Origin of the sequence: Halococcus sp. PRR34, assembly GCF_028617175.1 — an archaeon.
Taxonomy (GTDB): Archaea; Halobacteriota; Halobacteria; order Halobacteriales; family Halococcaceae; genus Halococcus; species Halococcus salifodinae.
This window is the reverse complement of sequence record NZ_JAQJDA010000004.1, coordinates 167,285-222,604: the sequence shown is the minus strand read 5'-3', so window position 1 is coordinate 222,604 and position 55,320 is coordinate 167,285. Positions and strand designations below refer to the sequence as shown.

The 55,320-nt window shown below is 65.1% G+C and carries 55 protein-coding genes and 2 tRNA genes (1 of these 57 running past the window's edge); 36 read left to right on the top strand and 21 right to left on the bottom strand.

Annotation, left to right across the window (positions count from 1 at the left end; genetic code table 11):
• The 8 genes from PHA81_RS07555 to PHA81_RS07520 form a co-directional block, all read left to right on the top strand.
• On the top strand, positions 1-46 hold the 3' portion of the coding sequence (locus tag PHA81_RS07555) for a DNA-directed RNA polymerase subunit H (RefSeq protein ID WP_005045296.1). 182 nt of this gene lie to the left of the window's left edge; only the last 46 of its 228 coding nucleotides appear in the window; its start codon lies off the left edge, out of view; it ends in the stop codon at positions 44-46.
• Positions 43-1,602: a DNA-directed RNA polymerase subunit B'' gene (locus PHA81_RS07550; RefSeq protein WP_005045295.1), complete on the top strand. Its 1,560-nt coding sequence runs from the start codon at positions 43-45 to the stop codon at positions 1,600-1,602. The genes PHA81_RS07555 and PHA81_RS07550 overlap by 4 nt, the downstream gene beginning before the upstream one ends.
• A gap of 1 nt (position 1,603) precedes the next feature.
• The gene (rpoB, locus tag PHA81_RS07545; RefSeq protein WP_005045291.1) at positions 1,604-3,430 is read left to right on the top strand and encodes a DNA-directed RNA polymerase subunit B; all 1,827 of its coding nucleotides are present in this window, start codon (positions 1,604-1,606) and stop codon (positions 3,428-3,430) included.
• A 19-nt stretch (positions 3,431-3,449) separates the two neighbouring features.
• A complete protein-coding gene (locus tag PHA81_RS07540) occupies positions 3,450-6,404 on the top strand; it encodes a DNA-directed RNA polymerase subunit A' (protein ID WP_005045288.1) in 2,955 nt (984 codons plus the stop codon).
• On the top strand, positions 6,397-7,593 hold the full coding sequence (gene rpoA2, locus PHA81_RS07535) for a DNA-directed RNA polymerase subunit A'' (RefSeq protein ID WP_273836148.1): 1,197 nt from the start codon (positions 6,397-6,399) through the stop codon (positions 7,591-7,593). The genes PHA81_RS07540 and rpoA2 overlap by 8 nt, the downstream gene beginning before the upstream one ends.
• Before the next feature lies 1 nt (position 7,594).
• The gene (locus tag PHA81_RS07530) at positions 7,595-8,020 is read left to right on the top strand and encodes a NusA-like transcription termination signal-binding factor (protein WP_005045280.1); all 426 of its coding nucleotides are present in this window, start codon (positions 7,595-7,597) and stop codon (positions 8,018-8,020) included.
• A gap of 240 nt (positions 8,021-8,260) precedes the next feature.
• Complete coding sequence (locus PHA81_RS07525) at positions 8,261-8,689, top strand: 30S ribosomal protein S12 (protein WP_005045278.1); 429 nt, start codon at positions 8,261-8,263, stop codon at positions 8,687-8,689.
• Entirely contained in the window at positions 8,689-9,309 is a 621-nt protein-coding gene (locus tag PHA81_RS07520) for a 30S ribosomal protein S7 (protein ID WP_005045275.1), read from the top strand. Before PHA81_RS07525 ends, PHA81_RS07520 begins: the two co-directional genes overlap by 1 nt.
• A 79-nt stretch (positions 9,310-9,388) precedes the next feature.
• On the opposite strand, the gene PHA81_RS07515 is transcribed toward PHA81_RS07520, so the two are convergent.
• Entirely contained in the window at positions 9,389-10,138 is a 750-nt protein-coding gene (locus PHA81_RS07515; RefSeq protein WP_005045272.1) for a DUF5781 family protein, read from the bottom strand.
• 293 nt (positions 10,139-10,431) lie between these two features.
• Here PHA81_RS07515 and PHA81_RS07510 point away from each other — a divergent pair, with 293 nt between their 5' ends.
• The 3 genes from PHA81_RS07510 (at position 10,432) to PHA81_RS07500 (ending at position 14,340) form a co-directional block, all read left to right on the top strand.
• Positions 10,432-11,712, top strand: coding sequence for an AAA family ATPase (locus PHA81_RS07510; RefSeq protein WP_080510321.1), 1,281 nt, complete (start codon positions 10,432-10,434; stop codon positions 11,710-11,712).
• Between the two features lie 83 nt (positions 11,713-11,795).
• On the top strand, positions 11,796-12,035 hold the full coding sequence (locus tag PHA81_RS07505; RefSeq protein WP_152424522.1) for a hypothetical protein: 240 nt from the start codon (positions 11,796-11,798) through the stop codon (positions 12,033-12,035).
• 118 nt (positions 12,036-12,153) lie between these two features.
• Positions 12,154-14,340, top strand: coding sequence for an elongation factor EF-2 (locus PHA81_RS07500; RefSeq protein WP_005045270.1), 2,187 nt, complete (start codon positions 12,154-12,156; stop codon positions 14,338-14,340).
• Positions 14,341-14,608: 268 nt separating this feature from the next.
• Here the strand turns inward: PHA81_RS07500 and PHA81_RS07495 are convergent, their stop codons facing one another.
• The gene (locus PHA81_RS07495) at positions 14,609-14,827 is read right to left on the bottom strand and encodes a hypothetical protein (protein ID WP_005045268.1); all 219 of its coding nucleotides are present in this window, start codon (positions 14,825-14,827) and stop codon (positions 14,609-14,611) included.
• A gap of 171 nt (positions 14,828-14,998) precedes the next feature.
• Between PHA81_RS07495 and PHA81_RS07490 the strand changes: the two genes are divergently transcribed.
• The 11 genes from PHA81_RS07490 (at position 14,999) to PHA81_RS07440 (ending at position 23,004) form a co-directional block, all read left to right on the top strand.
• Positions 14,999-15,529 (top strand): amino acid-binding protein, encoded by a 531-nt coding sequence (locus PHA81_RS07490; RefSeq protein WP_206536862.1) that lies wholly within the window; start codon positions 14,999-15,001, stop codon positions 15,527-15,529.
• Positions 15,526-16,479 carry a homoserine dehydrogenase gene (locus PHA81_RS07485; RefSeq protein WP_005045264.1) on the top strand — a complete coding sequence of 318 codons (954 nt, stop codon included), beginning with the start codon at positions 15,526-15,528 and terminating at the stop codon, positions 16,477-16,479. Before PHA81_RS07490 ends, PHA81_RS07485 begins: the two co-directional genes overlap by 4 nt.
• A 144-nt stretch (positions 16,480-16,623) precedes the next feature.
• A complete protein-coding gene (gene tuf / locus PHA81_RS07480) occupies positions 16,624-17,889 on the top strand; it encodes a translation elongation factor EF-1 subunit alpha (protein WP_005045262.1) in 1,266 nt (421 codons plus the stop codon).
• A complete protein-coding gene (rpsJ, locus tag PHA81_RS07475; RefSeq protein WP_206536545.1) occupies positions 17,886-18,197 on the top strand; it encodes a 30S ribosomal protein S10 in 312 nt (103 codons plus the stop codon). The genes tuf and rpsJ overlap by 4 nt, the downstream gene beginning before the upstream one ends.
• Before the next feature lie 105 nt (positions 18,198-18,302).
• Positions 18,303-18,920: a rhomboid family intramembrane serine protease gene (locus PHA81_RS07470; protein ID WP_005045258.1), complete on the top strand. Its 618-nt coding sequence runs from the start codon at positions 18,303-18,305 to the stop codon at positions 18,918-18,920.
• A gap of 10 nt (positions 18,921-18,930) precedes the next feature.
• Positions 18,931-19,002: transfer RNA gene (locus PHA81_RS07465), tRNA-Ala, on the top strand.
• A gap of 264 nt (positions 19,003-19,266) precedes the next feature.
• Positions 19,267-20,016 carry a PHP domain-containing protein gene (locus PHA81_RS07460; RefSeq protein WP_273836137.1) on the top strand — a complete coding sequence of 250 codons (750 nt, stop codon included), beginning with the start codon at positions 19,267-19,269 and terminating at the stop codon, positions 20,014-20,016.
• 180 nt (positions 20,017-20,196) lie between these two features.
• Complete coding sequence (locus PHA81_RS07455; RefSeq protein WP_005045254.1) at positions 20,197-21,483, top strand: OFA family MFS transporter; 1,287 nt, start codon at positions 20,197-20,199, stop codon at positions 21,481-21,483.
• Between the two features lie 126 nt (positions 21,484-21,609).
• The gene (locus PHA81_RS07450; protein ID WP_161606975.1) at positions 21,610-21,774 is read left to right on the top strand and encodes a hypothetical protein; all 165 of its coding nucleotides are present in this window, start codon (positions 21,610-21,612) and stop codon (positions 21,772-21,774) included.
• Positions 21,775-21,883: 109 nt separating this feature from the next.
• Complete coding sequence (locus PHA81_RS07445) at positions 21,884-22,375, top strand: hypothetical protein (protein ID WP_273836134.1); 492 nt, start codon at positions 21,884-21,886, stop codon at positions 22,373-22,375.
• Positions 22,375-23,004, top strand: coding sequence for a hypothetical protein (locus PHA81_RS07440; RefSeq protein WP_152424520.1), 630 nt, complete (start codon positions 22,375-22,377; stop codon positions 23,002-23,004). The genes PHA81_RS07445 and PHA81_RS07440 overlap by 1 nt, the downstream gene beginning before the upstream one ends.
• A 34-nt stretch (positions 23,005-23,038) precedes the next feature.
• On the opposite strand, the gene PHA81_RS07435 is transcribed toward PHA81_RS07440, so the two are convergent.
• Complete coding sequence (locus PHA81_RS07435; protein ID WP_005045251.1) at positions 23,039-24,319, bottom strand: ribonuclease R family protein; 1,281 nt, start codon at positions 24,317-24,319, stop codon at positions 23,039-23,041.
• A gap of 90 nt (positions 24,320-24,409) precedes the next feature.
• Positions 24,410-24,718, bottom strand: coding sequence for a hypothetical protein (locus PHA81_RS07430; protein WP_005045249.1), 309 nt, complete (start codon positions 24,716-24,718; stop codon positions 24,410-24,412).
• Positions 24,719-24,832: 114 nt separating this feature from the next.
• On the opposite strand from PHA81_RS07430, the gene PHA81_RS07425 reads away from it, so the two are divergent.
• Positions 24,833-25,312, top strand: coding sequence for an RNA-binding protein (locus PHA81_RS07425; protein ID WP_273836129.1), 480 nt, complete (start codon positions 24,833-24,835; stop codon positions 25,310-25,312).
• A gap of 50 nt (positions 25,313-25,362) precedes the next feature.
• Here the strand turns inward: PHA81_RS07425 and PHA81_RS07420 are convergent, their stop codons facing one another.
• Positions 25,363-26,016, bottom strand: coding sequence for a rubrerythrin family protein (locus tag PHA81_RS07420; protein WP_273836126.1), 654 nt, complete (start codon positions 26,014-26,016; stop codon positions 25,363-25,365).
• Between the two features lie 303 nt (positions 26,017-26,319).
• On the opposite strand from PHA81_RS07420, the gene PHA81_RS07415 reads away from it, so the two are divergent.
• Both PHA81_RS07415 and PHA81_RS07410 read left to right on the top strand, forming a co-directional pair.
• Positions 26,320-27,492, top strand: coding sequence for an MBL fold metallo-hydrolase (locus PHA81_RS07415; protein ID WP_273836123.1), 1,173 nt, complete (start codon positions 26,320-26,322; stop codon positions 27,490-27,492).
• Positions 27,489-27,920, top strand: coding sequence for a hypothetical protein (locus PHA81_RS07410; protein WP_273836120.1), 432 nt, complete (start codon positions 27,489-27,491; stop codon positions 27,918-27,920). Before PHA81_RS07415 ends, PHA81_RS07410 begins: the two co-directional genes overlap by 4 nt.
• On the opposite strand, the gene PHA81_RS07405 is transcribed toward PHA81_RS07410, so the two are convergent.
• Positions 27,907-28,644: an SDR family oxidoreductase gene (locus tag PHA81_RS07405; RefSeq protein WP_273836119.1), complete on the bottom strand. Its 738-nt coding sequence runs from the start codon at positions 28,642-28,644 to the stop codon at positions 27,907-27,909. The genes PHA81_RS07410 and PHA81_RS07405 overlap by 14 nt on opposite strands.
• A 163-nt stretch (positions 28,645-28,807) precedes the next feature.
• Here PHA81_RS07405 and PHA81_RS07400 point away from each other — a divergent pair, with 163 nt between their 5' ends.
• Complete coding sequence (locus PHA81_RS07400) at positions 28,808-29,569, top strand: SDR family NAD(P)-dependent oxidoreductase (RefSeq protein ID WP_273836116.1); 762 nt, start codon at positions 28,808-28,810, stop codon at positions 29,567-29,569.
• Positions 29,570-29,596: 27 nt separating this feature from the next.
• Here the strand turns inward: PHA81_RS07400 and PHA81_RS07395 are convergent, their stop codons facing one another.
• The 5 genes from PHA81_RS07395 to mutS form a co-directional block, all read right to left on the bottom strand.
• Complete coding sequence (locus PHA81_RS07395) at positions 29,597-30,952, bottom strand: MFS transporter (protein ID WP_273836114.1); 1,356 nt, start codon at positions 30,950-30,952, stop codon at positions 29,597-29,599.
• Between the two features lie 381 nt (positions 30,953-31,333).
• Entirely contained in the window at positions 31,334-32,788 is a 1,455-nt protein-coding gene (locus PHA81_RS07390; RefSeq protein ID WP_273836113.1) for an NAD(P)/FAD-dependent oxidoreductase, read from the bottom strand.
• Between the two features lie 71 nt (positions 32,789-32,859).
• Complete coding sequence (locus PHA81_RS07385) at positions 32,860-33,801, bottom strand: PfkB family carbohydrate kinase (protein ID WP_273836112.1); 942 nt, start codon at positions 33,799-33,801, stop codon at positions 32,860-32,862.
• Positions 33,802-33,859: 58 nt separating this feature from the next.
• Positions 33,860-36,034 (bottom strand): DNA mismatch repair endonuclease MutL, encoded by a 2,175-nt coding sequence (gene mutL / locus PHA81_RS07380; protein WP_273836110.1) that lies wholly within the window; start codon positions 36,032-36,034, stop codon positions 33,860-33,862.
• Complete coding sequence (mutS, locus tag PHA81_RS07375) at positions 36,031-38,730, bottom strand: DNA mismatch repair protein MutS (protein WP_273836108.1); 2,700 nt, start codon at positions 38,728-38,730, stop codon at positions 36,031-36,033. Before mutS ends, mutL begins: the two co-directional genes overlap by 4 nt.
• Before the next feature lie 88 nt (positions 38,731-38,818).
• Between mutS and PHA81_RS07370 the strand changes: the two genes are divergently transcribed.
• Together PHA81_RS07370 and PHA81_RS07365 are read left to right on the top strand one after the other, a co-directional pair.
• The gene (locus tag PHA81_RS07370; RefSeq protein WP_273836106.1) at positions 38,819-39,487 is read left to right on the top strand and encodes a DedA family protein; all 669 of its coding nucleotides are present in this window, start codon (positions 38,819-38,821) and stop codon (positions 39,485-39,487) included.
• 73 nt (positions 39,488-39,560) lie between these two features.
• Positions 39,561-40,598 (top strand): pentapeptide repeat-containing protein, encoded by a 1,038-nt coding sequence (locus PHA81_RS07365; protein WP_005045222.1) that lies wholly within the window; start codon positions 39,561-39,563, stop codon positions 40,596-40,598.
• 19 nt (positions 40,599-40,617) lie between these two features.
• Here the strand turns inward: PHA81_RS07365 and thiD are convergent, their stop codons facing one another.
• Entirely contained in the window at positions 40,618-41,982 is a 1,365-nt protein-coding gene (gene thiD / locus PHA81_RS07360) for a bifunctional hydroxymethylpyrimidine kinase/phosphomethylpyrimidine kinase (protein WP_273836103.1), read from the bottom strand.
• A gap of 243 nt (positions 41,983-42,225) precedes the next feature.
• On the opposite strand from thiD, the gene PHA81_RS07355 reads away from it, so the two are divergent.
• Complete coding sequence (locus PHA81_RS07355; protein ID WP_273836100.1) at positions 42,226-43,929, top strand: FAD-dependent oxidoreductase; 1,704 nt, start codon at positions 42,226-42,228, stop codon at positions 43,927-43,929.
• Here PHA81_RS07355 and PHA81_RS07350 read toward each other — a convergent pair.
• Together PHA81_RS07350 and PHA81_RS07345 are read right to left on the bottom strand one after the other, a co-directional pair.
• Positions 43,916-44,596 carry a DsbA family protein gene (locus tag PHA81_RS07350; RefSeq protein WP_273836098.1) on the bottom strand — a complete coding sequence of 227 codons (681 nt, stop codon included), beginning with the start codon at positions 44,594-44,596 and terminating at the stop codon, positions 43,916-43,918. The two genes, PHA81_RS07355 and PHA81_RS07350, sit on opposite strands and share 14 nt — an antisense overlap.
• Before the next feature lie 39 nt (positions 44,597-44,635).
• On the bottom strand, positions 44,636-45,226 hold the full coding sequence (locus PHA81_RS07345) for a 50S ribosomal protein L15e (RefSeq protein WP_005045215.1): 591 nt from the start codon (positions 45,224-45,226) through the stop codon (positions 44,636-44,638).
• Positions 45,227-45,551: 325 nt separating this feature from the next.
• Here PHA81_RS07345 and PHA81_RS07340 point away from each other — a divergent pair, with 325 nt between their 5' ends.
• Positions 45,552-45,740, top strand: a complete 189-nt coding sequence (locus PHA81_RS07340) for a DUF1328 domain-containing protein (RefSeq protein ID WP_005045213.1) — start codon at positions 45,552-45,554, stop codon at positions 45,738-45,740.
• Positions 45,741-45,862: 122 nt separating this feature from the next.
• Positions 45,863-46,315 (top strand): universal stress protein, encoded by a 453-nt coding sequence (locus tag PHA81_RS07335; RefSeq protein ID WP_273836095.1) that lies wholly within the window; start codon positions 45,863-45,865, stop codon positions 46,313-46,315.
• Positions 46,316-46,349: 34 nt separating this feature from the next.
• Here the strand turns inward: PHA81_RS07335 and PHA81_RS07330 are convergent, their stop codons facing one another.
• On the bottom strand, positions 46,350-46,766 hold the full coding sequence (locus tag PHA81_RS07330; RefSeq protein ID WP_273836093.1) for a hypothetical protein: 417 nt from the start codon (positions 46,764-46,766) through the stop codon (positions 46,350-46,352).
• Between the two features lie 215 nt (positions 46,767-46,981).
• Positions 46,982-47,893 (bottom strand): serine/threonine-protein kinase RIO2, encoded by a 912-nt coding sequence (locus PHA81_RS07325; RefSeq protein WP_273836091.1) that lies wholly within the window; start codon positions 47,891-47,893, stop codon positions 46,982-46,984.
• A gap of 142 nt (positions 47,894-48,035) precedes the next feature.
• Here PHA81_RS07325 and PHA81_RS07320 point away from each other — a divergent pair, with 142 nt between their 5' ends.
• Both PHA81_RS07320 and PHA81_RS07315 read left to right on the top strand, forming a co-directional pair.
• Entirely contained in the window at positions 48,036-48,884 is an 849-nt protein-coding gene (locus tag PHA81_RS07320) for a biotin/lipoate A/B protein ligase family protein (RefSeq protein WP_273836089.1), read from the top strand.
• Positions 48,885-48,949: 65 nt separating this feature from the next.
• Positions 48,950-49,774 carry a deoxyribonuclease IV gene (locus PHA81_RS07315; protein ID WP_273836087.1) on the top strand — a complete coding sequence of 275 codons (825 nt, stop codon included), beginning with the start codon at positions 48,950-48,952 and terminating at the stop codon, positions 49,772-49,774.
• A gap of 26 nt (positions 49,775-49,800) precedes the next feature.
• Here the strand turns inward: PHA81_RS07315 and PHA81_RS07310 are convergent, their stop codons facing one another.
• Positions 49,801-50,118 (bottom strand): hypothetical protein, encoded by a 318-nt coding sequence (locus PHA81_RS07310; protein ID WP_273836085.1) that lies wholly within the window; start codon positions 50,116-50,118, stop codon positions 49,801-49,803.
• Between the two features lie 80 nt (positions 50,119-50,198).
• Positions 50,199-50,852, bottom strand: coding sequence for a hypothetical protein (locus tag PHA81_RS07305; RefSeq protein ID WP_273836084.1), 654 nt, complete (start codon positions 50,850-50,852; stop codon positions 50,199-50,201).
• A 349-nt stretch (positions 50,853-51,201) separates the two neighbouring features.
• On the opposite strand from PHA81_RS07305, the gene PHA81_RS07300 reads away from it, so the two are divergent.
• Positions 51,202-52,164 (top strand): TIGR00269 family protein, encoded by a 963-nt coding sequence (locus PHA81_RS07300; protein WP_273836082.1) that lies wholly within the window; start codon positions 51,202-51,204, stop codon positions 52,162-52,164.
• 163 nt (positions 52,165-52,327) lie between these two features.
• Here the strand turns inward: PHA81_RS07300 and ftsZ are convergent, their stop codons facing one another.
• From ftsZ to PHA81_RS07285, 3 genes are all read right to left on the bottom strand, one after another.
• Entirely contained in the window at positions 52,328-53,479 is a 1,152-nt protein-coding gene (ftsZ, locus tag PHA81_RS07295) for a cell division protein FtsZ (protein WP_005045194.1), read from the bottom strand.
• 2 nt (positions 53,480-53,481) lie between these two features.
• Positions 53,482-53,655, bottom strand: a complete 174-nt coding sequence (locus PHA81_RS07290) for a ribbon-helix-helix domain-containing protein (RefSeq protein WP_005045191.1) — start codon at positions 53,653-53,655, stop codon at positions 53,482-53,484.
• A gap of 205 nt (positions 53,656-53,860) precedes the next feature.
• On the bottom strand, positions 53,861-54,388 hold the full coding sequence (locus PHA81_RS07285) for a zinc ribbon domain-containing protein (protein ID WP_273836077.1): 528 nt from the start codon (positions 54,386-54,388) through the stop codon (positions 53,861-53,863).
• 126 nt (positions 54,389-54,514) lie between these two features.
• Between PHA81_RS07285 and PHA81_RS07280 the strand changes: the two genes are divergently transcribed.
• Positions 54,515-54,588, top strand: a tRNA-Tyr gene (locus tag PHA81_RS07280).
• Between the two features lie 330 nt (positions 54,589-54,918).
• Entirely contained in the window at positions 54,919-55,266 is a 348-nt protein-coding gene (locus PHA81_RS07275) for a hypothetical protein (protein ID WP_005045187.1), read from the top strand.
• Positions 55,267-55,320 lie beyond the last annotated feature (54 nt).

Below are 55,320 nucleotides of genomic sequence, written 5' to 3'. Positions count from 1 at the left end.
CCGAACGACGGACCAGGCGGTCGTATACCGACTCGTGGTAGAATGAACAGGCAAGACAGGCGTTCGATCTCGCGAGAGTACTTCTCCCGCGAGCGGCTCGCAGAGCACCATTTCCGGTCGTTCAACGCGTTCCTCGGCCGCGGAATGCAGCAGGTGGTCGACGAGAAGGAGACCATCGACACCGACATCGGCGACAAGGAGGGCGAGGAGCCCGTCTACGTCGAACTCGGTGACGTACGGGTCGTGACGCCCCGCGTCCGCGAGGCCGACGGCAGTGAGGAGCGGCTCTATCCCCAAGAGGCCAGGCTCCGGAACATCACCTACTCCGCGCCCGTTTTCATGGAGATGGCGGTCGTGGTGGGTGGCGAAGAAGAGGAAGAGCGCGTCGTCGACACCGCCGAGACCCAGATCGGGCGGCTCCCGATCATGGTGGGCTCGGACAAGTGCAACATCGCCGATGCGACCGACGAGGAGCTGATCGAGCTCGGCGAGGACCCCGCCGACCCCGGTGGCTACTTCATCGTCAACGGCTCCGAGCGCGTGCTGATGACCAGCGAGGACCTCGCACCGAACAAGATCCTCGCCGAGTACGACTCGAAGTACGGCGACGAGATCCAGGTCGCCAAGACGTTCAGCCAGCGTCGTGGGTACCGCGCGCTGGTGCTGTGCGAGCGCAATCGAGAGGGGCTGCTCGAAGTCAGCTTCCCCTCGGTGTCGGGCAGCATCAACTTCGTGACCCTCATTCGGGCACTCGGGCTCGAATCCGACGAGGAGATCGTCCATCGGGTCTCCGACGACCCCGAGATCGTGAAGTTCATGCTCGAAAACCTCGAGGCCGCGGAGGTCCAGACCGAGGAAGCCGCGATCGAGGACCTCGGAGAGCGTGTCGCGTCGGGCCAGGGCAAGAACTACCAGTTGAAGCGTGCGAACTACGTGATCGACCGGTATCTCCTGCCGCACCTCCACGAGGAGGGCGTTCCGGACGAGGAGACCCGGATCAACAAGGCGTTCTACCTCTGTCGGATGGCCGAGGCGTGCTTCGAGCTCGCCCTCGGACGGCGCGAATCCGACGACAAGGACCACTACGCGAACAAGCGCCTCAAAGTGTCGGGCGACCTGATGACCGACCTGTTCCGGACGGCGCTCAACAAACTCGCGCGCGACGTGAAGTACCAGCTGGAGCGGGCGAACATGCGGAACCGGCAGCTCTCGGTCAACACCGTGGTTCGCTCCGACGTGCTGACCGAGCGGCTCGAACACCCGATCGCGACCGGTAACTGGGTCGGCGGGCGCTCCGGTGTGAGTCAGCTCGTCGACCGGACCGACTTCATGGGCGTGCTCTCGCACCTCCGGCGACTGCGGAGCCCGCTGAGTCGGAGCCAGCCCCACTTCGAGGCGCGGGACCTCCACGCCACTCAGTGGGGGCGGATCTGTCCCTCCGAGACGCCGGAGGGGCCGAACTGTGGGCTCGTGAAGAACTTCGCGCAGGCGATGGAGCTGTCACAGGACGTCGAGGACGAACAGGGACTCAAACGAGAGCTGGCGTCGATGGGTGTCGAGGGGATCCCCGGCATCGAGGGCGTCACCCCGAGCGCTGATTGAGATGAGTCAGGCACGCGACGCGAAAGTCTACGTGAACGGCAGCCTGGTCGGCACGCACGACCAGCCCGAACAGCTCGCCCACCAGATCCGCGAGGCGCGACGCCGCGGGGACGTGGCCGAGACGGTGAACGTCTCGGTCAAGGGCCGCACCAACGAAGTCATCGTCAACGCCGACGCCGGCCGGGCGCGACGGCCCCTCATCGTGGTCGAAGAGGGCGATCCCCTCATCACCGAGGAGGAGATCGGAGCACTCGAAGACGGTGAGAGCGAGTTCGAGGATCTCGTCGAGCAGGGCTACATCGAGTTCATCGATGCCGAGGAAGAGGAGGACATCCTCGTCGGCGTCGACGAGGACGACCTCTCCGAGGATCACACCCACCTCGAAATCGACCCACAACTGATCTTCGGGATCGGCGCGGGGATGATTCCCTACCCCGAGCACAACGCCTCGCCCCGGATTACGATGGGGGCAGGGATGATCAAGCAGTCGCTCGGACTGCCGAGCGCGAACTATCGTATCCGGCCCGACACCCGTCAGCACCTGCTGCACTACCCGCAGCTCTCGATGGTCAAGACCCAGACCACCGAGCAGATCGGGTACGACGACCGGCCTGCGGCCCAGAACTTCGTGGTCGCGGTCATGAGCTACGAGGGGTTCAACATCGAGGACGCGCTGGTGCTGAACGAGGGCTCCGTGGATCGTGCGCTCGCGCGTTCGCACTTCTTCCGGACGTACGAGGGCGAGGAACGACGATATCCGGGCGGTCAGGAGGACCGCTTCGAGATGCCCGACGACGACGTGCGCGGCGCGCGCGGCGAGGAGGCGTACACCCACCTCGACGAGGACGGCCTCGTGAACCCCGAGACCACGGTCGACGAGAGCGCGGTGCTGCTCGGCAAGACCTCGCCGCCACGATTCCTGGAGGAGCCCGACGACATGGGTGGCCTCTCGCCCCAGAAACGCCGCGAGACATCGGTGACGATGCGTTCGGGCGAGTCCGGAGTGGTGGATACGGTGACGCTGATGCAGGGCGAGGACGGCTCGAAACTCTCGAAAGTTTCCGTGCGCGACCAGCGGATCCCCGAGCTCGGCGACAAGTTCGCGAGTCGACACGGCCAGAAGGGCGTCGTGGGCCACATCGCGCCCCAGGAAGACATGCCCTTCACCGAGGAGGGCGTCGTGCCCGACCTCATCATCAACCCGCACGCGCTGCCGTCGCGGATGACGGTGGGCCACGTGCTGGAGATGCTCGGCGGCAAGGTCGGCTCCCTCGAAGGGCGGCGGGTCGACGGCACGGCCTTCACCGGTGAGGACGAGGAGGAGCTCCGCGGGTCGCTCGAAGAGCACGGGTTCGATTCGAGCGGGAAGGAGATCATGTACTCCGGCGTGACGGGCGAAAAGATCGACGCCGAGATCTTCGTCGGGACCATTTTCTATCAGAAACTCTACCACATGGTCTCGAACAAGATCCACGCTCGCTCGCGCGGCCCGGTCCAGGTGCTCACGCGCCAGCCGACCGAGGGGCGCGCTCGCGAGGGTGGGCTCCGGGTCGGCGAGATGGAGCGGGACGTGCTGATCGGGCACGGCGCGGCGATGGCGTTGAAAGAGCGCCTGCTCGACGAGTCCGACCGGGAGTTCGTCTACGTCTGTGGGGAGTGTGGGATGAGTGCGGTCGAGAACGTCGAGCAGCGTCGGGTGTACTGCCCGAACTGTGGGGAGGAGACCGAGATCCACGAGATCGAGATGAGCTACGCGTTCAAACTCCTGCTCGACGAGATGAAGGCGCTGGGGATCGCCCCGCGGCTCGAACTCGAGGACGCGGTCTGAGGATCACTACCGACTACACATGAGCACGAACGCAACACCAAAGGAGATCGGTGCGATCGACTTCGGGCTGATGAACCCGGAGGAGTACCGCGAGATGAGCGCGACGAAGATCATCACCGCCGACACCTACGACGACGACGGCTACCCCATCGACATGGGGCTGATGGACCCCCGGCTCGGCGTGATCGACCCCGGTCTGGAGTGCAAGACCTGCGGTCAGCACTCGGGATCGTGTAACGGCCACTTCGGCCACATCGAGCTCGCCGCGCCCGTGATCCACGTCGGGTTCACGAAGCTGATGCGGCGGCTGCTTCGGGGCACCTGTCGGGAGTGCTCGCGACTCCTGCTCGACGAACAGGAGCGCAACGAGTTCGCGAACCGCCTCCAGCGGGCGCGCGAACTCGACGACGACGTGAACGACGTGACGAAGGCCGCGATCCGCCAGGCGCGAAAGAAGGATCGGTGTGCGTACTGCGGCGAGGAGCAGTACGACATCCAGCACGAGAAGCCGACGACGTACTACGAGGTCCAGGACGTGCTCGCGGCGGAGTACCCCGAACTGATCGCCGAGGCGATGCAGCCCGACGAGGAGTCGGACGAGCCCGGTAGCTCGCCCCAACAGCTCGCCGACGAGACCGACATCGACCTCTCGCGGATCAACGACATTCTGGGTGGGGAGTTCCGGCCGCGCGAGGCCGATCGCGAGGCGATCGAGCGCGCGCTCGACGTCGACCTCACCGAGGAGGACATGAACAAGCTGATGCCGAGCGACATCCGGGACTGGTTCGAAGCGATCCCGGACGAGGATATCGCGGTACTCGGGATCGATCCCGAGCGTTCGCGCCCGGAGTGGATGATCTTGACTGTCCTCCCCGTGCCGCCGGTCACCGCCCGGCCATCGATCACCCTCGACAACGGCCAGCGGAGCGAGGACGACCTGACGCACAAGCTGGTGGACATCATCCGGATCAACCAGCGGTTCATGGAGAACCGTGAGGCGGGTGCGCCACAGCTCATCATCGAGGACCTCTGGGAGCTGCTCCAGTACCACGTCACGACGTTCATGGACAACGAGATTTCAGGCACGCCGCCCGCTCGCCACCGTTCCGGACGGCCCCTCAAGACCCTCTCACAGCGGCTGAAGGGCAAGGACGGCCGGTTCCGAGGCAGCCTCTCGGGCAAGCGTGTGAACTTCTCGGCTCGTACTGTTATCTCGCCGGACCCGACCCTCAGCCTGAACGAGGTCGGGGTTCCCGAACGGGTCGCCGAAGAGATGACCCAGACGATGAACGTCAACGAGCGCAACATCGAGGAGGCGCGCCAGTACGTTCGCAACGGCGCGGAGACCCACCCCGGCGCGAATCGGGTCATCCGGCCCGACGGCAAGGTGATGAAGATCCTCGATCAGGCAAAGGAAGAGCTCGCCGAGCGGATCGAGCCCGGCTGGCAGGTCCAGCGCCATCTCTCGGATGGCGACATCGTGATCTTCAACCGCCAGCCCTCGCTCCACCGGATGAGTATCATGGCCCACGAGGTCGTGGTGATGCCGTACAAGACGTTCCGGCTGAATACTACTGTTTGTCCGCCGTACAACGCCGACTTCGACGGCGACGAGATGAACATGCACGCCCTCCAGAACGAGGAGGCGCGTGCAGAGGCCCGCGTGCTGATGCGGGTCCAAGAGCAGATCCTCTCGCCGAAGATGGGCGAGAACATCATCGGCGCGATCCAAGACCACATCAGCGGGACTTATCTCCTCACCCACGACGACCCCGAGACCGGTGGGATCCCGCGGTTCAACGAGACACAGGCGCTCGATCTCCTCCGGGCGACGGCGGTCGACGGGCTGCCTGATTCTGATGGTGAAGAGGACGGAAAGCCGTACTGGACCGGCCGGACGATCTTCTCCGAGCTGCTGCCCGGCGACCTCGACCTCGAGTTCAGCTCGTCGACCGGTGATACGGTCGTGATCGAGGACGGCCAGCTCATCGAGGGAACCGTCGACGAGGACGCCGTCGGCGCGTTCGGCGGCGAGGTCGTCGACCGCATCGTGAAAAAGCACGGCGAGACCCGTGCGCGCGTGCTCATCAACGAGGTCGCGTCGCTCGCGATGCGCGCGATCATGCACTTCGGGTTCTCGATCGGGATCGACGACGAGTCGATCCCGGAAGCGGCCGAGACCCAGATCGACGAGAGCATCGACAACGCCTACGAGCGGATCGACGAGCTCATCACCACCTACGAGAACGACGAGCTCGAATCGCTGCCCGGCCGCACCGTCGACGAGACCCTCGAGATGAAGATCATGCAGACACTCGGGAAGGCCCGGGACTCGGCGGGTGACATCGCGGAGGACCACTTCGCGGAGGACAACCCCGCGGTCATCATGGCCGAGTCGGGCGCGCGTGGTTCGATGCTCAACCTCACCCAGATGGCGGCCTGCGTCGGTCAGCAGGCGGTCCGTGGCGAACGGATCAATCGCGGGTACGAGGACCGCACGCTGAGTCACTACAAGCCAGACGACCTCTCGGCGGAGGCCCACGGGTTCGTCGAGCACTCCTACCGCGGCGGGCTCACGCCACGGGAGTTCTTCTTCCACGCGATGGGCGGCCGTGAGGGACTCGTGGATACGGCGGTCCGGACCTCGAAGTCGGGCTACCTCCAGCGCCGGCTGATCAACGCGCTGTCGGAGCTCGAAACCCAGTACGACGGCACCGTCCGGGACACCAACGACAACATCGTCCAGTTCGAGTTCGGCGAGGACGGCACCAGTCCGGTGAAGGTCTCCTCGGACACCGAGAACGACGTCAACGTCGAGGCGATCGCGGACGACGTGCTCGCCGCGGAGTTCGCGGACGACGGCGAGGCGTTCGTCGCCGAGCCGACGACCAATCTCTCGGAGGACGCCGACGACCGGATGGCCGACGACCGAACCGACACGCCGATCGAAGTGCCACAGGTGAACGATGACTGAGATCACGAACGGGATCGAGTCGACGGTCGAGGGGACCGACCTCCCGAAACGACTCAAGGACGAAGTGTACGAAACGATCGAGGACCGGGACGTGACCGCAGAGGAGGCCGACGAGATCGCAACGGCGGTCGAGGAGCGGTATCTCGACACCCGGGTGGACCCACTCGATCCCGTCGGGACCGTGTCGGCTCAATCGATCGGCGAGCCCGGCACCCAGATGACGATGAACACGTTCCACTACGCGGGCGTGGCGGAGATCGACGTCACTCAGGGGCTGCCGCGGCTGATCGAACTCGTCGACGCTCGGAAGACCCCCGACACGCCGATGATGACGGTGCATCTGGACGGGGAGTACGCGACCGACCGCGAGAAGGCCCACGAGGTGGTCTGGGGGATCGAGGCGACGCGCATCCTCGCGCTCGGGGACGTCTCGACCAACGTCGCCGACATGCTCGTGCAGATCGATCTGAACGATCAGACCCTCGAAGAGCGGATGATCACGCCGGAAGAAGTCGCCGAGATCATCGAGGACAGCCTCGGCGTCGACGTCACCCAGTCGGGGACTACTGTGGAGTTCGGACCCGAGCAGCCGAGCTATCGTGATCTGCTCCAGCTCGTCGAGGAGCTGCGCGAGATCGTGTTCAAGGGGATCGACGAGGTCTCGCGGGTCGTGATCCGAAAGGAGGAGCTCGACACCGGCGAGGAGTTCGTGCTCTACACCGAGGGATCGGCCTTCGGCGACGTGCTCGACATCGAGGGCGTCGACGCCTCGCGGACGACGTGCAACAACATCCACGAGATCCACAGCAACCTCGGGGTCGAGGCCGCGCGCGAGACCATTATCGAGGAGACGATGGACACGCTCGAAGAGCAGGGCCTCGGCAACGTCAACATCCGCCACCTCATGCTCGTCGCGGACATCATGACCGCCGAGGGCACGATCGAGTCGATCGGTCGCCACGGCATCTCGGGCTCGAAGGACTCGGTGCTCGCCCGTGCCGCCTTCGAGGTCACGGTCAACCACCTGCTCGATGCGGCAGTCCACGGCGAGGTCGACGATCTCAACGGCGTGACCGAGAACGTCATCGTCGGCAAGCCGATCAAGCTCGGCACCGGCGACGTCAACCTCCGGATGGGCGGCACGAGCGGTGCGGCCGGCGGCGCGGACGACGAAACCAGCGCCGACTGAGATGCGCGTGACGCTCTCGGACGCGGCGCGCCGACACATCGCGCTGTTCGAGGACGTCACGGGAACGACCGCCGTCGACTGTCTGTTCGACGATGCGAACGATCGAGTCTGTTTTCTGGTGGCGGCCGGCGAGATGGCCGACGCGATCGGTCCCGACGGACGGATGGTCGAAAAAGTCGAACAGCGACTCGATCGGCCGGTCACGCTCGTCGAGGACGCCGACACGCCCGAGGCGTTCGTCGCCAACGCGCTCGCGCCCGCCGCGGTGTACAACGTCACGATCAGCGAGAACCGGGATACGGTGGCCTATGCGGAGGTCGATCGGGCCGACCGGGGCGCGGCGATCGGTGCGGACGGCCGGCGGATCGAGACCGCGCGGCGACTGGCGAAGCGGCATTTCGACATCGACGACATCGAACTAGCGTAGCGTTCTCGTGGAAGATGTGATCCAAAACGAGAGAAACGACCTCAGAGAATGAAAGAGGCCGAAACGAGAGCTGAACCGCGATTGCCGGTACAAGTGAGAAACCGCCACCGCTCCGCAAACCACACCGCACCGCGGCGCGCCCGCCGCGCGCCATCCGCACCCACACACGGTCTCAGTCGAAGCGCTTGCCACGACCCGAAAAGGGAGGCTTAAGTGCGCCCATCGGATACAGGAGTCCATATGGCCAACGGCAAGTACGCGGCGCGGAAACTCAAGAAGGACCGCCAGAGCCACCGGTGGTCCGACTCGGAGTACGCCCGGCGGGAACGCGGGCTGCGCGAGCAGTCGGACCCGCTTGAAGGCGCTCCCCAGGGACGGGGCATCGTGCTCGAAAAGGTCGGCATCGAAGCCAAGCAGCCGAACTCCGCGATCCGGAAGTGTGTCCGGGTCCAGCTCATCAAAAACGGCAAACAGGTCTCGGCGTTCTGTCCCGGCGATGGCGCGATTAGCTTCATCGACGAGCACGACGAAGTCACGATCGCGGGGATCGGCGGCGCGAAGGGCCGCGCGATGGGTGACATCTCGGGCGTGAACTACAAAGTCGAGAAGGTCAACGGCGTGAGCCTGATCGAACTCGTCCGCGGGAACGCGGAGAAGCCGGTGCGATAATGTCTGCCGAAGAGGATACCCCCGAGCCGGAGAAACCCGCTGGGACCGACGAGGAGAGCGAGACCGACGCGCAGCTGTTCGAGCGCTGGGAAGTCACGGGGTTCGAGTACAACGACCCCTCGACCAAGCGCTACATCACCGTCACCCCCGTGGAGCACACGATGGGTCGCCACGCCGGCAAGCAGTTCCAGAAGAGCGAAGTCTCGATCGTCGAACGGCTGATCAACCGGCTGATGCAGTCCGACGCGAACACCGGCAAGAAACAGCAGGCCACCCGGATCGTCCGGAAGGCGTTCGAGGAGGTCCACGACCGGACCGACGAGAACCCGATCCAGGTGCTCGTCACCGCGGTCGAGAACGCCGCTCCGCGCGAGGAGACGGTGCGGCTGAAGTACGGCGGGATTTCGGTGCCCCAGGCTGTGGACGTTGCCCCCCAGCGCCGGGTCGACCAGGCGCTCAAGTTCCTCGCTGAGGGCGCGTACAACGCGTCGTTCAAGTCGCCGACCGACGCCCACGAGGCGCTCGCCGACCAGCTCACCGGCGCGGCGAACTACGACGTCCAGACGTACGCGGTCAACCAGAAAGAGGAGAAAGAGCGCGTCGCGGCCGCGGCTCGCTGATCCGGTCCGAATCTGATTTCGGTTCGATCGTCGGTTTTCCTGTTTTCGGCCGCCAAGCAGTCGCGACGAGCAGCGGTGGTCAGTCGGCGGCGTAGTTCGATCGAGTCGCGTACTCACGGGTCGCCTCGACCAGCGCGCGACGGTACTCGCCCGCGTCGGGATCAGCCCCGAGATCCCGAAAGCGACGCTTGAACGCGGCGATTTCGATCCCGGCGGCGTCGTTCGCGGCGGCGTGGGCGAGGTCGTACAGCCGATGGTCGTCGCCGATGCAGTCGTGGCGTTCGAGGAGTGCGAGCGCGAACGCCGCGTTGACCGCGGTGATCTCCGGGTCGGCCGCGGGCGTGAGTCGCGTCCACGACGGCGGATCGGCGGGTCGGTCCGCGAGCGCGGCCGCGAGGCTCGACTCCAGAAACGCCACTAGCCTGTCGGCAGGAGCCACAGTAAGGGTGATGTCGTCGGCGTAGATGTCCTTCATGTGGTTCGCGATCTGATAGCACTGGGTGAGCGTCCGCCGCTCGACCGAGTGGCCCGCCAAGGCGAGATAGAGCGCCTCCCGCGTCGACTGGACGTGCGAGGGATGGTCGGTCTCGTGACGGCGCATGTGCGAATACTCGTGGAGCGCGAGCGGGCGCGCCATCGCGGAGTTCGCCGCCTGGCGGGAGATGTTGAGCACGTGGTGGTCGTCGTAGTGGGCGGTCCAGGTCCGCGAGTCGGGGTTGTCGCGAACGTGGACGTCGACCGGGAGATCGAGGTCGTGTTCGGTCGTGAAGAGGTCGCGCGCGCCGAGGAACGGTTCGGTCGGGCCGGCTGACTGCACGCGAACGTCCATGTGTACTCATCACAGGCTGGGACGGGTATGACTCTTGTGCCGGTGTTGCGCCCTGACAACAGTTTCCTCTCCCTACTCGGTGTGACCGATCCACTCACTGGCAGTAAAGCCTGCTGGTGGCATCTGGATCAGCTAAAATTTGCTGTGCAATCATTTCGATGACTGAAAACCCCCCGAGTGCAACGCCAGTAGTGAAACAGACAACTAGTGGAACCGACCGTGGGTTTTTACTACTCACGGGATTACTGGCATCTACTCAGCGAGCCAACCAGACGGTAGGTATTTAAAACCAAATGAAAATAAACGATTACTCGACCAAAAACGGTGAGACGGTTAATTTATCTGACTTTGTTATTTTAGTAGGCCCTAATAATACTGGGAAATCACAGACACTACGCGACATTTCTAGTATCATGTCAAATGGACAAGAGGCGTCGAATTCTACTATTGTGACGGATATTGATTATGAAGATACGAGTTATAGTGCGTTTATGCAGGAATTGTCTGTCGTAGAAAATCCAGATATGGCTAACAGACATAATGTAAGCGGAATTTCGCCCAGTCTTAACAATCGCAATACAGAGAATCTCAACACAAACCAATTAGAAGGGCTACAAACCAGTGGCGGCGATGTAACGAGTTCTGATTTGGTTCGCCGTAGACTAATGCAATTCAAAGTAGCTTTTCTAAACGCATCTTCAAGGCTCGAAATCGCCAATTCTTGTGAAACTTATAATTTCCATGAGGGAGATCCGTCCAATGTTCTACAGAAGCTTTACGAAGCTCCTTCTGCTCGCAGAGAACTCAATAGTGCTTTCAACAACATTTTCCAACAAGATATAGTACTTGATTTCAGTAGCACTCGCACCTTCTCACTCAGAGTAGATGACGACCTAGATAATATCAACGGAAACATAGTTACTCCGACTGGTAATCCGGAAAATGATCAAGAAATAGGTGAGAAAATAGATGATCAAGGGGCCGGTTATCGGAGTTTAGCGGGGGTAATCTTAAGTCTGCTTTTAGCACAACAACGTGTCGTGTTGCTGGACGAGCCAGAGGCTTTTCTGCACCCTGCACAAGCGAGAGAATTTGGCATTTGGTTATCTGAACACGCAAGGAGTACTTCTGGCCAGATTGTAATCTCTACTCACAATTCCCATTTCTTAGATGGAGTACTATCTGGAAATGCTGGCACCACAGTATATCGACTTAATCGATCCGATGATCATACGCAGTATAACAAAATTTCGGAAGATGTGATTTCTAACCTATCTTCCGACTCTCTATTATCTAGTTTGAGGGTGATGAACGGTGTATTCCAAAAAGGAATAGTGATTTGTGAGGGTGGCTCAGATAAGTTAGTTTACAGATATGTAGCTGACGAGATCCTTGGTGAAAGAAATGCCGAATATATACCCTGTAATAGGATACACAATGCACCTAAAATTGCCAACGTATTACGAGCAGGAGCGATACCTCAGGTGATCGTAGCCGATATTGATATTTTGTCGTCTCCATCAATATTTCGTGATTCTCTTGAAGCGCTAAGTGGGAAAATATGGGGAGTATGATGAGCGAGTGCAACCGCATATGTCAACAAATCCAATCAAGTAGTACTGAGTGGTCGGATTTCAAGCAGGATGGTATATCCTCAGTGAACAACGAAATCGCCAAAAATATTGGAGAACTCATACTCGCTGCTGAGAGTCATGGTCTCTATATTCTGAGTGTAGGAGCTGCTGAAGGATGGTTTGACATAAATGGGAAAGTATCTGAGAATATTGATGAAGTGCTTGACCAGATAGATAGTGACTGTCCTGACCAACTACAACGATTTGTACACCAATTTCAGAAATCACTTGTAGACCAATATGAAAATATAGTTGCAGTATAAAACATCACTGATTTTGAGAGTTCTGGTTCAAAAGGTCGCTCCTCTTCTCAATTAGGGGCTAACGAGAGAAAAGCGTATCACTACCCTTTTGACCCTGCTTCCGGTACGAATCGACATAATGGGCCGACGTAGAAAGATCGTACAGGAGTGCGAGCGGCTGATGGACGAACCGGAGAACATCCGGAACATCGCGATCGCCGCACACATCGATCACGGCAAGACCACGCTGACGGACAACCTGCTCGCCGGCGCGGGCATGATCTCCGAGGACCTCGCGGGCGAGCAGCTCGCGATGGACACCGAGGAGGACGAGCAGGAACGCGGGATCACGATCGACGCGGCGAACGTCTCGATGACCCACGAGTACCAGGACACCAACCACCTCGTCAACCTCATCGACACGCCGGGCCACGTCGACTTCGGCGGCGACGTCACCCGGGCGATGCGCGCGGTCGACGGCGCGCTCGTGGTCGTCGACGCGGTCGAGGGTACGATGCCCCAGACCGAGACCGTCCTTCGTCAGGCACTCCGCGAGAACGTCAAACCTGCGCTGTTCATCAACAAGGTCGACCGCCTGATCAACGAGCTTCAGGAAGGCCCCGAAGAGATGCAGGAGCGCCTTCAGGCCGTGATCGGCGACGTCAACGAGCTCATCCGTGGGATGGACGAGGAGAAATACGAAGAAGAGGGCTGGAAGGTCTCGGTCCAGGACGGCACCGTGGCGTTCGGTTCGGCGCTCTACAACTGGGCGACCAGCCTGCCCCAGATGCAGGCCACCGGGATCGACTTCGCCGACATCATCGACTACAACCGCAACGACGAGATCGACGAGCTCCGCAAGCACTCGCCGCTCTCGAACGTCGTGCTCGACATGGTGGCCGAACACTTCCCGAACCCCGTGAAGGCCCAGCCCGAACGGGTTCCCACCGTGTGGCGTGGCGACGACACGTCCGAACTCGCCGAGGGCATGCGCCTCGTCGACGACGAGGGCGAGGTCGTGTTCATGGTGACCGATATCGGGATGGACCCCCACGCCGGCGAGATCGCCTCCGGGAGACTGTTTTCGGGCACGCTCGAACGCGGCCAGGACCTCTACGTCTCCGGGACGGCGGGCACCAACCGCATCCAGTCGGTCGGGATCTTCATGGGCGGCGAGCGTGAGGAGGTCGAGCGCGTTCCCGCCGGGAACATCGCCGCCGTCACCGGCCTTCGGGACGCGATCGCGGGTTCGACGGTATCGAGCGTGGAGATGACACCGTTCGAGTCGATCGAGCACATCTCCGAGCCCGTCATCACGAAGTCCGTCGAGGCCCAGAGCATGGACGACCTCCCGAAGCTGATCGAGACGCTCCAGCAGGTCTCGAAGGAGGACCCCACCATCCGGATCGAGATCAACGAGGACACCGGCGAGCACCTCATCTCCGGCCAGGGCGAGCTCCACCTCGAAGTCATCACCCAGCGCATCGAGCGCAACCAGGGCATCCCCGTCACCACGGGTGAGCCCATCGTGGTCTTCCGCGAAGCCGTCCAGCAGCCCTCCGACATGGTCGAGGGCCAGTCGCCCAACCGTCACAACCGCTTTTACCTCACCGTCGAACCCCTCCCGGCGGACGTCGTCGAGACCATCAAGCGCGGCGAGGCGTCGATGGACATGCCCGAACAGGAACGCCGCGAGGCGCTCCAAGAGGCAGGGATGGACAAGGACACCTCCCAAGAGGTCGAGACCATCCACGGGACGAACGTCCTGATCGACGACACGAAGGGGATTCAGCACCTCAACGAGACGATGGAACTCGTCGTCGAGGGCTGGGAAGAGGCGCTCGACGACGGGCCGCTCGCCGCAGAGCCGGTCCAGGGCACCCTCATCCGCCTCGACGACGCGCGGCTCCACGAGGACGCCATCCACCGTGGGCCCGCTCAGGTCATCCCCGCCGTCCGGCAGGCGGTCCACCGCTCGCTGATCGACGGTCGGATCTCGATGCTCGAACCCATCCAGAACGTCCGGATCGACGTTCCCTCGGAGCACATGGGTCCCGCCTCGGGCGAGATCCAGGGCCGCCGTGGCCAGGTCGACGACATGTACCAGGAAGGCGACCTCATGGTGGTCGAGGGCGTCGCGCCGGTCGACGAGATGATCGGGTTCGCGAGCGACATTCGCTCCGCGACCGAGGGCCGCGCGTCGTGGAACACCGAGAACGCGGGCTTCCAGGTGATGGCCGACAACCTCCAGCCCGAGACGATCAAGGAGATCCGCGAGCGCAAAGGGATGAAGCTCGAACTCCCGCCCGGCGTGGACTACTTCTAGAACCCACCTTTCGTACCCACCTTTTTACTTCGGGGCATCGCTCGCCTTCGGCTCGCTCAACCCCTCGCAAAAATCTGGACCAAAAACACCCGCTCACGAGAACTTCGACCTCGTTCGCGGTGGGATCACTGGTGCTCTCCGCAACCGCACAGCACCGCCCGAGCCCTCGGACGCTCCCGTTGGTCGCGTCCTCGCCCTCGATCCGCCGAGGACCGCACCCGCCACCGTACTGCGGCCGCTGCCGCACCGCGACCGCCGCAGCAACCGCTCAAAACGGCAGATACTGGTCGTAGAGATCGTCCAACCGATCGTTGATCGCGTCACCGTTCTGGCTGCCCCACGGGTTGCGCGAGAAGTAGTACATGCTGGCGAGGATGACGCCGATCGTCACCGCGAGCCGCGGCGCGAACGCACTGAGCAGGAACGACGACAGCCCCGCGATCAATCCCGAGATGAAGACATCCATGATCTGATGGGCGACCGACATGGATAGTATTGGGACGGCGCGACCCTAAGCGGTTCGACTGGCAGCGGAGCGCTCGGGCCGGACGACCAACCGCGGCAACAACGAACCAGCCGAGAAGTGAGTGTTTAAGCCCGACGGCCCGCGAGCAGGGGGTATGAATACGACTGACGCACGCACGCTACGGTGGTCGCCGTGAGCGAATCGGCCGACGGCACGGTCTCGGCGTACACGGTGCGGCTCGAACTCGTCGACGAGCCTGGCGAGCTCCTCCGTACGCTCGAACCCATCGCCGACAACGGCGGGAACCTCCTCTCGATCTTCCACGAGCGGGGCTCGCTCACTCCCCGGGGTCATATCCCGGTCGAGGTCGATCTGGAGGCGACGCCCGAGCGCTTCGAGTCGATCGTGACCGCACTCCGCGAGGCGGGCGTGAACGTCATCCAGGCCGGCGCGGAACGCTACGGCGAGGAACTCTCGGTGGTGCTCGTCGGCGATCTCGTCGAGACCGACCTCTCCGATACCCTCTCGCGGCTCGAATGTGCGAGCGCTTCGGTAGCGGACATCGCACTATCGGCCCCGGACGGCACCGATGAACCCGCGAGCGCCCGCCTCCGGCTGGCGACTCAGACCGGCGAGCGCGACCGTGCGCTCGACACCGTTCGCGACGTCGCCGACGAGAAGGACCTGCTCCTCGTCGAGCCGCTCGTGGGGGCCGACCGATGAGACTCGCGATCATCGGCTGTGGCGCGGTCGGGAGCGCGGTCGCCGAGCTTGCTGGCGAGTACGGCCACCGCGTGACGGCGCTCGCCGACTCGACGAGCGCGACGGTCGATCCCGACGGCATCGATGTCGGGACCGCTCTCGAACGGAAGGCCGAGGGCCGAGGCATCGGCACCGACGAAATCGATCGCGCGCTCGATGCGGAGTACGACGCCCTGATCGAGGCCACGCCGACGACCCTCGGCGACGCCGAACCTGGATTCTCACACGTGCGCCACGCGCTCGATCGCGATTCCCACGCCGTGCTCGCGAACAAGGGCCCGGTCGCCGAGCGGTACGCCGACCTCCGGGCGGCCGAGCGCGAAAGCGAGGGCGAAGTCCTGTTCGAGGCCGCCGTCGGTGGCGCGATCCCGGTGCTCTCGACGATCGCGGATCTCGGCCCGGCGAACGTGACCGCCGTCCGGGGCGTGCTCAACGGGACCGCGAACTTCATCCTCTCGCGGATGAGTGCCGAAGGGCTCGCATACGACCACGTGCTCGCGGAGGCCCAGGACCTCGGCGTCGCGGAGGCCGACCCCACCTTCGACGTCGAGGGCACCGACGCCGCACTCAAGTGTGCCATCCTCGCGAACGTCCTCGGAAACGGCGAGACGACACTCGCGGACGCCGACGTCACCGGCATCACCGATCTCACCCCGAGCGCGCTCGATCTCGCCACCGACGACGGCCGCACCGTCCGGCTGGTCGGCGAGGTCGTCGACGGCGACGGGGGCCCCGAGGTCCGGGTCGGTCCCCGCCTCGTGCCCGAAAACGGGACCCTTGCCGTGACTGGGACCCAGAACATCGTCCAGGTCGAAACCCGCCACGCCGGCCAGTTGAACCTGAGCGGGCGCGGTGCGGGCGGTCGGGCGACCGCGACCGCAGTGCTCGGGGACGTGGGGCGACTTCCCTGAACGAGTCGGTCATCCGCAGCGACGAGGCCGTGGGCAGGCGTCCCAAACCGGCCGAGGCTGGCGTTCTCGGGCCGTGTATCGTAATCGTTTTAACCGGAACTACCGAACGCTCCCGGTACAGCGCACCCTGCGCGTGAGACACCTATGGCAGACAAACCGCACCAGAACTTGGCCATTATCGGCCACGTCGACCACGGCAAGAGCACGCTCGTCGGACGCCTCCTGTACGAGACAGGCAACGTCCCCGAGCACGTCATCGAGCAGCACAAAGAGGAAGCCGAGGAGAAGGGCAAGGGCGGCTTCGAGTTCGCCTACGTGATGGACAACCTCGCCGAAGAGCGAGAGCGAGGCGTCACCATCGACATCGCCCACCAGGAGTTCGACACCGACGAGTACTACTTCACCATCGTCGACACCCCTGGCCACCGTGACTTCGTGAAGAACATGATCACGGGCGCGAGCCAGGCCGACCACGCCGTGCTCGTGGTCGCGGCGGACGACGGCGTCCAGCCCCAGACCCAAGAGCACGTCTTCCTCGCCCGCACGCTGGGCATCCAGGATCTGATCGTCGGGATCAACAAGATGGACCTCGTCGACAACTCCGAGAGCGACTACAAACAGACCATCGAGGAGGTCAAGGAGCTCCTCGGTCAGGTCAACTTCGCCACCGAGGACGCGAGCTTCATCCCGATCTCGGCGTTCGAGGGTACCAACATCGCCGAGGCGAGCGACGACACGCCCTGGTACGACGGCGAGACGGTTCTCGAAGCGCTCAACACCCTTCCGGAGCCCCAGCCGCCGACCGACGCCCCGCTCCGGCTTCCGATTCAGGACGTCTACACCATCTCGGGCATCGGTACAGTACCAGTCGGGCGCGTCGAGACCGGCACGCTCGAAACCGGCAACAACGTCTCCTTCCAGCCGAGCGACGTCGGCGGCGAGGTCAAGACCGTCGAGATGCACCACGAGGAAGTCCCGAAGGCCGAGCCGGGTGACAACGTCGGGTTCAACGTCCGCGGCATCGGCAAGGACGACATCCGCCGGGGCGACGTCTGTGGCCCCGCCGAGGACCCCCCGTCAGTCGCTGAGACCTTCCAGGCCCAGGTCGTCGTGATGCAGCACCCGAGCGTGATCACCGCGGGCTACACCCCGGTCTTCCACGCACACACCACACAGGTCGCCTGCACCATCGAGTCGATCGACTCGAAGATCGACCCCTCCAGCGGCGAGGTCGACGAGGAGAACCCCGACTTCATCCAGTCGGGTGACGCCGCCGTCGTGACCGTGCGTCCGCAGAAACCGCTGAGCATCGAGCCGTCGAGCGAGATCCCCGAACTCGGGAGCTTCGCCATCCGCGACATGGGTCAGACCATCGCCGCTGGCAAGGTCCTCTCGGTCGACGAGTCATAATGCAGCAGGCGCGCGTCCGCCTCGCCGGCACGAGCCCGGAGGACTTGGACGATATCTGCGACGACGTCCGCGAGATCGCCACCAAGACGGGGGTCAATCTCAGCGGACCGATCCCGCTGCCGACGAAAGAGCTCGAAGTGCCGATCCGGAAATCCCCCGACGGCGAGGGGACCGCGACGTGGGAGCACTGGGAGATGCGGGTCCACAAGCGGCTGATCGACCTCGACGCCGACGAGCGCGCACTCCGCCAGCTCATGCGGATCCAAGTGCCGAACGACGTCAGCATCGAGATCGTTCTCGAAGACTGAACGCGACGGTTCGACTCGACAGCTGTCGGCCGCGGCACTGAGCTCGCTCACGCGCTCGGCCCACACCACCCGTGCAGTTTTCTATCACGAGACACAACCACAGGTATGGGTCGCCTCGCGGGAAGTCCGACGGTTCAGACGCTCGCGATCATGGCCGTCGTGTTCGTCGTCAACGAGGCCACCAAGCTGCTCGGTTTGCTCGGCCTGTCGCAGTTCCTGTTCGTTCTCGGTCCGACCTTCCCGCTTCGACCGTGGTCGCTGGTGACGAGTGTCTATGCTCACGCCGGCCCCGCACATCTCGTGAGCAACGCGATCATGCTCGTGCTGATCGGACTGATCGTCGAGCGCTCGACCACGTGGTTCCGGTATCACGTTTTCTTCATCACCACGGGCGTGCTCGCGGGCCTCGCCCAGGTGATGCTCCTGCCGGGGAGTCGGGTTCTCGGCGCGAGCGGCGCGATCTTCGCCCTGCTGGGGTACGTCGTCGCCGGCAATCCGGTGTCGGGCTCGGTGCTCGACGTGCTCCGATTGAACCGATGGGCCCAGATCGCGCTGTTCGCGGTGCTCGCGATCGTCGTGACGGTGATGACCGGCGCGCCCGGCGTCGCGCTGGTCGCGCACTTCACCGGCTTCCTGCTCGGACTGCTCGCTGGACGCATGGGGCTGTTGGCGGTTGGCAAACCTCGCGACAGAACGCAAGTTACAAGCGGACCGCCCGGATAGAAGCGGATGCGGGCTCGTAGATCAGTGGTAGATCGCTTCCTTCGCAAGGAAGAGGCCCCGGGTTCGAATCCCGGCGAGTCCACTCCTTCACTCGCTTCGCTCGTTCAGTCGTGGACTCGCCGACCCTCGCAAACGCTTCGCGTTTGCTCGGTCCCGGCGAGTCCGTCGTGGGCTCGGTATCGTTCGAGCGATTCCGATGTACTCCCTCAACAGCAGACGGCTCTGGCGGCTCACAGCCACGATCATCGAAGTCGAATTACGATACGACCACTCGCCACCGCACAGCCGCCGCTCACACTCACTCGGAGGGAGCGCTTATTACCGATCCGGGAGATATGATTGACGAATGAGTCAGACGGCCACGGTCGCCATCGATCCGCACGTCCATTCGGAGGGCTCGTACGACGGCCGGGAGCCGGTCGAACTCCTCCTCGAACACGTGGCCGATCTCGAACTCGACGGGATCGTCGTCACCGACCACGACGCGATCGAGGAGTCGCTCCGAGCGGCCGAGCTCGCGCCCGAGTACGGGCTGCTCGGGATCCCGGGCGTCGAGGTCTCGACCAGCCACGGCCACCTGCTCGCCATCGGGGTCGAAACCCGCCCGGAACAGGGGCGATCGCTCACTGAAACGGTCGAGCGGGTGCGCGACCTCGGCGGCGTCGCGGTCGTTCCCCACCCCTTCCAGCGGAGCCGTCACGGCGTCAGGAAACGCTATCTCACCGACTGTGATGCGATCGAAGCCTACAACTCGATGGTGTTCACGGGCTACCGGAACCGTCGGGCACGGGCGTTCGCGACGGCGCACGAGTACCCGAAAGTCGGCGCGAGCGACGCTCACACCCTCCCGAACGTCGGCCGGGCCTACACCGAGATCCGGATCGATCTCGACGCCGCGTCGCTTCGCTCCGAGGCCATCGACGGCGAGGCGGTCGTCGAGGCGATGCGTGCGGGCGCGACCGAGATCAAGGGCAAGCGAACGCCGATCCACCGCAGCGCACGTCAGTACACGAAAGGTGCGTTCCGGAAGGGAGCCTATCTCGCCACGTCGCGAATGCCGGTCGTCCCGACCGTCCCCGCCTCGATGAGCGAGTGATCGGCGTGGCGCGTTCGGACCGCGGAGCTGCACTTCGAAACTGATTCGATGCGACACTCGTTTTGGCCACAGAACTGGGAACAGTTCGTGTCAAGGGAAATTTGTCTCTCTGTGCCCGAGAATCGGCAACCGTTTCAGCAACCAAAACTTGTTATTAACGATAGAACGTGCTGTTAGAGGATGTCAGCCACGGGCACGGACAAGAACCGATGGGTGATCGCGGCGTCGGCCGTCGCGATCCACCTGTCGATCGGTAGCATTTACGCGTACAGTATCTACCAGATACCGTTAAACGAGACGCTGGGCTGGAGCACGGGGAGCGTGACGACCGCCTTTTCGATCGCTATCTTCGTGCTCGGCATCACGGCCGCCTTCCTGGGGAGTTACGTCGAGAAGTACGGCCCACGGCGATCCGGGCTGGCTGCGGCCGTCCTGTACGGCCTCGGGATGGTCGGCTCCGGCGTGAGTGTCCTCCTCGGAAGCCTCCCGCTCTTTCTCGCTACGTTCGGGGTCGTCGGCGGGATGGGAATCGGAGTCGGATACATCACACCGATCGGGACGCTCGTCGAGTGGTTCCCCGACCGCCGCGGAATGGCTACCGGCCTCGCAGTGATGGGGTTCGGGGCCGGCGCGCTGCTGACCGGTCCGCTCGGAAACTTCCTGATCCAGGGCTACGGCGTCGCGACGGCCTTTTTCGCCCTCGGCGCGTTGTACTTCGTCCTGATGGCGGCGGGATCGAGCTATCTCGCCAAGCCGCCGGACGGGTGGCTGCCTGAGGGGATGGAAGACACACCGGAAAACCAGGAGGAAGCGAGGAGCGCGCTGTCGGGAATCAGTAACCTCACCGCGAAGGAAGCACGCACGTCGCCACGCTTCTGGATGGTGTGGCTCATCGTCTTCATCAACGTCTCGGCGGGGATCATGCTGCTCGCGTTCGCCTCGCCGATGCTCCAGCAGATCGCCGGCGCGAGCGCAACGACCGCCGCGTTCATCACCGGCTACATCGGGATCTTCAACGGCGGCGGCCGCATCGCGTGGGCCTCCCTGTCGGATTACATCGGCCGGACGACGACGTATGCGGCGTTTTTCGCCATCCAGATCGTCGCCTTCTTCGTGATGCCACAGGTCACGGGCGTCTGGCTCCTCGCGGGAATCATCTTCCTCGTCATCACGTGCTACGGCGGCGGGTTCGCCTGCCTGCCGGCGTACCTCAGCGACCTCTTCGGCACCGAGGAGGTCAGCGCGATCCACGGCTACGCGCTCACGGCGTGGGGTGTCGCCGGCGTGGCCGGCCCGCAGCTCGCCTCGATAATTCTCGAATCGACGGGGAACTACACGAGCGCGCTGTACGTCATGAACGGTGCGCTCGTCGTGGGTCTCGTGACGGTGGTCGTCCTCCGCTGGCGGATCGGCAAGCTCCAGAACGCGAGTCGTGCTCCGAGCGCCACGGAGACGGCGACCGACTGAACGACCGAGATCGACGAACCACCGATCGACTTTGGCTTCGTCGGCCGATAGAACGGTGACTGCACGGCCCCGTTGCTTGCGCTGGCCGGCCCAGCGGTGAACACGCTTCGTCCCGGTTTTCGCCGCATGGGCGCTATCACCGACCTCGCCGAAAGCATCAACGACGCACGGCGATCGATCCGGGGCGACGCGAGCACCGTCGGGAAGATACCGATTCTCGTGGTATTGATCGCATCGGGCATCGACATCCCGGTCATCATCGCGCTGCTCGTCCAAGCGATCGCCGAGTAATCGTCGCCGCACGTTCACGCGATGGTTTAAATTTTGAGGATAGAGCGCCTGTCAACTACCACATCTATTAACAAATGATTAATATGGGTAGCGAATAGCAACCGATTCAATGGCATCAGAACAACCAGACTCAGATCAGGAGGAAACTACTGAATTAGAATCAGACCCCGAGGAATCGATTCAAGAAACCACTTCAACTTCTAACAGCAAGCCAAAACTGGGTCCTGACGAAGTCTATTGTACAAGTTGTGGAGCAACTATCAAGAATCAGGCTGAAGTCTGTCCAGAATGCGGCGTTCGACAAACCACGGACGAAAGACAGACAGGAAAGCAAAAACAAGGCAGTAGCATCGAAATATCAGATAGACGTCAATATGAGTTGGAAAAGATGGCAAGCAAAGATATAACAACCACTATGCTGTGGGGGTTGTTTCTCACGCCGATTGGATACCTCAAGGTCGGTAAGACTGGGTTGGCCGTCCTGAATTTTCTCACCTTTAATTATATTCTTCTCGGGTTCGTTATCGTCCCCCTTCATACGAGAAAAATGATTAAAGATGCTAGAGAAGAACTCAGAAGGGCTGGGGTAGCAGGTTACTGATGTCGAGAGAAAAAGGCTATGACGAAGTCTTCTGTGCGTCGTGCGGAGAGGCAATTAAGGAACAAGCGGAACTGTGTCCTCACTGCGGAGTGAGAAATCAGGAGGTGAGTCAAACGTCATCTATCGAAGATAGTGAAAGCAGTTTGTCTTCTGGACTTGGAGATATTGATCAATCGACAGAGGTCGATATAGAAAAACTGTTCCGGTATGGGTTAAAATCTCTCGCGTGGATATTCGGTGTATTATTTGTTTTGGGAGGACTAGGCACGCTTTTCAGCGGAGCTGGAATCGTAGGATTGGTCATATCGTTCATACAAGGCGTGATCTTCATCGCTATTGGTGCAATTCTTCTTCCACCTGTTCGAGAACGAATCAGCATAAAACACCCAGTTACCACGGTAGGATGGAATCGTTCGACCGGAGAGGCAATCATTCGAAATGTCGAAGAACCCTGCAACGTGTGCTATGATAGTATCGACAAGGGCATCGCTCGAACCTATCGGGAACAATTTGTCCTTTTTGGAGTGCCGATAGCCACGAGGGATGAAGGTAGCAATAATTATTGTCAAAATTGTGCTGGTGGTGAGCCTTCGGTGGATATGACCGAGCAAGAACTCAGTCAGGCTTAACAAAACAAGATTCAACGAGTTTAGACTATCTAATTCATTGGTCCTTTTCCACGATCTCGATCCCACGGTTGTTCACCGCATCCGCATCCAGCCCGACCTCCTCTAGGAACTGCTTGTACTCGCGTTCGCACTTCTCGCCGGCCTGTTGTTGATCGGAGGCGTGATCACACAGTTGCAGCAGGTTCTCGGGCACGTCGTTCGCGTGGACGATCCAGTGGTTCACCAGATCGGAGAGCCGGCGGATCGGGCTGGTGAAATGCCCATAGATGTCGAAGTTGAGCGCGTGGTGCCCGCCGAAGGGGTCGTTCATGTAGCGGGCGCGCGGCATCACCTTCATCACGGCGTACTGGATCTTGCCGAGCTGGCGCTCAGGGGCCTCCTCCAGGGTGGCGTTCACCGCGATCCGGGGGTCGTCGCCCCATGCGTCACCGGGGATCGACACGCCGTCGAGTTCTTGGATCTCCTGCAGCGCGTCGTCCCACTGGTCGGGCGATGGCTGGGGGTGGACGCGGTACATCGCCTCGACCCCTTGATTCCACATCAGCTCGTGGGTCACGGCCTTGTTCGCTTTCAGCATGCACTCCTCAATGATGGTGTGGGCGCGATCGCGGCGCGGGTTCAATACTAAGGAACCGTCCTCCTTGCGCTGCTCGTGGAGCCGGTCGGCGAGTTCGAACACTAAGGAACTCTCCTCGTGGAGTGCGCTCTCGGGATCGTCGAGCCGGCGTTCGGCCTGGGTGTAGGTCAGCCGCTCGTCGCTCCGGATCACCGATTTGTAGATGTCGATCGACTCGAAGGAGAGGGTCTCGCGGTCGAGATGCATCTCGACGGTGTGGGCGAGGCGATCCTCGTCGGGCACGAGCGAACACACCGTCTCGGCGAGCGTCGCGGGCAGCATGTGGACGGTGTGATCCGGGAGGTAGACGGTGTTCGCCCGCTCGACCGCCTCGGTCCACATCTCACTGTCGGGGTGGACGTAGTGGGTCACGTCCGCGATATGGACGTGGAGCACGAACTCTTGCTCACCCTTCTCGATGCTGAGTGCGTCGTCGAAGTCCCGCGCGTCGACCGGGTCGGTAGTCCACGTCGTCAGGTCGCGGAGATCCTGACGATCGTCGAGTTCGTCGTCGATCTCGCTTGCGACGTCCTCGGTGCGGGTTTCGGCCTCTTCGAGCACTTCGTCGGGGAACTCCTCGTGGATGCCGAACTTCTCGAACAGCTCCTCGCGCTTGTTCTCGAGGTGGCGGGCGAGTTCCTCGTCGATCTCGACCGGCCCCTGTCCTTCGGTGGTGCCAGCGGCTGCTTGATCGCTCATGACCGGGCTACGGGCAGCCGACAATTAGTCGTTCTGGCACGACGACGGGTGCGGTGGGACGGTGACGAAGAAAGAACGGCGAGCCGCGAGTCAGCGCTCGCGCTCTTCGAGCGGACCGTAGCGTTCCTCGACGATCTCGTCGTACCGTCGGAGGAACGCGGTCCGCGACTCAGTGCCCTCGATGGCGTGGATCTCGACGAGCAGGGCTTCGAGATCGTCGCGCGGCTGGTGACAGAGGTCGCGATAACAGTCCTTACAGAGGTGTTCGAACTCTTTTCCTGTGCGTTTCCATCGATCGCCGTGCTTGTCGTACTCGCGCGCCTCCGAGCGCCGGACCGAGCCGCCGCACGCAATACAGGTGATCGTCTTGCTCTCCCGGGTGCGCCGGGACCCCCACATACGATCCCCTTCGGTAGCCGCGCACTTACCTCTTCGCGTCGGCCACCTGTCGTATCCGGGTTGTGTCCGTGTCGCTGGCGCACGATTTATCACCGCCGATGGGTACGAGAGGGTATGCAGGTCAGATCCCGCCACCACCTCAGAAGCGACGCAGTCGACGAGATCGAGCGGACGCTCGCCGATCGGCTCGGCGTCGACCTCGCCGGTGACACCTACGAGCGCGTCGAGTTCGCCGAAAGTGATCGTGACCTCGTCCTCGTCGATGGCGAGCCGCTCGTGATCTACCTCGACGACGCACCCTTCCTTACCGTGCGCGGCGCGAACGCCCATCCGCCCGAGACGGGTGTCGTCACCGTCGACACCGGCGCGATCTCCTTTGTCTCGGACGGCGCGGACGTGATGCGGCCAGGTATCACCGAGGCCGACCCCGGAATCGAAGCGGACCAGCACGTCGTGATCGTTGAGGAAGCTCACGGCAAGGCTCTCGCGGTCGGGCGCGCGCTCGTCGACGGGAGTGAGATGGCCGGGAATTCGGGGAAGGTCGTCGCATCGGTCCACCACGTCGGCGACGACCTCTACGAGTTCTCGATCTGAGACGCACACCGCTCTCGGCACCCGCACTCGGTTGCGAGCGACGGCACGACTCAGCAGACCGAACGCGGGTCGAGCCCCATCGCGTCGAGATCGCCCGCGAACTCGTCGTACGCGACGTCGATCGTCGCCGTGGCGGCCCCGCGGGCGCGCTCCCAATCGTCGTTCGCGGTGCAGACCGCATCGAGCACCGCCGCCCCTTCGTCGAGGAGGTCGCCGGTTTCGGATCGAAGTTCTCGAAAGAGATCGGCGCGGCGCTCGTCCGCCTCGTTGACGAAGAAGCTCACGATCTGAACGGTGGTGCGGTCGCTCACGAGCGGCCGTCCGACGAGACCCGCACCGACGCGTTCTGCGGTATCGTCGAGACCTCGAAGATGCTCGTGGAGCGCGCCAGGCGCGGCGTCCGGTCCGGAATCGGTCTCCGATTCGGGATCGCCGTCGAGGTGGTCCGCGACTCGGGCCGCGTGGTCGCGTTCGAGCGCCGCGACCGACGCGAACGCCTCGCGCGCCCGATCGCTCCCCTCGTCGTCGGCCCACTGCTCGAACGTCTCGGCGGCGGCCGTCTCGCTTTCGGTCGCTACCCGAAGAACGCGCTCGGTTTCGAGGTCGGCCCCCGTCGCCGCGAGCAGCCATTTGGTCCCGCCGAGCCGATCGAGCCGGGTCGCCTTCGCGTCCCGCACGTCGTCGATCAGGGTCTCGCCGTCCATGACGTCCACTATCGTGGCTGACACTTATACTGTCGGGCACGAGGAATCGATGGTGACTCATCGTGGAGGGCGACGGCAGCCGACTCGCCGGAGGCAAATCACGACGCAAACGAGAACCGCAGGCCACACCCTCCCCAACCGATTCCTTCGCTTGCTCGCTTCGCTCGCCGCACTCAGTCATCCCTCGCACGAGCGGACGCTCTCCGCACCGCGAGCGCCCGCCGCGCGCCGACCGCGATCGCCACCACCGCGCCGGTGGACACTCGACCAACAGTATATCGGCCGTGGACACCTACCGCGCACATGAATGCATCTTCGTCCGGATCGACGGCGGACGACGCGATCACCCCCGCCGAACTCGCGCGCGCCATCGACGCCGGCGATCGGATAAGCGTACTCGACGTCCGCGACCGCGACGAGATCGCGTCCTGGGCCATCGAGGGATCGTCGATCGAGCGCGAGCACGTCCCCCACGCCCGATTCCTCCAGGCCGAGGTCACGGGCGGGATCGACGACCTCGCCGCCGATCTCGACCTCGACGAGCCCATCACGGTGGTCTGTGGTCGTGGCGAGGCGAGCGATCACGTCGCCGACCTGCTCGCCGGGGTGGGCGTCGCGGCCCGCAACCTCGCCGAGGGAATGACGGGCTGGGCACGGGTCTACCGCGCGAGCGAGATCGACTCCGGTGGTTCCACAACCATCGTCCAGTACCGCCGGCCGTCGAGCGGCTGTCTCGCGTATCTCGTCCACGCCGGCGGCGAGGCGGCGGTGATCGACCCGCTCCGAGAGTTCACCGATCGGTACGTTGCCGACGCCGCGGATCGTGGCGTCGACCTCCGCTATGCGATCGACACTCACCTCCACGCAGACCACGTGAGCGGCGTTCGACGGCTCGCGGCCGAAGCCGGCGCGGAGCCGGTCCTCTCCGAGCCTGCCGCCGCGCGTGGCGTCGACGACGTCACGACGATCGCCGACGGCGAAGCACTCGAACTCGGCGACACGGTGATGGAAGCGATCGCCGCACCGGGCCACACCTCGGGCGCGTTCGCGTTCCGGGTCGGCAATACCCTGCTGACCGGTGATTCGCTGTTTCTCGACGGCGTTCCACGGCCGGACCTCGAAGCCGGAGCCGACGGCGCGCGCGACCTCGCCAGGACGCTCCACGACACCCTGACCGAGCGCTTCGACGTGCTGGACGACGATCTGCTCGTCGCGCCAGGCCACTACGGCCCGTCGGAACGATCGGAGACCGACGGCGCGTACGCCACACGGCTCGGTGACCTCCGCGATCGACTCTCCGTGTTCTCACTCGATCGCGAGCGGTTCGTCGAGCGGGTGCTCGACGGGATGGGACCACAACCAGCGAACCACGAGCGCATCGTCGCGATCAACCGCGGACGGGAAAGCGCCGACGACGAGACCGCGTTCGAACTCGAACTCGGGCCGAACAACTGTGCCGCTGCGCCCACGGAGTGAGCCGACCCACGTCCGCACCGGCCACCGTTCGCGAGCATCTCCTCACCACTCACGCCGACCTGCTCGACGCCGTGCTCGCGTGTGCCGACGCCGTTGCCGACTCGTGGGATGGTGCGACCACGTCCGACCGGACGGCGGTGGTCGACCCGTTCAAGCGTACGCTCGATCGTGCAGGTGTACTCAACCGCCTGGCGGCGGCGCTCGCCGGGGCCGTCGACACGCTCGACGAGGAACTCCCGGCCCAACCGGTCGCCGCGCCGCCGTACGTCGCAATCACGAGCGTCGGTCCCGTCCTGCGTGCGACGCTCGATTCCGAGCGTCTGGTGGTCACGATCCACGCCTTCGCGGTCGAGCGCGATCCCACGAGATACGTCCGCGGACCGGCCGACCCCGCCGACGCGCTCGCAGTCGAACTCAGAAGTCGCTGAACTTGTCGCGCCGGAAGAGGTCGAGTTCGCTCACGGTCGAGCGGTCCTGGCGCGCGGCGAACGCGATCGCGTCGCCGATCTCGTCGGGTTCGGTGACCTCGCCCTCGTCGAACCGTTCCGCGAAGCTCTCGTCGTCGCCGAACTCCGTCCGCACCTCCGAGGGGTTGATCACGGTGACACCGACGCCCGCCTCACCGACTGCGCCAGCGACGCTATGGGCGAACCCGCGAACCCACCACTTCGTCGCGGCGTAGACCGGGTTGAACGGGCGGGGGTACTGCCCCGCGAAGCTCCCCACGAAGACCAGGTTTCCCTCGGACGCCCGGAGATGGGGGAGCGCCGCGCGCGTCGCGAAGAAACAGCCGTCGACGTTGACATCCATCATGGTGCGGTACTCCTCGGTCGAGAGGTCCTCCACGGCCGACCCGCGCGCGAGACCGGCGTTGTTGACGAGCACGTCGAGGCCGCCGAACGCATCGACCGTCCCATCGACGAGGTCCGCGACCGCGTCCTCCTCGGTGACGTCGGTCGGTGCGACGAGGGTCGCGACGCCGTGATCGGCTTCGAGCTCCGCAGCGAGTTCTTCGAGACGCTCCTCTCGTCGTGCGGCGAGCGCGAGGTCGGCCCCGTCGCGTGCGAGCGCGTGCGCCGTGGCACTCCCGATCCCCGAGCTGGCTCCGGTGACAATCGCCGTGTCGTCGGCGAGTGGCTGGTCGGCTGCCATACGGTCCGATAGACGGCAGCGTGGTTCGTTCTTTCGGCGGTCGATCCGCGCTCACGATTGGGTTCACCCCGTCGATCCTCCGCCTACCGACGGTCCGCCCAAACATCGTGATCGTTCATCCACTACCGGGCAGGTTTATGCCGCCAGACTGTGGCGACCTACCATGCGATTCGAGGATCAGACGGTGTTCGTGACGGGTGCAGGCGCGGGGATCGGGCGTGCGACCGCCGAGCGCTGTGCCGAGGAGGGCGCTCGGGTGATCGTCACTGACGTCGACCGTGAGGGTGGCGAGGAGACCGTCGAGCGGATCGCGGCGGCCGAGGGCGACGCGACCTTCCACGAACTCGACGTGCGCGACGAGGCAGCGTTCGCCGACCTCGTCGAATCCATCGCCGCCGAGGACGGTCTCGACGCGCTCGTCAACAACGCCGGCATCGGCCAACCGCCGGCGGTCGTCGAGGAAACCGACACCGAGACGTTCGATCGAGTGCTCGACATCAACCTTCGGGGAGTGTGGAACGGCTGTCACGCCGCCCTGCCGGCGATGAAGACCCAGGGATCGGGCGCGATCGTGAACGTCGGATCGCTGGCGAGCGTGCTCGGTCTGCCGAAACAGTCGGTCTACTCGCTCACGAAGGGCGCGGTACTCAACTTTACCCGGGCGGTGGCCGCCGAGGCAGGGCCACACGGCGTGCGCGCGAACACCGTCTGCCCGGGGTTCACCGACACCGCACTCGGCCGGGAGTTCTTCGAATCCCAGGGCGACCCCGAGACCGCCCGCGAGCGGCTAACGGCCCAGTACCCCCTGCGACGGCTCGGCGAACCCGAGGAGATCGCCGACTGCATCGCCTTCCTCGCCAGCGACGAGTCCTCCTACGTCACCGGCCACGGACTCGTCGTCGACGGCGGGTACTCCGCGCAGTAGCGGATCGTTCGTCCCCCTCTCCTGTGATCAACTGCCGGCGACCGCGAACTCCTCGCCGAAGACGAGGAAGTAGCCCGTGCCGAGGAGACCGACGACGGTCGCTGTGCCGAACGCGAGCGGTGGGCTCCCAGCGAGCACCCGTCCGACGCCTGGCACCGCCAACCCGCCGTAGAGTACGCCGCCGAGCGCCGCGCTCGGAATCACGACGACGTTACGGACAAGGTAGTACGAGCCGGTGACGCGTCCGCCTGCACCGCGTTCCGCGGGGCCGACGATGAGCGCCTTGTGCGCGGGCAGTCCCGCAAAGCGCAGCCCCGAGAACGCAAAGAGCGCCGCGAGCACCCCCGCATCCGGCGGCGCGGCGATGAGCAGCGCGGGGAAGACCGCGTACACCGCGAACCCGACCGCGACCACGGGTTTGAGCCCCACCCGTCGGGTGAGCTTCGCGACGGGGATCATCGTCAGGAGCGCGACCGCCATCTCGATCCCGAGGAGAACGCCGAAGTACGCCTGGGGCGAGAGATCGACGGCCCCCACAACGGGAAGAGTGACCGAGAGGCCGACGCCCAGAAACCGGGTGACGACGATCACGAAGAAGACGTACACCATCCCGTTGGCGAAGCGAACCAGCGTGTCGCCGATCAGCAGCGGGCGGAGCTCCGGGGGGAGGTTCCGGAGGTCGTCGGCGACTTGCGAGATCCCTTCGAACTTCTTGCCGAAATCATCGCCAGCCGAGTCGTAGAGCACGTGCTGGGCGAGCGTCCCCAGAACAGCGAAGACAAACGCGATCGCGAGGATGGCGACGAACGCTTCGACCACCTGTGAATCGGTCATTGATCCGGTATCCGTCGTGGCAAGGGTGGCAAACACGCCGGCCGCGAGCAGCGGTCCCACCAGAAACGCGGTCCGGCGAAAGGTCTCGGTGCTGGCGAACCCCTCCGCGAGCCGCGCGGACGAGACGCTCTGTTTGACGATGGCGAAGGTCGCGCCCAGCCCGAAGGACTTCCAGGCCTGGGCGAACACGAGGCCGACGAATATCAGGGGGATGGCGAGCGCGCCGAACACGGGTGCGACGAGCCACACCGCGAAGCCGACCGCCGAGAGGAGGCCGAAGACGGTGAGCGCGTACCGCGAGCCGATCCGATCCGAGATCGCCCCTCCGGGGTAGGGGTAGACCGCGCTGATGACGTTCGAGAACGTGCCGTACAGCCCCACAATGAACGCGCTCGCGCCGAGCGCGACCATGTACTCCCCGAGATACCGGCTCGTCATCTGGAAGCCGAGACTGAACGCGAACATCGCGACCGAGAGCACGAGCACGTCGCGTTCGAGTGCGAACAGCTCCCGAACACGGTCGCGGACGCTCGCGGGCTCGCTTGCCATGCTCAGGAATCGGAGGCCGGCGGAATAAATCACTCCCGCGTAGCGATTCGTATGACTATATTTTACACGCGACTACAGTTCACACCGACCTGCTATCCATCCCGCTGTCCGAGTCTTGGAAGTTGGATTGCTCGGGATCAGGTTCCGACCGGGACGCGGTGGCGCGCGGGAGTGCGCGGAGCGCACGACTCGCGCGAGGGATGACTGAACGGAGTGAGCGGTGCGAACGAAGTGAAGGAATCGGTTGGGGAGGGAGTGGCCTGCGGTTCTCATTTGAATCGGGATTCTGTTCGGGCGAATCGGCAATCGTCGCCGACTGCTGTTACAAAGACGCGAAACCAGTAGCTGCTGATAGGTCCGTCAATAACGGTTGTGACAGCTTCACTCCAACTGGTCGCTCGTTTCGCGGAACAACCCGTCCAGAATCTCGGGCGTCGTCGGGTGGTACGCCCGATCGGGGATCTCGCGAACGTCCATCCCGCCCTCGACGATCACCTGCATCGTCTTCGCCATCACGTCGGCGTGGTAGTGGAGTCCCTGATAGCCGAGCACCGTGCCGTCCTCTTCGTCGACCACGAGGCGCGCCAGGCCCTCGGGAACGTCCTTGGTTTTGAACACGCCGTCGTCGGCAGCTTCGCGAGTCGCGGTCACGACCTCCAAACCCGCCTCTTCGGCCGTCGCCTGGGAGTGACCCACCCGCGTGAACGGGTACACGCCGAGCCCCGAGAACATCACGTGGTGGTGGACGTTCTCGTACGCTTCGAGCTCCTCGCCAGCGGCGTGGGCGAGGACGTTCCGCCCGGCAGTGAACCCCTGCTCCTTGGCGACGTGGAGGATCGGTTCCCGGCCGTTGACGTCGCCGACCACGAAGGTTTGGGGATCGTCGGCGGCCTGCATCGTCGGCCCGACCCAACCCACTTCGGGTCGCGGCACCGGCTCGTCACGGTCGCCGACCGTGGTGGTGCCGATCGAGTGTGTCGTGTTTTCGAGCCCGAGTCCGTCGAGCGTCGGTCGGCGGCCGGTGAAGAGGAAGAGCTGGTCGGCGTCGACCGTTTTATCCTGTTCGTCGCGCTCGACGTGGAGGCGCACGCCCCCGTCGGCAGTCGATTCGATCGACTGCTCGTAGGTGTGGGTCAACACCTCGATCCCGAACTCCTCGCGATAGATATCGAGCAGCGCGTCGCCGAAGGCGGGATCGGCCTCGTCGAGCGGGCGCGCGTCGTGCTCGATCACGGTGAGGTCCATCCCCGCCGCCTCGCTCAGGTAGGGAACCATCTCGATCCCGACGTAGCCAAAGCCCATCACGACCCCGCTGTCGGGGAACTCGGTACTATCGAGCACGTCCGCGCTGGTCATGTACTCGACCTCCCCCATCCCGGGGAGGTCGGGCACGTTCACGGTCGAGCCGGTGGCGATCACGGCGTAGTCGGCCTCGATCGTCCGATCACCGACCGCGACCGTGTGGTCGTCGACGAACCGCGCGGTCTCGTGGAGGAATTCGACGTTCTCGCGCTCGGCGAGGTCGTGGACCGAACTCCGGCGGTGGGCCGCGAAGTTCGACGTGTGCTCGTTCTTGGTTTCGACCACCGAATCGAGATCGACGTCGGGGAGCGATCCCGAGAGTCGGTGGTCGTGGCGAGCTTGAAAGCGGTGTGCGCCCGCCGAGAGCACCTCTTTCGAGGGCATACAGCCACGGAGAATGCAGAGCCCGCCGCCCGGCTCGCCGTCGTCGACGAGCGTGAGTTCGACGTCTTCGGGGCTGTCCCGTCGCTCGACGAGTTCCTGTGCGACCGCGACTCCCGCGCTGCCGTACGCGCCGACGATCACCACGTGCATGGGAGTTCCACGCTCCCGATCGGCTTAGCCGTTGTCCGTGCTGGCCGCGGCGGCACACGCTCGGCGGCGCATCACTCACTCATCCCGGGCTCGGCCATCGACGCGGTACACCGCTCGACCTCCGCGGCGGTGATCGCGGGGACGGGCCCGGGAACGGTTCGTGCGAGCGCCGCGCTCGCAACCCCAGCTTCGAGCGCCGTGTCAGCCGTGGCTCCCGCGGCCCGGCGAGCCAGAAATCCCCCACAGAACGCGTCGAACGCGCCGCGCTCGTCGACCGTTTCGGTCGCGGGGGACGCGCGCTCGTGGACGGTCCGATCGTGCCAGACCACGCCACCGCGCTCGTCGCGCGCGATCACGACCGTTTCGAGATCGTGCTCGGCCGCCAGCGCGTGGGCGGTTTCGGTCGGGTCCGCACGATCGCCGAGCGCCGCCGCGCCCGTCTCCGCCGTGATCAGAGTGTCGACCGCCGGGAGGAGGTTCTGGGTCGCTTCGACCGTCGCCGACGGCTCCTGGCGACCGAGTCCGAGCACGGCTTCCGCTCCCGCAGCACCGGTCTCGGCGAGGAAGGTCGCGGTCGTGTCGGCGAGCGTCGTCGAGCGCGTCGGGAGGAGGGCGTCGACGAACACCATCCCCGGATCGCCGACCGCCGACAGCGAGAGGTCGTCGGGCGTCGCCGACGCGATCGCACTCGACGCCCGATCGACGATGCGGGCGTTCCCGCGCGGCGGTCCCGCCCGCTCGGCGAAGGCGAGTTCTTGACGGCCCTCGTCGGTCCAGCGGATCTCGGTTTCGACGCCGTGAGAGGCGATCCCGGCGGCAGCGCGCCGGCCGAGGTGGGTGTCGGGCAGCTTCGAGAGCCACGTCGCGTCGCTCCCGATCCGGGCGGCAGTCACCGCGGCGTTCGCCGCCGACCCCGTCGCCGCGACCTCCAGCCGATCGGTGGTTGCGAGGCGCTCGCGACCAGGCGTGGTGAGTTCGAGGATCGCCGCACCGAACGTGAGGAGGTCAGCCATCGTTTCGCAATCGCGACGTTCTATATTAACGCCCGTGATCCGTTCGTATCGAGTGGCGCTATTCCCGCCGGCCGGCGTGACCGGGGTAGTCGCGCTCGAAGCGGTCGTCGAGCTCGTCGTTCCCGACCTCGATCACGACCGGCCGACCGTGCGGACAGGCGTAGGGGTTCTCGCAGTCGTCGAGCGTCCGGAGGAGGTCGATCACGTCCCCCTCGGCGAGCGAGGTGTTGCCCGTGATCGAGGGGTAGCACGCGAGATCGGCGAGCAGCGCGTCGGCGTCGCGCTCGATCGATGCCTCGGGCTCTTCGTCGCCGACAAACCCCGAGAGTACGTCCCGGAGTCGATCGGGATCGGCCGCACCGTCGAGCACCGCCGGCACCGCCCGCACCTCGACCGTCCGATCGTCGGCCCGCGAGGCCTCGAACCCGAGTTCGGCGAGCGCGTCGGCGAACGATTCGAACAGCTCGACCTCCGCCGCCGTGAGTTCGATTTCGACGGGGTCGGCGAGTTCCTGAATCGCCGTCTCGCCCGCGACGCGCTCCCGGAGACGCTCGTAGTTGATCCGTTCGTCGGCAGCGTGCTGGTCGATCAGGACGAGGCCATCGGGCGATTCGCAGGCGATGTAGGTGTCGTGGAGCTGTCCGAGCACCCGGAGTCGCGGAAGCCGATCGAACGCGTGATCGTCCGGCACCCGATCGCCGGCGAGCGTGGTCTGTTCGGCCACGTCGGTGAACTTCCCAGGTTCCGCTGGACGTCGTGACCCGTCGCCAGCGTCGTTATCGCCGGCAGCGGGCGGTTCGCCGATCGGTTCGCGTGCCGCATCGCCCGCTGTTTGGTCGGATACCGTCGTCTCGGCCTCCGTCGGCTCCGGCCCTGTCGGCACGTTCGATTCGTTCGTCGAGGGGTGTTCGGGCTCGGCGTCGGCGGGTTCGGTTCCCGTCGTTTCGGTCCCGGAGTCGTCGAGATCCGTCCTCGTCGTGTCCCGCGCGTCGGGTGATTCCGTCGGACGGGATGGCGGTTCGTCGGCGTCGGTCGATCGGTCCAGTCTCGCCGACTCACCACCGTCGTCGGGCGGCCCTGCATCCCCGCTCTCGGGTTCGATCTCGGTCTGGTCGGGTGCCGATCGACCGCGTGGCGCGCCGGAGCGGACCACGCCCTCACGCATGAGCGCGTCCTCGACCGCCGTCCGGACCTGCTCGCGCACACCGGTCTCGTCGGCGAAGCGGATCTCGCGCTTTCGAGGGTGGACGTTCACGTCGATCGTGTCCGCCGGCAGCGAGAGGAAGAGCACGGTGAACGGGTACCGGTCGGGCGCGAGCTGGCCGCCGTAGGCTTCCACGATCGCGTCCCGAACCGCGGTCGCGCTCACGTACCGGCCGTTGACGAACACCGAGCAGTACTCCGGGCTCGCGCGGGTCGTCTCGGGGTGGCTAACGACCCCGGAGAGTTCGTCGAGCGGTCCGTCGGTGTCGCATTCCTCGTCGTTCCCACCGTCCGCACCGTCGGACTCGCTGTCCGCGTGTGCTTCGACCAGGATCATCGCCTCCGCGACATCGCGGCCATAGACCGAGAGGATCGTGGCCTCCAGACTTCCTTGCCCCGTCGTCGAGAACACCTCGCGACCGTCGTGTTCGAGCGCGAGCGCCACGTCAGGGTTCGAGAGCGCGTAGCCCGTCGTCACCCGATTGACGTGGGTGAACTCGGTGGCGTCCTGTTTGAGATACTTCCGGCGCGCGGGGACGTTGTAGAACAGGTCCTCGACTTCGACGGTAGTACCCTCCGGACAGCCAGCGGGTTCGACGCTCTCGATCTCGCCGCCAGCCATCCGGAGTTCGGTGCCGCGGCTCGTTCCCCGAGCTTTGGTCCGAATCGTGAGCCGCGAGACCGCGCCGATGGCCGCGAGCGCCTCGCCCCGGAAGCCCAGGCTCCCCACACCGGCCTCCAGATCGTCGATGTCCGCGATCTTGCTCGTGGTGTGTTTCTCGACCGCGCGCTCGACCGCTTCCGCAGTCATCCCCCGTCCGTCGTCCGTCACGCGGATCCCGTCGGTGCCGCCCGCCTCGACCACGACGCGCACCCGCGAGGCGTCGGCGTCGAGGCTGTTCTCGACCAGCTCCTTCACCGCGGAGGCGGGTCGCTCGACTACCTCGCCGGCGGCGATGCGCTCGATCGTCGCCTGGTCGAGCCGGTGGATTTCGTCCGTCCGCTTGCCTCCATCCGCCCCGTCGCTCATCCGTCTTCCTCCGTATCGTCGAGCTGTTGCTGCCACGCCGAAACCCGGCTCATGAGCTCGACCGGCGACGTCTCGTCGATGTTCGTTTCCTGTACTGCGTCGAGCACCGATTCGGCTTCGGGATCAAGCGAGTCGTCGCCGCTGTCCGGGTCCGCTTCTGACCCGCGTGTGGCATCCTCCGTCGTCCGGCCACCGTCCGCGCTCGCCGACCCGCGGAACGATCCCGCATCGAGGTCGAACACGGCCTGGACCGACTGTCCCGAGGACGACCCGCGCGCCTCGATCGCCTTCTCGGCCCGGAGCTTCGCGAGCACGTCCCGCGAGCGCCCGACCACCGGCTCCGGCACGCCCGCGAGATCAGCGACGTGGATCCCGTAACTTCTGTCAGTTGGCCCCTCTTCGACGGTCCGCAGGAACGTGACGTCGTCGCCCCGCTCGTCCGCCGCGACGTGAACGTTCGTCACCCGATCGAGGTGTTCGGCGAGCCCGGTAAGTTCGTGGTAGTGAGTCGCAAAAAGCGTCTTCGCGCGCACCTCGTTGTGGAGATACTCGGTCGCGGCCCACGCGATCGAGATCCCATCATAGGTTGCGGTGCCCCGACCCACCTCGTCGAGGATCACCAGCGACTCGTCGGTCGCCGAATGGAGGATGTTCGCGAGCTCGCTCATCTCGACCATGAACGTCGAGCGCCCCTGGGCGAGCTCGTCGAGCGCGCCCACGCGAGTGTAGATCCCGTCGACCGGCGCGATCCGTGCGCTTCGGGCGGGCACGAAGCTTCCGATCTGGGCGAGCAGCGTGATGAGCGCGGTCTGGCGCATGTACGTCGACTTCCCGCTCATGTTCGGCCCGGTGACCACGAGGAACGCGCGGTCGTCGGTGAGTTCGAGATCGTTCGGGACGAACTCGACCTCCTGTTCGACCACCGGGTGGCGGCCCCCGTCGATGTCGAGCCCCGACTCGACCAGCTCGGGCCGGGTCCAGTCGTGACCCACGGCGTGTACCGCGAGGCTCGCGAGGCAGTCGCATTCGGCGAGCGCGCGACCGACATCCTGGAGGAGTTGCGCTGCATCCGCGACCCGTCCGCGAAGCTCGCAGAACAGCTCGTACTCCAGGTCGCCCCGGCGCTCCTCGAACCGAAACACCTCTCGCTCGCGCTCTTCGAGTTCGTCGGTGGTGTACCGGTTCGCGTTCTTCAGCGACTTGATTTGGTCGTAGCTCTCGGGAACCTGGTCAGTCTCGGAGTTGCCGACCTGGATGTAGTATCCGTCCGTCTTGTTCCGGCCCGTGCTGAGGTGGGTGATCGAGTGGCGGCGCTTCTCGCGGTCGGCGAGGCCGTCGATCCAGTCGAGCGCTGCCTCGTGGCCCGCGATCAGTTCGTCCAGATCGTTGTCGTACCCCTGCTGGATGAGGCCGCCCTCGCGGACGCCTCCGGGAGGATCCTCCGCGAGCGCATCGTCGAGCGCTCCCCGAAGCTCCTCGGCAGCGGCGCGGTCCGGCCGCGCGAGCACGTCGGCGATCGGCGAATTCTGGAGCTCCGGCGAGCCCGCGACGGCGTCGGCGAGCCGCGGCAGCACGGCGAGCGAATCACGGACGCGGAGCAGGTCGCGCGCGTCGGCGCTGCCCGACACCGCCTTGCTCGACAGCCGTTCGACGTCGTACGCCCCGCCAAGCTCCTCGCGGAGTTCCTCGCGTGCGAGCGCCGCCGCAGCGAGTGCCTCGACGCCGTCGGCTCGCCTGGTGAGCTCCGCCCGCGCCCGTATCGGCCGACACAGCCACTCGCGGAGGAGTCGTCCCCCCGCGCTCGTCACGGTGTGATCGATGGTGTCGAGCAGCGTCCGGCCGGCCTCACCCATCGGCTCGACGAGTTCGAGGTTGCGCTGGGTGGTCGCGTCGAGCGCGACGCCCTCTCCTGAGTGGTAGGGCTGGAGCCTGGTCATCGACGCGAGCGTGCCGACGCCAGTCGCGTCGACGTAATCGAGCACTGCGCCAGCCGCCCGGATCGCTTCCCTCGCTTCGTCGAGACCGACGCTGGCGAGTGCCGCGCCGCCGAACTGCTCGTCGACGGTCGCGCGTGCAGTGTCCGGCGTGAACGCGTCGGTGGTGTGGAGCGAGAGCGTCCCCGCGGTGCGCTCGCGGAGCCGTTCGAGGAGGTCGTCGTCGGTGCGCACGGCAGGACCCGGGAGTATCTCGGCGGGCGCGAACCGGTAGCACTCGGTCAGCACGTCCTCAGCGTCGCCCGAAATCTCGGTGGCGTGAAACCGGCCGGTGGTAACGTCCGCGAACGCGAGGCCGTAGCGACCCTCGCCTGCCCCGTCGTTTCCGCCATCCTCGCGGACGATCGCCGCGAGATAGCGTGCGTCGCTGTCGGTCGTTTCGAGCAGCGTGCCGGGTGTGACCACCCGCTCGATCGCGCGCTTGTGGCCGCCGTCGACTTCGTACTGGTCGGCGACGGCGACGCGGTAGCCCCGCTCGACGAGGGCCTTCAGGTAGGGTGTGAGTTCGGTGAGGGGAACGCCGGCCATCGGGTAGGCCGAGCCGTGCGAGGACTTTTCGGAGATCTTGAGGTCGAGCTCTTCGCCGACGAACTCGGCGTCGTCGCCGAAAAACTCGTAGAAATCGCCGCATTGCATCGCCAACAGGTCGGCATCCGTCTCTTCTTTGAGCGCGAGAAACTCCCCGACGATCCCCTCTGCCATACCCTCATTCGGCGCGCCCGAGCGCTAAAACCTGTGGGTTCGGTGGGAACGTGAAAGCGTCAAAGGCGCTACCGGCGTACGGTCGGCGATGCTCGTCGGGATCCCCATCGAGGAGACGGCGACGACGCTGCTCGCCCAGTACGGCCTGCTCGCGCTGTTCGTCTTCATGTTTCTCGAAACCTCGCTGCTCTTCCCGTTCGTCCCGAGCGAGCTCGTCCTGCCCGTCGGGGCCGCGGCGATCGTCTCGACGCCCGCGAGCTTCCTCGCGTTCGTCCTCGTCGTGGCGGCCGGTGGGACGGCGGGGAGTCTGTTCGCGTACTACGTCTTCGATGCGGCCCACCAGCCGCTCGTCGATCGCTACGGCAGCTACGTGCGGGTCTCGGAGTCGGATCTCGCACGCGCGCGGCGCTGGTTTCGCCGGTACGGCGAGTCGTCGGTGTTCTGGGGTCGCCTCCTGCCGGTGGTTCGTTCGGTGATCTCGATCCCCGCCGGTGTCGCGGGGATGCACGTCGGCACGTTCGCGCTCTACTCCGCCGTGGGGAGTGGCCTCTTCGCGACGGGCATCGCGGCGCTCGTCGTCACCGGCCGGGCGGTGCTGCCGTCACAACTGCTGGTCCGGTGGTCGACGACGCTGCTCGACCGCGCCGTGACGGCCGCGCTCTCGAACCCCGTGTTCGCGATCGCTGCGGGCGGCGTGGGGCTGTTCGTCGTGCTGATCGCCCGAAACGCCCTCACTCGCCACGTTCCGATCCGATGAGTGCCTGCCGTCGGTCGCGACTCGCCCGTCACGGCTAAAAAGCCTATAACGATTCTCGGGCCATATCCGAGCGATGTCCAAGACGCGATGTGGCTACGTCGAGGACGTGGAACTGCTCACGAATCGGGGCACGGCACGTTGCTGGCGGCCAGTGCGTGGCGACGACGATCGCTGTTTCTGGCACGACGGCAGCCCCAAGACGCGCGAGGCGCTCGATTCCCACCGACCCGAACCGGGTGAACGCCTCGACGGCGCTGACCTCCGCGGGGCGGACCTCACGGGCGCGTCGTGGTTGCGCGGGCGGAGCCTCGTCGGAGCGGATTTCACCGGTGCGACCCTCCGCGGCACCGATCTCACCGGCGCGGACTGTCGGCGGGCGACGTTCGATCGGGTGGACGCCCGCCGAGCGTGCTTCGACGGGGCCGACGTGGAAGGGGCGACGTTCGACGACATCGACCTCCGGGAGGCGAGTCTCGACGGGACGAAGCTCTACCGCGCCAGCTTCACCGACGTGCGCCTCGACCGCGCGACCGACTTCGGCGACCGGGTGATCTACGAGAGCCTCGTCGACGACGCCGAAGACCGCGAGACGCGGGTCGCAACGCTCGAAGCGGCGAGTTGGACCTACCGGGAACTCCGTCGGCTGTTCGAACAGGACGCCCTCCCGCAGCGGTCGCGGGCGTGTTATCTCGGTGAGAAGAGCACCCGGAGACGGGCGGCGTGGGCGGGCGGCGAGTACCTCCGTGCGCTCAAACTCGAAGGTTCGCGGTGGGTGATGCGGTACGGAACCAGCCCCACACGGGTCGTCACGAGCTCGGTCGTGGTAATGGGGTGTTCCGGAATCCTGTATCCGCTGACCGGTGGGCTGCGCACGGACTCCGGAACGTATGGGTTCGAACAGCCAGTCGCGGATGTTCTCGCGGCGACACCGGGCCAGCTGGTACGCGTGTTCTACAATGGTCTCTACTTCAGTGTCGTCACGTTTTCCACGCTCAGCTACGGCGACATACAACCGATCGGGGCGGGTGCGCGGGCGATCGCCGGCGTCGAAGCGCTCCTCGGATCGGTGTTGATGGCGCTGTTGCTGTTCGTGCTCACCCAGCGCGTCTGATGACGAGACGAGGGGACGCTCAGGCGGTTTCGAGCGCGTCGAGCAGCGAGAACACCCGCTCGGTCAGCGATTCCCGGTCCGTCGCGACGAGTTTGACGATCGCCTCTTTCCCCACCTCGCCGCGGTCGATCACCGCGGCCGGCGTCGCCGACCGATCGAACGCCTGGCGTGCGCCCCAGCCCATCGTGCCTTCCGCAGCATCTTTCACTTGCTCGGGTTCCTCGCTCCGATCGTACGTGGCGACCGACCAGTCGAGCCCGTCGAGCGCGTCCTCGACATCCCTATCGAACCGGCAGTTGACGGCGAACCGGAGGGCGGGATCGAACTCGCGGGCGGCGAGCAGGAATCGGGCGACGTGGCTCGACGCGCCGAAGCGGACTCCACGATTCGGATTCACGCCCGAGAACGTCCGCGTGATCCGCCCCTCGACCGCGGCGGTTTCGCCAGGCGTTTCGGCATAGGGCGTCGCGCCGACGACGTTCATCCCGACCTCCGGAACGAGCGGGCTGACGTCGCGCTCGACCAGGGCGTCGACCACGCTTGCGACGGTCTCGGCGGTCGGTTCGCGCGCCGCACGATCCCGGAGATCGGCGTGGTGGTGGACCGAACCGGGCCCCTCGCCGACGTCGAGTGGGTATCGGATCGCGCGCTCCATGAGCGCCAGTCCGTCTTCGACCGCCGCATCGAGCGCGTCGCCCGCCGCGAGCCGTGCGGTGATCGCGCTCGCGAGCGTACAGCCCGAACCGTGGGTCGCCTCGGTCTCGACTCGTGGGTGCTCGAAGACCTCGCGTCCCTCGCTCGTCACCAGCACGTCGGTCGCCGTCTCGCCAGGGACGTGTCCACCCTTGATGAGCGCCGCCTCGGCCCCCATTCCGATCAGCGCCTCGCCCGCTTCGCGCGCGCTCTCCTCGCCCTCAGGTTCGATTCCAGTGAGCACCGCGCACTCGTCGGCGTTCGGTGTCACCAGCGCCGCCTCCCCGATCAGGGCCTCGTAGGCGTTCTCGCCAGCGGGTTCGAGCAGTCGGTCGCCCGACGCCGCCACCATCACCGGGTCCACGACGAGCGGGGCGTCGAGGTCGCGAGCGTAGCCAGTCACGGTCTCGACTACTTCCGCGGTGGCGAGCATTCCGGTTTTGACGCCGCCGAGATCGAAGTCGGTCGTGATGGCCGCGTACTGGGCCTCGATCTCGTCGGTCGGGAGGACGTGAACCGACTCGACGCCCTGGGTGTTCTGAGCGGTCGTGGCGACGATCACGCTGGTCCCGAACACGCCGCAGGCCTCCATCGTCTTCAGATCGGCCTGGATCCCCGCCCCACCCCCAGAATCGCTGCTCGCGATCGTGAGCCCGACCGGACGTGAGACAGGGACCGGCTCGCGAGTCATGCCTCGTCCCCCAACACCCGCACATCCACCCCGAACGGACCCCGGAACGGGTCGCACTCGGAATATGGCTGGCAACATCTATCGACGAACTCGTGGTCGATCGCGCCAGGATCGCTCATACCAGAGATACCACTGAGTGATACTTAGCGCTGGCGCTCGACGATCGTGAGCCACGATTTCGGTAGCGATAGCCGCCAACGCAACGTTTTACGGGTCGGAACCCCGTTATGGAACAACCGACCAATGGGGGGTTCAACGATACCGACCGTTGCGATACTCGGCGGGGGCGTCGGTGGGCTGAGCGCGGCCCAGGAACTCGGCGAGCGCGGCTTCGACGTGACGGTGTACGAGGCGCGTGAGCGTTTCGGGGGCAAGGCCCGTTCCATCCCGGTTCCCGACTCGGCGACCGACGATCGGAAACCGCTACCCGGTGAACACGGCTTCCGGTTCTTTCCCGGATTCTACCGCCACCTCACCGACTCGATGAAACGGATTCCCTACGGGAACAATCCCGACGGCGTCTACGACAACCTCGAGCCCACGACCCAGATGCTGATGGCCGAGGCCGGCCGACCGGAGGTGTTCCCGACCGAAACTCCCGAGTCGATTTCGGGCTGGCGACGGATGCTCGGCAACCTGTTCGCGCGCGATGCGATCTCCGAGCGCGAACGAGCGTTCTTCGCGAGCCGGCTGCTCCAGTTCGCGACCTCGTGCGAGCGTCGCCGGCGCGAGGAGTACGACAAAATCTCGTGGTGGGAGTTCATCGACGCCGAGAGCATGTCTACTGCGTATCAGAAGTTCCTCGGCTACGGCATTACCCAGTCGCTGGTGGCGATGCGTCCCGAGGCGAGTTCCACCAGAACCATCGGTCGAGTCTACCTCCAACTGTTCCGGGGGCTGGTCGATTCGACTGTCGATGCCGACTCGCTGCTCAACGGCCCGTCGAGCGAAGTCTGGATCGATCCCTGGGTCACGTATCTCGACGAGCTCGGGGTCTCGCTCCGTCCCGAAACCCCCGTCCGTGAGATCCACACCGACACCGAGCGGGTGACCGGCGCGACGGTCGGCCGCGACGGCGAGACCCAACGGATCGAGGCGGACTACTATGTCGGTGCGGTCCCGGTCGAAGTGATGGTCGATCTCCGGACGCCCGATCTCGTGACGGCCGCACCGTCGCTCTCCCGGCTCGACGGGCTCGACACCGCGTGGATGAACGGCATCCAGTTCTACCTCGCCGAGGATGCGACCGACGTCCACGGCCACGGGGTCTATCTCGACGCGCCGTGGTCGCTCACTTCGATCTCCCAGCGCCAGTTCTGGAGCGAGTTCGATCCCGACGACTACGGCGACGGCCAAGTGGAGGGAATCCTCTCGATCTGCATCTCCGACTGGAACGCCCCTGGAATCGTCTCCGACAAGCCGGCCCGCGAGTGCACTGCCGAGGAGATCAAGACCGAAGTCCTCGCCCAGTTCGACGACCATCTCGAAACCGGCAGCCTCGACGAGACCGACCTCGTGGACTGGTTTCTCGACCCCGCGATCGAGTTCGGTTCGGACGGGACCGTCGCGGCGAACCACGAACCGCTGCTGCTCAACACCGTGCGCTCGCTCCGCCACCGCCCCGACGCGCGAACGGCGGCCGACAATTTCGTGCTCGCCGCCGACTACGTCCGCACGACGACGGATCTCGCCAGCATGGAGGGCGCGAACGAGGCCGCACGGCGCGCCACGAACGCGATCGTCGCCGATGCGGACGTCGCTGCCGAGCCGTGTGAGCTGTTCGACTTCGAAGAGCCCGCGGTCTTCGACGCCCCGAAGCGCCAGGACGAGATCGGCTATCGACTCGGGCAGGACCATCCCGGCGAGGCCGGCCGGACGATCGCCCGTGCGGGCCAGCGGTTCACTCCCCAGATCCCGTCGATCGTGTCGTGGCTCAGCCCTCGATGAGCCGCCGGAGATGCTCGGGCGGGACGGCCCCGCGAGCGGCGTGGCCCTCGTAGGCGAACGTCGGAACTCCCGTGACGCCCGTCTGCTGGGCTTCCCGGAACCGCTCTTCGAGCGCCGCCTCGTGGTCGGGATCGTCGATCGCCGCCCGGAGTGCGTCAGTGTCGATCTCCGTCCCCTCGCCATCGGTCGGTCCGACGTCGGCCGCGATCTCGGCTAGCACCTCGGGATCGCCGATGTCGCGCTCGTCCTGCCAGAGCGCGTCGAACACCCGCTCGTGGAACGCCGCGAACACGTCGGGATACTCCTCTCGAACGAACAGCGCGGCCTGCTGGGCGTGCTTCGAATCGACGTCCTCGGCGATCTCGAGGCTCATCTCGACGTCGTACTCCTCCTGGAGTCGCCGGACGTTCTCCCTGGCCTGCTCGTAATACTCGTCGTCCTTGCCGCTGTCGGCCGCCGGATCGATCTCGCCGTCCGGCCCGCGCTCGCGGCTCCGGAGGTCGAAGGGGTGCCACGCGACATCGAGGGGGTCGTCGCGCTCCTCGCGGTACTGCTCCAGCGAGGCCTCTCCGAGATAGCAGAACGGACAGACGTAGTCGGCGTACATCGTGAGCGTCTCGTCGTCCGAGGCGGTGCTGGCGTCGCTTGCGGCGGTGTCGTGACTCATCGAGGGTGATACGTCCTCGCGAGTAAAGAGTGGTCGGGCTTACTTCCCGCGACCCTTGCCGCCGTGAACGCTCGGGCGGGTGTGTTCCGTGCCCTTACCCTTCGTGCCGAGGCCACGTCCCTGCTTGCCGGCGCTCGTCAGCCCGCGGAACGCTCGACCGCGCTGGTCGTCGGCACAGATCCAGTTCAGGTCGTCGTCGTTCTCGATCGCGGGGTGTTCGGGATCGACGAGGATCGCCTCGAACCACTTCTGGCTCCCGTCCTCGCCGACCGGGTAGGAGTTGAGTACTCTGAGGTTCGTGAACTTCCGGCTGGATCGCTCCTCCGCGATCCGCTGAATCGACTTCCGGCGGGTGACCTTGTTGACGCCCTGGCGCTTCGTCCGCCGGCCAGCGTCGTGGCGCTGTTTTCGGGCCGTGCCCTTCCGGACCGCGATCCGGGCGAGAACGATGCCCTGTTTGGCCTTGTAGCCGAGCGAGCGCGCCCGATCGAGACGGGTGGGACGGTCGATCCGCTCGATCGCGCCCTGGTCGCGCCACTCCTGAAGGCGCTGCCACTGGAGCTCCTCGTGCATCTCGTTGTCCGCGTCGTGCCACGCATCGCCGATGTGGGAGTAGAAACTTCGTGCCATGGTTGCTGCGGGCGTTGATGGTTCAGCCGCGTGGTCCACCGGACCACGCTGGCCACATTCCGACCTGCAGTATCGCCACAGGTGCCCGCCGGTGCCCGTCCCAGCGAGTCACTGGATCTCCGCCAGTGGCGCTGTTAAGCGCTTCGGAACGCCGCGGTCCTCGTCCGGTTCGTGGACGTCGTTTTTATACAACCGGCTGGTGCAAGCCTCGAGTTGAATCCTCAAGGAGACGGTTGCACTGGCGTGATGCAACCGACACGTCCGCCGCTGACCAGCCGTACCGAGCCGCTCACACGAACCCCGCACGTCGGAGGGAGAGTCTGAAATGCTCGCAACACTCACCGGGACGGTACTACAGAGCGGCGGGTTCATCGAACTCGCGATCGGGTTTCTGGTCCTCGCGCTGATCGCGTACGTGGTCGGTGCGCAGGGTATCGCCGGCATCTCGATGGAGATCGCGCGGATCCTCGTCATCGTCTTCATCATCCTCGCAGTCGTCTCCTTCTTCCTCTGATCGGTGAATCGGCGCAGGCCGGGTAGCCGGCCTGCACCGCACGCGAACGCCCCCAAAGTACCGGAACCGGTGTCACACTCGTTCCACCGGCAGTATATGTGACCGCTACGCGTATTCGACCCATGTACGAGACGATCCTGATCCCGACCGACGGCAGCGACCACGCACGCCAGGCGGCCGAACGCGGCTTCGACCTCGCGTCGACGTACGACGCGGCCGTTCAGATCGTCCACGTCATCGAGGATCCCGACAGCGGGGTGACGGTCCACGAGTACGACGAGGGCGTCCGCGACGACATGGAGCGCACCGGCGAGGGCTACGTCGACGACCTCGTGTCGACGGCCGAAGGGCGCGATGTCGCGGCCACGGGCGAGGTCCGCCACGGCGCGGCCCACGAGGAGATCATCGGGGCGGCCGACGACCACGCCGCCGATCTGATCGTGATGGCCACCCACGGCCGCACCGGCCTCGAAGGACTCGTCCTCGGCAGCACCGCCGAGCGCGTCGTCCGGCTCGCCTCGGTCTCCGTTCTCGTCGCTCGGCCGGACGACGAATCCCCTCCGAACGACGAGTGAACAGACGCACGACAACGATGGAGAGGGGCTCGCCTCAATCTGCGGTTTGTCCCGCCGGCGAGTCGGTGCTCGCTGGTGTCTCCCAGCGATAGATGACGGCCGCGCTGGCGAGAAAGCCACCGCCGAGCAGCGCGGTCGCGGGGATCGGGGCCGTGAGGTCGGCGATCCTGCCCACCACTGGTCGGAGCGGGAGGCGGACCACGGCGTACACCAGCGAGGCGGCGCTGAGCACCGTCGCCCGGCCGAGCGATTCGACGTGGTCGTTGATGTAGCCGCTCACGATCGGTCGGAGCACCGCCTGGCTCGACAGCAGCCCGATTTCGGTGTACGAGAGTCCCCGCGAGAGCAAGAACAGCGTGAACACCGGCCAGAAAAAGCCGAACGTCGTCGTGGCCTGGTAGATGTAATACTTCAGAACCAGCCGTGAGGGGAGCCGTCCCCCGAACCTCATCGTTCCACCCGATCCGCGAAGAGGGTCGGTCGCACGGTCGTTCGCTCGGCCGGTTCGAACAAAACCGTTCGCTGATGTGAATTAACGTAACTATTTTGTCGTTGTCAGGGGCGTCGTCGGAGCATCAGTGTCGTGAGGACGACGAGCAGCGTACTCGGTCGACCGTTCGATCGGATGGATCACCGGACCGATTCAATATATCAAAATGGGGTTTATTACGGGGTCACGTCGTCGATCGATTCGAACTCCGCGTCGGCGATCGCGTCGGCGATCGCGTCGCTTTCGGGCGTTTCTGCCATCCGTCGGGGATACTTCCGGTGGAAGTAGCCGAGAACGTTCTCGACATCGCGCTCAAGGAGGTCGACGGCGTTCTCGTGATCGGTCGAGACCGCCTGAGGCCAATCGAAGACGCAAACCCCATCACTGGCGACGAAGACGTTGTACTCGCTCATGTCGGCGTGGACGTAGCCCGCGTCGAACGCACGCGCGACTTCTTGGAGCACGAGATCGCAGACGCCGAGCACTTGATCGTCGTCGAGGTCGGCTCTCGACAGCTCGACGCCGTCGATCTTCTCCATCACGATCGCGTGGCGGTTGTGATCGATCGGCCGGGGCACCGAGACGTCTGGATAGAGGGTTTCGAGCGCGTCGTACTCGCGTTCGGCGGCCTTCCGCGCGGTGTAGAGCCACGAGACGTGATCGCGGTCGGCGGTGTATTCGCGCTCGCGCATCACCTCCCGGAAGTTCGTGTATCCCTCACGGTGGAACTTGAGCGCGAACGGGGTGTACGACTGGACTTCGTAGACGTCGCTTTCCTTCCCGACGCCGAGGGGTGCGCCGACGCCCTCGATGGTGCCCCGCTCGGCGAAGGTGTGGAGCGCGAGCGCGTCGTAGCCCTCGAAGGTGAGCTTGTAGCCTTCGTACTGTATCGTTCGGCGTTCGAGCAGCCCGCGGTCCGCACACCGATCCAGGCGGTAGTCGACGTTCTCGGCGGTGAGATTAGCGAACTCCGGCAGTTTTCCCCGGTTGACCCACTCGCTGAACCGCATCCCCTGCTCGACGCCCGAAAGGAGGTGGAAATCCTCGGCTTCGAGCGCCGCCATCTCGCTTGCGACGTTGCGAACCATCATCTTCGCGTACCCCCGCGACGGGCAAAAGCATCGCGCGTGAGCGACCACCCCATCATAAATTACATAATACGATATAAAACTCGAACGACCTTCGCTCCGCTCTCCAAATCGATTTGTTCCGCCGCTGCGTTCGGGCGGTATGACCGACATCACCGATCGAGAGTGGCGGTTGATCCGCGAGGACCGGCGGCGAGGTGCGATGAACATGGCGCTCGACGAGATCGCGGCCGAGACCGCCGCCGAGGGCGGCCCGCGAACGCTGCGGGTCTACCGCTGGGACCCCACCACGCTCTCGCTCGGATATCACCAAGATCCCGCGACGGTGGATTGGGAGTTCTGCGAACGCGAGGGGATCGACGTGGTTCGGCGGCCGACCGGCGGCGGCGCGATCTACCACGACACTCACGCCGACATCTCCTATTCGATCGTCGCGCCCGCCGAGGAGCTGCCTGGCGATCTGATGGACACGTACGAACGTCTCTGTGAGCCACTCTTTTCCGGGTTCGAGCGACTCGGGGTTTCGGCGTCGTTCGCGGACGAAGAGCGTCCCGCGCTGTTCGAGCCGGCGTGTTACCTGCGCGCGCTCAACCCGGCCCACGACGTCGTGGTCGACGGGCAGAAGGTGAGCGGGAACGCCCAGTACCGCCGACGCGACAGCGTGATACAACATGGATCCGTCATGTTCGACGATAGCTCCGAGCGTCACCTCGCGATGTTCGACGATCCGCCGGTCACCGCCGAACGGTTCCGCGAGCGGGTGACGACGATCGGCGAGCACACCGATGTGGATCGGGCGGCAGCCGTCGACGCGTTCGAGGAATCACTCGCTGCGTGGGCCGACGCCGAGGTCGGCGAGTGGACCGACGACGAACTCGACCGTGCCCGCGAGCGCGCCCGCGCGAAGTACGACGCCGCGGCGTGGAATCGCGATCGTGAGGACCCCACCGCAGCGCGAGGTGCAACCGACCGCGAGGACCCGACCGAGTAGCCGGCGTATCGTACACCGGCCGTCGGCTTCGAAGCCCCTTTGCCCGCCGGCGGCGAGGCGGGACCATGCACATTGGAGCACACGTCTCGGTCGCCGGTGGCGTCGACAACGCCGTGGGTCGCCAGCGCGACGTCGGCGGGAACTGCGGACAGATATTCACGACCTCGCCCCAGGTTTGGGCCGGTCCCGATATCGCCGAGAGCGAGGCCGCCGCGTTCCGCGAGTCGGGTGCCGACCTCGGGCCGTGGGTGATCCACGCTTCCTACCTCGTCAACCTCGCTACACCCAAAGACGACCTCCGCGAGAAGTCGATCCGGAGCCTCCAGGCCGAGTGCGACGCCGCCCATCGCTTGGGGATCGAGTACGTCAACGTCCATCTCGGCGCGCACACCGGCGCAGGGGTCGAGGGAGGTCTCGACAACGCCGCGAGCGCCGTCGACGAACTCGATATCCCCGCAGACGTCACCCTGTTGATCGAGAGCGATGCCGGTAGCGGGACCAAGTTGGGCGGCGAGTTCTCCCATCTCGCGGGCGTCCGCGACCGCGCCGACACCGATTTCGGAACCTGTCTCGACACCGCCCACGCCTTCGCCGCGGGCTACGACCTCTCGACGCCCGAGGGGGTCGACGACGTGCTCACGGAGTTCGACGAGGTGGTGGGTCTCGACACCCTCCACTACATCCACCTCAACGACTCGAAACACGCCTGTGGCACCAACAAGGACGAACACGCCCACATCGGCGAGGGATTGATCGGTGACGATGGAATGGGCGCGATCGTCAACCACGACGCGCTCGGCGAGGTGCCGTTCGTCCTCGAAACACCGACCGAGGACGGCCGTGGCTTCGCGTGGAACGTCGACCGGGTTCGAGAACTGCGCGCCGAGTAAGGTCAGCCGCTGGGTGTCGCCATCCGTTAGCCGTCTTCGTCGCCGCCACCTTCACCGTCTTCGCCACCCCCACCGTCTTCCCCATCTTCTCCGCCCTCGCCGCCGTTTTCGCCACCCTCTCCCCCACCCTCACCGCCGTCGCCTTCCTGTCCTCCTTCTCCATCTTCGCCGTCTCCATTGCCCTCCTCTCCTTCTCCGCCCCCACCGTCGCCACCCTCTCCGCTCTCACCGTCACCCTCTTCGCCGCCGCCGAGACCGATCTCCGAACAGCCCGCGAGGCCGAGCGCCGCCGCAGTTCCCGAGAGCGCTACTACCCGTCGTCGCGTCATCGTGCGATCGTGCATAGGGCCGATAGATCACGTCTGTCGCAATAGTCGTTTCCGTCGGCGCGCGGCGGTCGATCGAGATCGGTGGTTCGGGGGTGTCAGACCACGTCGCCGCGAACGGTCGCGCCCGCCTGACGCTCGCGGTAGTCCCGTACCGCGTCGGCAGCCTGCTCGGCCTCGCCGTCGTCCACCCCGATCATCGAGAGCGCCTCGGCGAGGGTGGGGAAGACGAACTCGCCGTTGCGGAGTTTTTCGAAGGCGTCCGTCGAGCGCTGGCCGTCGATCCAGAGACACGCCCCCCGCGGGTCGAGGACCTGTTCGTAGTTCTCGCGCGCCATCGCGCCCTTCAGTCGCTGGGTCACGTTGTCCTCGAAGCTCGCGTTGCAGATCTCGAGGTGGATCGGTTCCTCATCGCCGACGAGGTGGGCCGCGAGACACTTCTCGGGGGCGGCGTACCCGTTCGGGTTCGCGCGGATGTATTCGGGGTGCTCGTCGGCCCACTCGGCGCTCACCGTCTTGCCGATCCCCTCGACACCGTGCGATTCGTGGAACTCCTCCTCGCGGTCGCCGTCACCGTGAAAGAGCAGGTCCTTCGTGAGGTAGATGTCGAGGCGCTCGACGGGATCGAGCCCGAGCACGAGATCGCCGTAGACCCAGATCTCGCGGATCGGGACGGGCATCGTCTCGGTTGCAACCGTCTCGACCAGGCGCTCGATCCGGTCGACGGCCTCGGCGCGGGCGAACTCGGTCATTGGAGAGGGTAGCCGCCCACGATGGAAAACGGTTTCCGGACCGTATTGGCCTGCCGGAGACAGGGTAGTAGCGGTTGGCGCGCGGGAATGCGCCGCAGGCGCACGACTCGCGCGAGGGATGAGCGAAGCGAGCATCGCGAGCGGAGCGAATCGGTTGGGGAGGGGGTGGTCGTCGCGGTGCGGTAGCGGAAAAGGCTAGTGACTGTACCGCGAACGAGGCTGTGCCGAGTGAGCGGGTGTTTTTAGTCCAGGTTTTTACAAGGACCCTGAGCGAGCGGAGCGAGCGAACGGGGACGCAGTAAAAAAGTGGAGGCGAAACCGTCAAGCGCCGTACCACCCCAGTCGAGATATGGACTGCACCAAGTGCGACCGCGAGGCGGTGCTGCACGCGGCGTACTCGGGCGCGCATCTCTGCGAGCACCACCTCCGCGCGTCGGTCGAGAAGCGAGTCCGCCGACGAATCCGCGAGGACGGCCTCATCGGCGACGACGCCACCCCCCAGGACCCCGAGACGTGGCTGCTCGGTCTCTCGGGCGGGAAGGACAGCGTCGTGCTCGGGTCGATCCTCACCGAAACGTTCGTCGAGGACCCCCGGATCGAGCTGGTCGCGCTCACGATCCACGAGGGGATCGAGGGCTACCGCGACGAGAGCCTCGACGCCGCGAGTGCGTTCGCCGACGATCACGGGATTCCCCACGAGGTCGTCACCTACGCCGACGAGTTCGATCTCGAAATGGATCGCGTGGTCGAGAAGGATCCCGAGAACATGGCCGCCTGCGCGTACTGTGGGGTCTTCCGGCGCGAGCTGCTCGCCGAGTACGCCGACGCCTACGGAGCCGACAAGCTCCTGACAGGCCACAATCTCGACGACGAGGCCCAGACCGCGATGATGAACGTCCTCGAAGGCGATGTCGCCCAGATGGCGAAACACTTCGATGCGAGCCTCGGTCCCTTCCCCGAACGCACCAACACTACCGAGTTCGTTCCCCGGGCGAAACCCCTCAGAGACGTCCCCGAAAAGGAGGTCGCGCTCTACGCTCACCTCGCCGATCTCCCCGTCCACATGGCGGAGTGTCCCCACTCCAGCGAGGCCTACCGCGGCGAGATTCAACAGTTGTTGTTCGATCTCGAAGAGAATCATCCCGGCACCCGTCACTCGATCATGGCGGGCTACGAGGAGTTCGCCAAGCTCGCCGCCGAAGCCTACCGCGGCGACGGCCCGGACCTCGGCGAGTGCGAACGCTGCGGCGGCACCACCACGCGCGAAATCTGTCGGTCGTGCCAGCTCACCGAGGCCGTTCACGCAGCGTAATCATTGGTGTACTACACGGAGCCACGGCTGATCGTATCAGATCGATTGTCGTGATCTTTTCTGCCAAAATCGCCGTCCGAACAGCCGATAGTTACAGACAGAATTTGTATATATACCGTATTCGACAGCAACGGATCGTGTGGGTGGAGGGCCGAAGCGCGGATCAGCGGATGACGTCGAGATCGTCGTGGGAATCGTGGTCCGACACGTCGCGGCCGCCGTCGCTCTCGGCGTAGCTCGTGTCGAACGAGTCGGCCGCGAGCGCTTCACGCGACCGGTCGGCCTGCTGTTGGGCGTCGGGACCGAGGACCTGCGCGCTCTGGACACCGGTCATGATCGCCATCACCCGGACCTTGCCCTTGTACTCCTCGCGGATGCGCGAGCCCCAGATGACGTTCGCGCTGGGGTCGAGCCGGTCGGTGATGCGCTCGGCGATCGCCTCCGCCTCCTTCAGAGTGAGATCGGGGCCGCCGGTGATGTGGACCAATCCGCCGGACGCCCCGCGATAATCGACGTCGAGGAGCGGGTGGCTCATCGCGTCTTTCACGACTTCCTCGGTTTTGTTCTTGTCCTGGGTCTCGCCGACCAGCATGACCGCGACGCCGCCCTGGTTCATGATCGAGGTCATGTCGGCGTAGTCGAGGTTGATCAGCGAGGGCTGGGTGATCGTCTCGGCGATCCCCTTCACCGTCTCCGCGATGAGTTGGTCCATCACCGAGAACGCCTTGCCGACCGGGAGGTTCGGGACGTAGTCGAGCAGGCGGTTGTTGTCGAGCACGATGATCGAGTCGGCCTCGTTGCGGAGCTCTTCGAGCCCTTCCTCGGCCTTGACAGTACGAGCGCGCTCGACGTTGAACGGCGTCGAGACCATCCCGACGACGATCGCGCCCTCGTCGCTCGCGATCTTCGAGACCACCGGGGCGGCACCGGTGCCGGTACCGCCGCCCATCCCCGCGGTGACGAACACGAGGTCCGCGCCGGAGAGCACCTCGCGGATGGTGGACTGGGCCATCTCGGTCGCGCGCTCGCCCATCTCGGGGTCGCCGCCCGCGCCGAGACCCTGGGTGAGCGACTTGCCGACCAGCACCCGGGTGTCGGCCCGGATCATCTGGAGATGCTGCTTGTCGGTGTTGATCGCGATGGTCTCGGCACCCTCGACCTCGATGTTGTGGAGCCGATTGACGGTGTTGTTGCCCGCACCGCCACAACCGACCACCACGATCCGGGGGTCGCCGAACTCGTCGAGATCGGACTCGTCGCGTTGACGTTGCTCTTTCTCCGCGTTTTCGAGCGCCGATTCCACGATGTCCTGCATCGTTAGGCCCTCGCGAACGGTCGCTTGGTCGGGGAGTCGTCCCGACCCTCCTCGGCGACCATCTCCCTGACCGCCGCCCGGATCGCCTCGCTACGATTCGGGTACTCCCCGTGTTCGACCATCTGTTCGACCTCCGCGATCTGCTGTTTCGGGATCCGTAGTGTCACACGCTCCATATGTGGGTCCTCCGTTTTGGCGACCGCGCGTCTTACACGCCGAAACCGCACGACGGAGACGCCATCGACATCGATCGGCGCTGGTGTAAGACGGCCGTCTTACGCAGGCGTATGCAATCAGCCCAGATGTAATAAAACTTCCGGCCAGCGTAAGACGAACGTCCGGATCGCCACGTAAACAGCGTTTCGAGGCCTTCAGTAGCGTTTACGCACCGTCGAGCACGTTCGCAGCGGGGGTTCGCCGGCCACAGCTCGGGCAGAATCCCCAGTCCGAGCGGAGCTCGTCGCCGCAGTCACAGAACACCCGTCGTGTCGCCTTCTCCCCGCAGTTCGGGCAGTACACGTGCTCTGGGCCGACTTCCTCGCCACATTGTGCGCACGTTTTACGCGCGTCGGAGTCCGTTTGCACGTCCGGTTCGGCCTCGGCAGCCTCCGTCTTACGTTCGGCCCCGTCCGCGTCCACGGAGGCGTCAGACGCGTCGGATGCGCCGTCGAGCGCGATGTTTACGTTGATATCCTGTGGCTGGGACGGCGTAAACGCACCATCGAGGCGTTCGTCGACGATCGCGTCGACACGCTGTCTGACGAGATCGTCGAGGCTGTCGGGGCCCACGTCCCGCGCGCTCTCGAGGTAGGCCCGGAGCGCCTCGCGCATCGCCTCGCTCTTCGAGGCGTCGAGCGACTCGAGCTCATCGATGAGCTCGTCGTCGGCGCGGAACGTGATTTTACTCATCCGTCGTGCGACCGCACGATACGTGGCTACTTGAATCTTCCCGGCCATCGAGCGGTGCGCCGATGCGTGTCGGACGGCGGGCGGGATGGCAATTCTTAAGTCCGACAGTCGGATTAGTCGGCATGTCCGCCCTTAGCTCAGACTGGTAGAGCAGCCGACTGTAGATCGGCTTGTCCCCCGTTCAAATCGGGGAGGGCGGACTTCCACCTTTTGCTACGCTCGCTCGTTCGCTGCGCTCACTCGCTCGCTGGCAAAATCTGGACCAAAAGCCGTCGTCACCCCCTCGCTCCGCTCGGAGGTTCCTCGGCCCGCTCACTCGGCCTTCGGCCTCGTTCGCGGTGCAATCACTGGCACTACCGTCTAGCACCGCACCGCGACAGCCACTCCCTCCCCAGCCGATTCGCTCGCTTCCTCCGGTCGCTCGTGCAAGCCTCACGTGAGTCGCGTGCTCCGCACGCTTCCGCGCCGGCTGCTACCGGGATTGCACACGACGGTGGGACACTTTTTCGTCCGCGTGTCTTACGGGGCGTATGCCGATCGACGATCGAGCCGAGGACCCTCGCGATCGCCAGCACGAACGCGCCGAACACGTCGAGAACATCCTCGACGAAGTCGAGACCGACGTTCGCGACCGGAAGTACCCCGTCAGAAGCGAGGAACTCGCCACCGAGTACGCCGACCAACCGCTCGACCTCCCGAACGAGACCGAGTCGATGGGCAGCGTGTTCGACCGGCTGGACGACGAGTACGACACGCCCGAGGAGGTTCGCGAGTCGCTCTACGACGAGCTCTCGGGCGAGGCGGGCGGACCAAACGAGTACAACGACGAGCGGGATCTCGCGGCGCTCGACGAGGCCGAGGAGTCGGACACCGCATAACGGACTCGGTCAGTCGCCGTCGATCGTTTGGCGGTGGCTGATCGGGTCCGACAG

What these genes read in the sequence shown, in the direction of transcription:
- ftsZ (WP_005045194.1), bottom strand. Translation starts at nt 53,479, where the DNA reads ATGCAGGACATCGTGGAATCGGCGCTCGAAAACGCGGAGAAAGAGCAA.
- PHA81_RS07515 (WP_005045272.1), bottom strand. Translation starts at nt 10,138, where the DNA reads ATGGACGTTCGCGTGCAGTCAGCCGGCCCGACCGAACCGTTCCTCGGC.
- PHA81_RS07335 (WP_273836095.1), top strand. Translation starts at nt 45,863, where the DNA reads ATGTACGAGACGATCCTGATCCCGACCGACGGCAGCGACCACGCACGC.
- PHA81_RS07460 (WP_273836137.1), top strand. Translation starts at nt 19,267, where the DNA reads ATGAGTCAGACGGCCACGGTCGCCATCGATCCGCACGTCCATTCGGAG.
- PHA81_RS07525 (WP_005045278.1), top strand. Translation starts at nt 8,261, where the DNA reads ATGGCCAACGGCAAGTACGCGGCGCGGAAACTCAAGAAGGACCGCCAG.
- PHA81_RS07440 (WP_152424520.1), top strand. Translation starts at nt 22,375, where the DNA reads ATGTCGAGAGAAAAAGGCTATGACGAAGTCTTCTGTGCGTCGTGCGGA.
- mutS (WP_273836108.1), bottom strand. Translation starts at nt 38,730, where the DNA reads ATGGCAGAGGGGATCGTCGGGGAGTTTCTCGCGCTCAAAGAAGAGACG.
- PHA81_RS07325 (WP_273836091.1), bottom strand. Translation starts at nt 47,893, where the DNA reads ATGGTTCGCAACGTCGCAAGCGAGATGGCGGCGCTCGAAGCCGAGGAT.
- PHA81_RS07315 (WP_273836087.1), top strand. Translation starts at nt 48,950, where the DNA reads ATGCACATTGGAGCACACGTCTCGGTCGCCGGTGGCGTCGACAACGCC.
- PHA81_RS07320 (WP_273836089.1), top strand. Translation starts at nt 48,036, where the DNA reads ATGACCGACATCACCGATCGAGAGTGGCGGTTGATCCGCGAGGACCGG.
- thiD (WP_273836103.1), bottom strand. Translation starts at nt 41,982, where the DNA reads ATGACTCGCGAGCCGGTCCCTGTCTCACGTCCGGTCGGGCTCACGATC.
- PHA81_RS07425 (WP_273836129.1), top strand. Translation starts at nt 24,833, where the DNA reads ATGCAGGTCAGATCCCGCCACCACCTCAGAAGCGACGCAGTCGACGAG.
- tuf (WP_005045262.1), top strand. Translation starts at nt 16,624, where the DNA reads ATGGCAGACAAACCGCACCAGAACTTGGCCATTATCGGCCACGTCGAC.
- PHA81_RS07355 (WP_273836100.1), top strand. Translation starts at nt 42,226, where the DNA reads ATGGGGGGTTCAACGATACCGACCGTTGCGATACTCGGCGGGGGCGTC.
- PHA81_RS07445 (WP_273836134.1), top strand. Translation starts at nt 21,884, where the DNA reads ATGGCATCAGAACAACCAGACTCAGATCAGGAGGAAACTACTGAATTA.
- PHA81_RS07390 (WP_273836113.1), bottom strand. Translation starts at nt 32,788, where the DNA reads ATGCACGTGGTGATCGTCGGCGCGTACGGCAGCGCGGGAGTCGCGGTC.
- PHA81_RS07540 (WP_005045288.1), top strand. Translation starts at nt 3,450, where the DNA reads ATGAGCACGAACGCAACACCAAAGGAGATCGGTGCGATCGACTTCGGG.
- PHA81_RS07510 (WP_080510321.1), top strand. Translation starts at nt 10,432, where the DNA reads ATGAAAATAAACGATTACTCGACCAAAAACGGTGAGACGGTTAATTTA.
- PHA81_RS07420 (WP_273836126.1), bottom strand. Translation starts at nt 26,016, where the DNA reads ATGGACGGCGAGACCCTGATCGACGACGTGCGGGACGCGAAGGCGACC.
- PHA81_RS07365 (WP_005045222.1), top strand. Translation starts at nt 39,561, where the DNA reads ATGTCCAAGACGCGATGTGGCTACGTCGAGGACGTGGAACTGCTCACG.
- PHA81_RS07455 (WP_005045254.1), top strand. Translation starts at nt 20,197, where the DNA reads ATGTCAGCCACGGGCACGGACAAGAACCGATGGGTGATCGCGGCGTCG.
- PHA81_RS07285 (WP_273836077.1), bottom strand. Translation starts at nt 54,388, where the DNA reads ATGAGTAAAATCACGTTCCGCGCCGACGACGAGCTCATCGATGAGCTC.
- PHA81_RS07395 (WP_273836114.1), bottom strand. Translation starts at nt 30,952, where the DNA reads ATGGCAAGCGAGCCCGCGAGCGTCCGCGACCGTGTTCGGGAGCTGTTC.
- PHA81_RS07275 (WP_005045187.1), top strand. Translation starts at nt 54,919, where the DNA reads ATGCCGATCGACGATCGAGCCGAGGACCCTCGCGATCGCCAGCACGAA.
- PHA81_RS07350 (WP_273836098.1), bottom strand. Translation starts at nt 44,596, where the DNA reads ATGAGTCACGACACCGCCGCAAGCGACGCCAGCACCGCCTCGGACGAC.
- PHA81_RS07520 (WP_005045275.1), top strand. Translation starts at nt 8,689, where the DNA reads ATGTCTGCCGAAGAGGATACCCCCGAGCCGGAGAAACCCGCTGGGACC.
- PHA81_RS07415 (WP_273836123.1), top strand. Translation starts at nt 26,320, where the DNA reads ATGAATGCATCTTCGTCCGGATCGACGGCGGACGACGCGATCACCCCC.
- PHA81_RS07500 (WP_005045270.1), top strand. Translation starts at nt 12,154, where the DNA reads ATGGGCCGACGTAGAAAGATCGTACAGGAGTGCGAGCGGCTGATGGAC.
- mutL (WP_273836110.1), bottom strand. Translation starts at nt 36,034, where the DNA reads ATGAGCGACGGGGCGGATGGAGGCAAGCGGACGGACGAAATCCACCGG.
- rpoB (WP_005045291.1), top strand. Translation starts at nt 1,604, where the DNA reads ATGAGTCAGGCACGCGACGCGAAAGTCTACGTGAACGGCAGCCTGGTC.
- PHA81_RS07550 (WP_005045295.1), top strand. Translation starts at nt 43, where the DNA reads ATGAACAGGCAAGACAGGCGTTCGATCTCGCGAGAGTACTTCTCCCGC.
- PHA81_RS07435 (WP_005045251.1), bottom strand. Translation starts at nt 24,319, where the DNA reads ATGAGCGATCAAGCAGCCGCTGGCACCACCGAAGGACAGGGGCCGGTC.
- PHA81_RS07300 (WP_273836082.1), top strand. Translation starts at nt 51,202, where the DNA reads ATGGACTGCACCAAGTGCGACCGCGAGGCGGTGCTGCACGCGGCGTAC.
- PHA81_RS07470 (WP_005045258.1), top strand. Translation starts at nt 18,303, where the DNA reads ATGGGTCGCCTCGCGGGAAGTCCGACGGTTCAGACGCTCGCGATCATG.
- PHA81_RS07340 (WP_005045213.1), top strand. Translation starts at nt 45,552, where the DNA reads ATGCTCGCAACACTCACCGGGACGGTACTACAGAGCGGCGGGTTCATC.
- PHA81_RS07450 (WP_161606975.1), top strand. Translation starts at nt 21,610, where the DNA reads ATGGGCGCTATCACCGACCTCGCCGAAAGCATCAACGACGCACGGCGA.
- PHA81_RS07385 (WP_273836112.1), bottom strand. Translation starts at nt 33,801, where the DNA reads ATGGCTGACCTCCTCACGTTCGGTGCGGCGATCCTCGAACTCACCACG.
- PHA81_RS07405 (WP_273836119.1), bottom strand. Translation starts at nt 28,644, where the DNA reads ATGGCAGCCGACCAGCCACTCGCCGACGACACGGCGATTGTCACCGGA.
- PHA81_RS07495 (WP_005045268.1), bottom strand. Translation starts at nt 14,827, where the DNA reads ATGTCGGTCGCCCATCAGATCATGGATGTCTTCATCTCGGGATTGATC.
- PHA81_RS07370 (WP_273836106.1), top strand. Translation starts at nt 38,819, where the DNA reads ATGCTCGTCGGGATCCCCATCGAGGAGACGGCGACGACGCTGCTCGCC.
- PHA81_RS07530 (WP_005045280.1), top strand. Translation starts at nt 7,595, where the DNA reads ATGCGCGTGACGCTCTCGGACGCGGCGCGCCGACACATCGCGCTGTTC.
- PHA81_RS07290 (WP_005045191.1), bottom strand. Translation starts at nt 53,655, where the DNA reads ATGGAGCGTGTGACACTACGGATCCCGAAACAGCAGATCGCGGAGGTC.
- PHA81_RS07310 (WP_273836085.1), bottom strand. Translation starts at nt 50,118, where the DNA reads ATGCACGATCGCACGATGACGCGACGACGGGTAGTAGCGCTCTCGGGA.
- PHA81_RS07330 (WP_273836093.1), bottom strand. Translation starts at nt 46,766, where the DNA reads ATGAGGTTCGGGGGACGGCTCCCCTCACGGCTGGTTCTGAAGTATTAC.
- PHA81_RS07485 (WP_005045264.1), top strand. Translation starts at nt 15,526, where the DNA reads ATGAGACTCGCGATCATCGGCTGTGGCGCGGTCGGGAGCGCGGTCGCC.
- rpoA2 (WP_273836148.1), top strand. Translation starts at nt 6,397, where the DNA reads ATGACTGAGATCACGAACGGGATCGAGTCGACGGTCGAGGGGACCGAC.
- PHA81_RS07400 (WP_273836116.1), top strand. Translation starts at nt 28,808, where the DNA reads ATGCGATTCGAGGATCAGACGGTGTTCGTGACGGGTGCAGGCGCGGGG.
- PHA81_RS07430 (WP_005045249.1), bottom strand. Translation starts at nt 24,718, where the DNA reads ATGTGGGGGTCCCGGCGCACCCGGGAGAGCAAGACGATCACCTGTATT.
- PHA81_RS07305 (WP_273836084.1), bottom strand. Translation starts at nt 50,852, where the DNA reads ATGACCGAGTTCGCCCGCGCCGAGGCCGTCGACCGGATCGAGCGCCTG.
- PHA81_RS07345 (WP_005045215.1), bottom strand. Translation starts at nt 45,226, where the DNA reads ATGGCACGAAGTTTCTACTCCCACATCGGCGATGCGTGGCACGACGCG.